Source organism: Streptomyces anulatus (genome assembly GCF_014650675.1).
GTDB classification, from domain to species: domain Bacteria; phylum Actinomycetota; class Actinomycetes; order Streptomycetales; family Streptomycetaceae; genus Streptomyces; species Streptomyces anulatus.
Genome location: NZ_BMVK01000003.1, coordinates 686,005 through 729,288 on the forward strand (window position 1 = coordinate 686,005; position 43,284 = coordinate 729,288).

At 72.2% G+C, this 43,284-nt stretch carries 32 protein-coding genes, 6 tRNA genes and 1 riboswitch (1 of these 39 only partly in view); of the genes, 21 read left to right on the forward strand and 17 right to left on the reverse strand.

Going from position 1 to position 43,284, the window contains the following annotated elements:
• Window positions 1–828: the 3' portion of a phosphoribosylformylglycinamidine cyclo-ligase gene (gene purM, locus IE272_RS11500; RefSeq protein WP_056702406.1), read on the forward strand. It extends 246 nt beyond the left edge of the window; only the last 828 of its 1,074 coding nucleotides appear in the window; its start codon lies beyond the left edge, outside the window; the stop codon is at window positions 826–828.
• Between the two features lie 145 nt (window positions 829–973).
• Here the strand turns inward: purM and IE272_RS11505 are convergent, their stop codons facing one another.
• Both IE272_RS11505 and IE272_RS11510 read right to left on the reverse strand, forming a co-directional pair.
• On the reverse strand, window positions 974–1,231 hold the full coding sequence (locus IE272_RS11505; RefSeq protein WP_007447468.1) for a DUF3073 domain-containing protein: 258 nt from the start codon (window positions 1,229–1,231) through the stop codon (window positions 974–976).
• A gap of 280 nt (window positions 1,232–1,511) precedes the next feature.
• The gene (locus tag IE272_RS11510; RefSeq protein WP_050358697.1) at window positions 1,512–2,594 is read right to left on the reverse strand and encodes a Leu/Phe/Val dehydrogenase; all 1,083 of its coding nucleotides are present in this window, start codon (window positions 2,592–2,594) and stop codon (window positions 1,512–1,514) included.
• 174 nt (window positions 2,595–2,768) lie between these two features.
• On the opposite strand from IE272_RS11510, the gene IE272_RS11515 reads away from it, so the two are divergent.
• Both IE272_RS11515 and bldC read left to right on the forward strand, forming a co-directional pair.
• Entirely contained in the window at window positions 2,769–3,614 is an 846-nt protein-coding gene (locus IE272_RS11515; protein ID WP_050358713.1) for a DUF8083 family protein, read from the forward strand.
• Between the two features lie 678 nt (window positions 3,615–4,292).
• Window positions 4,293–4,499, forward strand: a complete 207-nt coding sequence (bldC, locus tag IE272_RS11520) for a developmental transcriptional regulator BldC (RefSeq protein ID WP_003949541.1) — start codon at window positions 4,293–4,295, stop codon at window positions 4,497–4,499.
• A gap of 537 nt (window positions 4,500–5,036) precedes the next feature.
• On the opposite strand, the gene IE272_RS11525 is transcribed toward bldC, so the two are convergent.
• The 3 genes from IE272_RS11525 to hrpA all read right to left on the reverse strand — a co-directional run bounded on the left by IE272_RS11525 (window position 5,037) and on the right by hrpA (window position 9,625).
• Window positions 5,037–5,327, reverse strand: a complete 291-nt coding sequence (locus IE272_RS11525) for a DUF6274 family protein (protein ID WP_190006772.1) — start codon at window positions 5,325–5,327, stop codon at window positions 5,037–5,039.
• 162 nt (window positions 5,328–5,489) lie between these two features.
• Window positions 5,490–5,564, reverse strand: a tRNA-Asp gene (locus tag IE272_RS11530).
• A 128-nt stretch (window positions 5,565–5,692) separates the two neighbouring features.
• Window positions 5,693–9,625 carry an ATP-dependent RNA helicase HrpA gene (gene hrpA, locus IE272_RS11535; protein ID WP_190006773.1) on the reverse strand — a complete coding sequence of 1,311 codons (3,933 nt, stop codon included), beginning with the start codon at window positions 9,623–9,625 and terminating at the stop codon, window positions 5,693–5,695.
• Window positions 9,626–9,757: 132 nt separating this feature from the next.
• On the opposite strand from hrpA, the gene IE272_RS11540 reads away from it, so the two are divergent.
• From IE272_RS11540 to IE272_RS11550, 3 genes are all read left to right on the forward strand, one after another.
• Window positions 9,758–10,255, forward strand: a complete 498-nt coding sequence (locus IE272_RS11540; protein ID WP_190006774.1) for a hypothetical protein — start codon at window positions 9,758–9,760, stop codon at window positions 10,253–10,255.
• 65 nt (window positions 10,256–10,320) lie between these two features.
• On the forward strand, window positions 10,321–11,130 hold the full coding sequence (locus tag IE272_RS11545; RefSeq protein ID WP_190006775.1) for a DsbA family protein: 810 nt from the start codon (window positions 10,321–10,323) through the stop codon (window positions 11,128–11,130).
• On the forward strand, window positions 11,127–12,008 hold the full coding sequence (locus tag IE272_RS11550; RefSeq protein WP_190006776.1) for a cytochrome c biogenesis CcdA family protein: 882 nt from the start codon (window positions 11,127–11,129) through the stop codon (window positions 12,006–12,008). Before IE272_RS11545 ends, IE272_RS11550 begins: the two co-directional genes overlap by 4 nt.
• Before the next feature lie 41 nt (window positions 12,009–12,049).
• On the opposite strand, the gene IE272_RS11555 is transcribed toward IE272_RS11550, so the two are convergent.
• From IE272_RS11555 to IE272_RS11570, 4 genes are all read right to left on the reverse strand, one after another.
• Window positions 12,050–12,123: transfer RNA gene (locus IE272_RS11555), tRNA-Phe, on the reverse strand.
• Window positions 12,124–12,144: 21 nt separating this feature from the next.
• A tRNA-Asp gene (locus IE272_RS11560) sits at window positions 12,145–12,219 on the reverse strand.
• A gap of 38 nt (window positions 12,220–12,257) precedes the next feature.
• A tRNA-Glu gene (locus IE272_RS11565) sits at window positions 12,258–12,330 on the reverse strand.
• Between the two features lie 80 nt (window positions 12,331–12,410).
• On the reverse strand, window positions 12,411–14,054 hold the full coding sequence (locus tag IE272_RS11570; protein WP_073958360.1) for a metallophosphoesterase family protein: 1,644 nt from the start codon (window positions 14,052–14,054) through the stop codon (window positions 12,411–12,413).
• A 112-nt stretch (window positions 14,055–14,166) separates the two neighbouring features.
• Between IE272_RS11570 and IE272_RS11575 the strand changes: the two genes are divergently transcribed.
• From IE272_RS11575 to IE272_RS11600, 6 genes are all read left to right on the forward strand, one after another.
• Window positions 14,167–14,517 carry a metallopeptidase family protein gene (locus IE272_RS11575; RefSeq protein WP_032790371.1) on the forward strand — a complete coding sequence of 117 codons (351 nt, stop codon included), beginning with the start codon at window positions 14,167–14,169 and terminating at the stop codon, window positions 14,515–14,517.
• Window positions 14,514–14,996 carry a fluoride efflux transporter FluC gene (locus IE272_RS11580; protein WP_190006777.1) on the forward strand — a complete coding sequence of 161 codons (483 nt, stop codon included), beginning with the start codon at window positions 14,514–14,516 and terminating at the stop codon, window positions 14,994–14,996. Before IE272_RS11575 ends, IE272_RS11580 begins: the two co-directional genes overlap by 4 nt.
• A complete protein-coding gene (gene crcB, locus IE272_RS11585; protein WP_050358690.1) occupies window positions 14,993–15,367 on the forward strand; it encodes a fluoride efflux transporter CrcB in 375 nt (124 codons plus the stop codon). Before IE272_RS11580 ends, crcB begins: the two co-directional genes overlap by 4 nt.
• 301 nt (window positions 15,368–15,668) lie before the next feature.
• Window positions 15,669–16,241, forward strand: coding sequence for a hypothetical protein (locus IE272_RS11590; protein WP_050358689.1), 573 nt, complete (start codon window positions 15,669–15,671; stop codon window positions 16,239–16,241).
• A gap of 209 nt (window positions 16,242–16,450) precedes the next feature.
• Entirely contained in the window at window positions 16,451–18,787 is a 2,337-nt protein-coding gene (locus IE272_RS11595; RefSeq protein WP_373304167.1) for a DEAD/DEAH box helicase, read from the forward strand.
• A 206-nt stretch (window positions 18,788–18,993) separates the two neighbouring features.
• A tRNA-Lys gene (locus IE272_RS11600) sits at window positions 18,994–19,067 on the forward strand.
• A 104-nt stretch (window positions 19,068–19,171) separates the two neighbouring features.
• On the opposite strand, the gene IE272_RS11605 is transcribed toward IE272_RS11600, so the two are convergent.
• A complete protein-coding gene (locus tag IE272_RS11605) occupies window positions 19,172–19,990 on the reverse strand; it encodes a CPBP family intramembrane glutamic endopeptidase (RefSeq protein WP_229897272.1) in 819 nt (272 codons plus the stop codon).
• 202 nt (window positions 19,991–20,192) lie between these two features.
• Here IE272_RS11605 and IE272_RS11610 point away from each other — a divergent pair.
• The 5 genes from IE272_RS11610 to IE272_RS11630 all read left to right on the forward strand — a co-directional run bounded on the left by IE272_RS11610 (window position 20,193) and on the right by IE272_RS11630 (window position 25,059).
• A tRNA-Met gene (locus IE272_RS11610) sits at window positions 20,193–20,266 on the forward strand.
• 108 nt (window positions 20,267–20,374) lie between these two features.
• A complete protein-coding gene (locus IE272_RS11615; RefSeq protein ID WP_190006778.1) occupies window positions 20,375–21,121 on the forward strand; it encodes a MerR family transcriptional regulator in 747 nt (248 codons plus the stop codon).
• 140 nt (window positions 21,122–21,261) lie between these two features.
• Window positions 21,262–22,482 (forward strand): PP2C family protein-serine/threonine phosphatase, encoded by a 1,221-nt coding sequence (locus IE272_RS11620; protein WP_190006805.1) that lies wholly within the window; start codon window positions 21,262–21,264, stop codon window positions 22,480–22,482.
• Between the two features lie 279 nt (window positions 22,483–22,761).
• Window positions 22,762–22,914, forward strand: a riboswitch (cyclic di-AMP (ydaO/yuaA leader).
• A gap of 11 nt (window positions 22,915–22,925) precedes the next feature.
• On the forward strand, window positions 22,926–23,957 hold the full coding sequence (locus IE272_RS11625) for a M23 family metallopeptidase (RefSeq protein ID WP_056702433.1): 1,032 nt from the start codon (window positions 22,926–22,928) through the stop codon (window positions 23,955–23,957).
• 157 nt (window positions 23,958–24,114) lie between these two features.
• The gene (locus IE272_RS11630; RefSeq protein ID WP_190006779.1) at window positions 24,115–25,059 is read left to right on the forward strand and encodes an aldo/keto reductase; all 945 of its coding nucleotides are present in this window, start codon (window positions 24,115–24,117) and stop codon (window positions 25,057–25,059) included.
• Between the two features lie 46 nt (window positions 25,060–25,105).
• Here IE272_RS11630 and IE272_RS11635 read toward each other — a convergent pair whose 3' ends face one another.
• From IE272_RS11635 to IE272_RS11650, 4 genes are all read right to left on the reverse strand, one after another.
• On the reverse strand, window positions 25,106–26,617 hold the full coding sequence (locus IE272_RS11635; protein ID WP_190006780.1) for a PrsW family intramembrane metalloprotease: 1,512 nt from the start codon (window positions 26,615–26,617) through the stop codon (window positions 25,106–25,108).
• Window positions 26,618–26,702: 85 nt separating this feature from the next.
• Window positions 26,703–27,593 carry a tRNA (guanosine(46)-N7)-methyltransferase TrmB gene (trmB, locus tag IE272_RS11640; RefSeq protein WP_190006781.1) on the reverse strand — a complete coding sequence of 297 codons (891 nt, stop codon included), beginning with the start codon at window positions 27,591–27,593 and terminating at the stop codon, window positions 26,703–26,705.
• On the reverse strand, window positions 27,586–28,842 hold the full coding sequence (gene lhgD / locus IE272_RS11645) for an L-2-hydroxyglutarate dehydrogenase (protein ID WP_047177454.1): 1,257 nt from the start codon (window positions 28,840–28,842) through the stop codon (window positions 27,586–27,588). The genes trmB and lhgD overlap by 8 nt, the downstream gene beginning before the upstream one ends.
• Window positions 28,843–28,987: 145 nt before the next feature.
• Window positions 28,988–30,577 carry an NsdA family TPR-like regulatory protein gene (locus IE272_RS11650; protein ID WP_056702452.1) on the reverse strand — a complete coding sequence of 530 codons (1,590 nt, stop codon included), beginning with the start codon at window positions 30,575–30,577 and terminating at the stop codon, window positions 28,988–28,990.
• A gap of 855 nt (window positions 30,578–31,432) precedes the next feature.
• Here IE272_RS11650 and IE272_RS11655 point away from each other — a divergent pair.
• Window positions 31,433–33,544, forward strand: coding sequence for an asparagine synthase-related protein (locus IE272_RS11655; protein ID WP_190006782.1), 2,112 nt, complete (start codon window positions 31,433–31,435; stop codon window positions 33,542–33,544).
• Window positions 33,545–33,610: 66 nt separating this feature from the next.
• Here the strand turns inward: IE272_RS11655 and IE272_RS11660 are convergent, their stop codons facing one another.
• Together IE272_RS11660 and IE272_RS11665 are read right to left on the reverse strand one after the other, a co-directional pair.
• Window positions 33,611–35,590: a sigma-70 family RNA polymerase sigma factor gene (locus IE272_RS11660; RefSeq protein ID WP_190006783.1), complete on the reverse strand. Its 1,980-nt coding sequence runs from the start codon at window positions 35,588–35,590 to the stop codon at window positions 33,611–33,613.
• 360 nt (window positions 35,591–35,950) lie between these two features.
• On the reverse strand, window positions 35,951–36,805 hold the full coding sequence (locus tag IE272_RS11665) for a TetR/AcrR family transcriptional regulator (RefSeq protein ID WP_373304168.1): 855 nt from the start codon (window positions 36,803–36,805) through the stop codon (window positions 35,951–35,953).
• Between the two features lie 514 nt (window positions 36,806–37,319).
• Here IE272_RS11665 and IE272_RS11670 point away from each other — a divergent pair.
• Both IE272_RS11670 and IE272_RS11675 read left to right on the forward strand, forming a co-directional pair.
• Window positions 37,320–38,687: an NAD(P)/FAD-dependent oxidoreductase gene (locus IE272_RS11670; protein WP_050358711.1), complete on the forward strand. Its 1,368-nt coding sequence runs from the start codon at window positions 37,320–37,322 to the stop codon at window positions 38,685–38,687.
• Between the two features lie 243 nt (window positions 38,688–38,930).
• Window positions 38,931–40,685 carry an ATP-binding SpoIIE family protein phosphatase gene (locus tag IE272_RS11675; RefSeq protein ID WP_056702468.1) on the forward strand — a complete coding sequence of 585 codons (1,755 nt, stop codon included), beginning with the start codon at window positions 38,931–38,933 and terminating at the stop codon, window positions 40,683–40,685.
• Between the two features lie 25 nt (window positions 40,686–40,710).
• Here IE272_RS11675 and IE272_RS11680 read toward each other — a convergent pair whose 3' ends face one another.
• Entirely contained in the window at window positions 40,711–42,060 is a 1,350-nt protein-coding gene (locus IE272_RS11680) for an MFS transporter (RefSeq protein ID WP_050358675.1), read from the reverse strand.
• Between the two features lie 167 nt (window positions 42,061–42,227).
• On the opposite strand from IE272_RS11680, the gene IE272_RS11685 reads away from it, so the two are divergent.
• Window positions 42,228–42,785, forward strand: coding sequence for a MarR family winged helix-turn-helix transcriptional regulator (locus IE272_RS11685; RefSeq protein WP_050358674.1), 558 nt, complete (start codon window positions 42,228–42,230; stop codon window positions 42,783–42,785).
• The last annotated feature ends 499 nt before the right edge of the window (window positions 42,786–43,284 follow it).

Sequence of the window (43,284 nt, forward strand, 5' to 3'; positions counted from 1 at the left end):
GTGTACGACACCATCGGCCACGACCTCGTCGGCATGGTCGTGGACGACCTCGTCGTCTGCGGCGCCGAGCCGCTGTTCATGACCGACTACATCTGCGTCGGCAAGGTGCACCCCGAGCGTGTCGCGGCCATCGTGAAGGGCATCGCCGAAGGCTGTGTCCTGGCGGGCTGCTCCCTGGTCGGCGGCGAGACGGCCGAGCACCCGGGCCTCCTCGGCCCGGACGACTTCGACGTCGCCGGAGCCGGTACGGGCGTGGTCGAGGCCGACCGCCTGCTCGGCCCGGACCGTATCCGCAAGGGTGACGCCGTCATCGCCATGGCGTCTTCCGGTCTTCACTCCAACGGGTACTCGCTCGTCCGCCACGTGGTCTTCGACCGGGCCGGCTGGTCCCTGGACCGCGAGGTCGAGGAGTTCGGCCGCACGCTCGGCGAGGAGCTCCTGGAGCCCACCCGGATCTACTCCCTGGACTGCCTGGCCCTCACCCGGACGACCGAGGTGCACGGCTTCAGCCACGTCACCGGCGGCGGCCTGGCGAACAACCTGGCCCGGGTCGTCCCGGACAGCCTGCACGCCACCGTGGACCGCTCCACGTGGACGCCCGGCGCGGTCTTCGACCTGGTCGGCAGGGCCGGTCAGGTCGAGCGGCTGGAGCTGGAGAAGACGCTCAACATGGGTGTCGGCATGATCGCGATCGTCCCGGCCGACTCGGTGGACGCCGCGCTCACGACGCTGGCCGACCGCGGGGTCGACTCCTGGGTCGCCGGTGAAATCACCGACCGCGGTGAGCACACCACGGGCGCCGAGCTGACCGGCGACTACGCCCGATAGTCACCGTCGCGCCGTGGTGCGCCGGGCAGCCCGCCCGCCGCACCACGGCATCACGGGACCGCACGACACCACGGGAAGCCTGGACCGGGACACACAGAACCCGGCCCGGGGCTGGCCCGGACCGGGTTGATGTGTCAGCGCGAGGTCAAGCGCCGCGGCGCTGTGACGACGGACCGGACTGATCGTCCTGATCCTCGTCATCGTCCTGGTTGTAGCGATCCGCGTACTGTGCGTACGGGTCATCTTCCTCGTCGTCGTCCTCGAACGGCTCTGCGTTCGGTGGCTGACTCGAAGGCGATGCGCCCAGCTCATTGGCCAGACGCGACAGGTCAGTCCCGCCGCTGCTGTACTTCAGCTGGCGGGCGACCTTGGTCTGCTTGGCCTTTGCCCGGCCGCGCCCCATGGCTCGACCCCCTCGGTGACGGGGCTCGACGGCCCCAGAGTCTTGACACGCGTTCATGTTTCGGGACGGACTCTCGACAGAGAGACCGTGCCCGTAGAGCTTTAACGGTACCTGCTTCCGTGGCCATACGGTACGCCGCCCGCATTTCGGTCCCGGAACAGGGCCAGCGAGGAGCCCCGTCCTCCCTGGTCAACTGCGATTTTAACCTCTTGTGGAGGTACGACCCGCCGACCGGGGTGAGTCTTGTCTCGTCGGCCGGCGGGCCGCTGGGGCCGCCCGGTCAGTGGGCGCGCGCCTCCGCCATCCGCTGTTCGGCGAGCCGGTCGGCCGCCGCGGCCGGCGGAATCCCGTCCGCCTTCGCACGTGCGAATATTTCCAGCGTGGTGTCGAAGATCTTCGTCGCCTTCGCCTTGCACCGGTCGAAGTCGAACCCGTGCAGCTCGTCGGCCACCTGGATCACGCCACCGGCGTTGACCACGTAGTCGGGCGCATAGAGAACCGACCGGTCGGCCAGGTCCTTCTCCACGCCCGGGTGCGCCAGCTGGTTGTTGGCCGCGCCGCACACCACCTTCGCGGTGAGCACCGGCACGGTGTCGTCGTTCAGCGCGCCGCCGAGCGCGCACGGCGCGTAGACGTCCAGGCCCTCGGTGCGGATCAGCGCGTCGGTGTCCGCCGCCACGGTGACCTCGGGGTGCAGATCGGTGATCCGGCGCAGCGATTCCTCGCGGACGTCGGTGATCACGACCTCGGCCCCGTCGGAGATCAGGTGCTCGACGAGGTGGTGGCCCACCTTGCCGACCCCGGCGACGCCGACCTTGCGGCCGCGCAGCGTCGGGTCGCCCCACAGGTGCTGGGCCGAGGCCCGCATGCCCTGGAAGACGCCGAACGCGGTGAGCACCGAGGAGTCGCCCGCGCCGCCGTTCTCGGGGGAGCGGCCGGTGGTCCAGCGGCACTCCCGGGCGACGACGTCCATGTCGGCGACATAGGTGCCGACGTCGCAGGCCGTCACGTAGCGGCCGCCGAGCGAGGCGACGAACCGGCCGTAGGCGAGGAGGAGTTCCTCGCTCTTGATCTTCTCCGGGTCGCCGATGATGACGGCCTTGCCGCCACCGTGGTCGAGGCCGGCCAGGGCGTTCTTGTACGACATCCCGCGCGACAGGTTCAGCGCGTCGGCGACGGCGTCCGCCTCGGTGGCGTACGGGTAGAAGCGGGTGCCGCCGAGGGCCGGGCCCAGGGCGGTGGAGTGGAGGGCGATGACGGCCTTGAGGCCGGTGGCACGGTCCTGACAGATCACTACTTGCTCGTGACCTCCCTGATCCGAGTGGAACAGGGTGTGCAGGACGCCGTTAGTCACATCGGTCACTGTGGTGACTCCCAAGTACGAAGCGGCGGAGGCCCTCCTGGGGGTGGGGAGGGCCCCGGACCGACCGGCACGGTCGGTCCGATGGGCAAGAGCGTAAGTCCTCCGGCGGCGCGGATCCGCCCCCGTGCGGAGGATCACCCCCTGGGGGTGTACCGCCGTGACACGATGCGCTGCATGTCGGTGGTGTCTTCGGTGCTCGTCCCTTACACGTCCTACCTCCGGGTCTACGAGCCGCTCGCCGCATTCGCCGAGCCCGAGCGGAGCCACTGGGCGCGCTACGCGCAGCGCGAGGACCTTCCCACGGCCCAGGACGAACTGCGTCGCTCGCTGGCCGACTTGGCGTCGACGCCGCCGGTCGGGGTGCCCGTGCACGAGAGCGGCGACGCGTTCGTGGCGGAGCTGGACGAGGTGGTGTGCGTCTGCCCGTGGCGGACCAGGCTGAGGGGCTGGCTGGCCCTGGAGGAACTGGAGGGCATGTTTCCGGCCAACGTGCTCGACGTCGTGCTGCCCGCGGTGGTGCGCGGCCAGGCAGCGGCGGACCACGAGCGCTGGCAGCGGCTCCACCCGGACGCGAGGCCCTGGATCCGCACGACGGTGTGGCAGGTTCCGGTGCGCTGGTTCGTCCTCTTCCGTGACGAGGAGCGGGAGTACACGGCGGCGGACGGCGAGGGGGCGGGGCCCGTTCTGCGCTACCGCACCCCGATGGTCGAGGCTCGCCGCCGGCTGGCGCGGGCGCTGCGGACGCTGCGCGAGAACGTTCCCGAGGGCCCGCTGACCGAGGGCCTGGTGGACGTGGGGCGCTGGTTGGAGGAGTTCCATCCGCGCTCCCTGGTCGAGCTGGACTACGGGGGCCTCGTGCACGCGTTGCCGGCGGAGCGGCTCGCCGGGGACCGGTCGGCGGCGGATGTGGCGGAGGGGCTCGCCGCGCTGCGGGACGGCGACAGCGAGGGCGCGGGGGAGGCGTACGCGCGGCTCGCGGAGCGCTGGCGGGCGGTCCGGGACCTCCAGTTCACCAATTGACGTGAAAAGGCCCACAGTGGCATCAAGGTGACGGAACCGGGGCATCCTTCATCCAGGACGGCCGAGGGGCCGGCGGACGGGCCGCGAGGCCGGACCGTACGGAAGGAGGAGGAAGCCGGGTCGCTTCGACGGAGGGCGACGAAGAGGGGCTCGACAAACAGTTGACGGGCCGTGAACCTGCGTCCTGTGTGGCGCGTGTGATGTGCGAGGCGGAAGCGTACTCCGCTGGGCCTAGGACCTACGTCCTGAACCGGGCCTTTGCCTCAAGCGTGATGGACAGCACTAACGGGGCCCTTGCGCCTATCCCTACCCCTCATGCCAAAATAGGACAAGGAGTCCGGGGAGGGCTCCTTCTGTCCAAGTAAGGGCAGGATGCTCGACATTGCACTCTATGGGGGGTCTGAACGACTCCTGTTCGCTCTGTGACTGATCGTTACTGGGGTGTGACTGTCCGCTATGGCATGGTCCATCGGCTTCCGTCGCTGATGAACACCTGGGAGGGCAATTCCATCGGTTTGGCCGACGTGGCTGGACGGATGGTGTAGTTGTAGTGCCGAGGACAAGCCGTTCGTCCTATAACCGACTCGGCCCGCGTCCGCCATTTCGGGCAACGCGGGTCAAGGTGCAGAATTTAGAGGAAAGAACCGAGAAGGTTCGGTTCTCCCGAGGAGGCCGCTCATGACCGCTCGCACCCCTGATGCCGAGCCGCTGCTGACCCCGGCTGAGGTTGCCACGATGTTCCGCGTGGACCCGAAGACGGTCACCCGTTGGGCCAAGGCTGGCAAGCTCACGTCCATCCGCACGCTCGGTGGACATCGCCGGTACCGCGAGGCTGAGGTCCGCGCACTGCTTGCGGGTATTCCGCAGCAGCGCAGCGAGGCCTGACACACCCCTGCCTCGCAGCAATACAGCAGCACAGCATCACAATCCGGGCAGCTGCAAGGTCCCCCAACCCCAGCCGCCCACCCATAGCTCCACTCGACGGACGCCTGCCCCAACGGGCGTCATACCTGTGTTCCACGGGTGTCGTCGTATCGATCGCGCTGGACTCCGCCGGGTCCAGCGCGATCTTTTTTGTGCCCTGCGCGGCCTCCCGGGCCCGCTCCCGGCCCTCGGGGACGGGTCGACCCAGAACCGGGCGGTCGGTTGGCTTCAGGTGGCCGACAGCGGCGTTCGTGGGTCTGTGAGCGGGTCTGTGCGGGAGTGTGGGTGAGCGTCCCGGACGCGGTGGGACAGCCCCGGACGGAACGGTCCTCGCGAGCCCGCCGCCCTCGTGCAATTGCACATATTAAATTCACCAGTTGTAGGGGAGGCGTAAAATCCCCCGGTCTGAAAACTCGTTCGGTGACTACCGTCACACCACTTGATGCTTGCCAACTTCGAGCCTGCCACTGCCCGGACGCGGAAGCATCCGGCCGATGGTCATGTCGTGGAGGGTCTTTCGGTCCCGGTCCCGGTCCCGGTCCCGGTCCCGGTCCCGGCCTCTTCCTCGTCCGGCCGTCCGGTGGAGCCCTGACGCGGGGCGGCGCCCTGCGGGGCCTCGGAGGGGCCCCCGGGCGCTCCCTGCTCCCCGTCGCCCCCGGGCTCCATGGCGAGGCGCAGGAGGCGATGGCAGACCGCGCAGTGCCGGGTGAGGTGGCGATAGGCCGAAGCGGCCGCCAGATGGGCGCGCAGCAGCGCGCGGGTCTCATGTCGTGCTGTGGGCGCGGACATACGAGCCACCTCCCGGTGGGCCCGGCCGTCCCCCGCCGTGTGAAGCGCCGAGGAACGCCGAGAAGCAGGGCCAGCCTCTGCTTCTACGAGGTACCCGTGGCGCCCGTCGGCGTCAAGACGCGAGAAAGCCCGGATCGAAACGATCCGGGCTTTCTTCTACTGCGGTCCTGACGGGATTTGAACCCGCGGCCTCCACCTTGACAGGGTGGCGAGCACTCCAAACTGCTCCACAGGACCAGGTTTTCGCCGCTTGCCTTGCGGCTTGCTGCGAAACCAGACTGTACAGGAGGTGGGAGGCCCAGGTCGACTTCACTCCTGGTGGTGACTCCGTCACCGCCCCGCCGCCCCCTCGCGGGCCCCCGGTGTCAGGGCGCGAGGGCGTCGATCGCCTTCACGATCCGCTTGTCCGAGACGGGGAACGCGGTGCCCAGCGCGTGGGCGAAATAGCTGACCCGCAGCTCCTCGATCATCCAGCGGACGTCCAACACCTCCTGCGGCACCGGCCGGCCCTGCGGAAGCTGTTCGAGCAGCCAGGCGTACTCGTCCTGCATCTCGTGGACCTTCGCCATCCGCGTGGTGTCCCGCTGCACGGCCGTGGGCATCTGCTGGAGCCGCCGGTCGGCCGCCACGAGGTAGCGCATCAGGTCCGGCAGCCGGCGCAGTCCGGTGGCCGTAACGAAACCGGGCGGTACGAGACGGGCCAGCTGATCCCGTACGTCCGTGACGTTGGCCACCAGCGTCAGGCTGTTCGTCGACTTCAGCCGGCGCTCGCAGGCCTGCCACGCGGCCAGGATCTGCTGCACCTGGTCGATCGTGCGGACGGTCAGGTCCACCAGATCGGCGCGCACCTTGTCGTACAGCGTCCGGAACGCCTTCTCGTCCCACGCCGGTCCGCCGTGCGCGGCGATCAGCCGGTCGGCGGCGGCGGTGGCGCAGTCCTCGAAGAGCGCCTGGACCGAACCGTGCGGATTGCGGGACAGGGCCAGCTTCTGCTGGTTGGAGAGCCGGTCCGAGGCGAACTTCGCCGGGTGCACCGGGATGTTCAGCATGATCAGCCGCCGGGTGCCGCGCCACATCGCCTGCTGCTGCTCGGCCTCGGTGTCGAAGAGGCGTACGGCCACGGTGTCGCCCTGGTCGACGAGGGCCGGATACGCCTTGACCGGCTGCCCGGCACGACGCGTCTCGAAGACCTTGTTCAGCGTGCCGATCGTCCAGTCGGTGAGCCCGGACCGCTCGATGGACTCGCCGGACGGCCCCGCGGTCGCCGCGGCCGCCTTGGAGAGCGCCTGCCGGGCCTTCGGCCGCAGCTGGAGCTTCAGCGCCTCCAGATCCTTGTCCTCGGCGACCTTCCGCCGCCGCTCGTCGACGATCCGGAACGTGATCTTCAGATGGTCCGGGACCCGGGAGAGGTCGAAGTCGTCGGCCGTGACCGGCACGCCGACCATCCGCTGGAGCTCCCGCGCCAGGGTGAGCGGCAGCGGCTCCTGGAGCGGGACCGCACGGTCGAGGAACTTGTCGGCGTAGTTCGGCGCGGGGACGTAGTGCCGGCGGATCGGCTTCGGCAGCGAGCGGATCAGCTCGGTGACGACCTCCTCGCGCAGCCCCGGGATCTGCCAGTCGAAGCCCTCGGACGTGACCTGGTTCAGCACCTGGAGCGGTACGTGGACGGTCACACCGTCCGCGTCCGCGCCGGGCTCGAACTGGTACGTCACCTTGAACTTGAGCTTCCCCTGCCGCCAGGAGTCCGGGTAGTCGTCCTTGGTGACGGCCCCGGCCTTCTCGTTGATGAGCATGGAGCGCTCGAAGTCGAGGGCGTCCGGCTCCTCGCGCTTCTTGTTCTTCCACCAGGAGTCGAAGTGCGCCCCGGACACGATGTGCTCGGGAATCCGCTGGTCGTAGAAGTCGAACAGCGTCTCGTCGTCCACGAGGATGTCGCGGCGGCGGGCACGGTGCTCCAACTCCTCGACCTCGCCGAGGAGTTTGCGATTGTCATGGAAGAACTGGTGGTGGGTGCGCCAGTCGCCCTCGACCAGGGCGTTGCGGATGAACAGATCCCGCGAGGCCTCCTGGTCGATACGACCGAAATTGACCTTGCGCTGAGCGATGATCGGCACCCCGTAGAGGGTGACCCGTTCGAACGCCATCACCGCGGCCTGGTCCTTCTCCCAGTGCGGTTCGCTGTAGGTGCGCTTCAGCAGATGCCCGGCGAGGGGCTCGATCCATTCGGGCTCGACCTTGGCGTTGACCCGTGCCCACAGCCGGGAGGTCTCCACCAGCTCCGCCGACATCACGAACCGGGGCTGCTTCTTGAACAGCGCCGACCCGGGGAAGATCGCGAACTTGGCGCTGCGCGCGCCCATGTACTCGTTCTTCTCGGTGTCCTTCAGCCCGATGTGCGACAGCAGCCCGGCCAGCAGCGAGGTGTGCACCGCCTGCTCGGGGATGGACGCCTCCGCCTTGGGCTCCTCGACGGTGATGCCCATCTGCTTGGCGACCGTACGCAGCTGCGCGTAGATGTCCTGCCATTCGCGGATGCGCAGGAAGTTCAGATACTCCTGCTTGCACATCCGGCGGAACGAGGACGAGCCGCGCTCCTTCTGCTGCTCCCGGACGTAGGCCCAGAGGTTCAGATACGCCAGGAAGTCGGACGTCTCGTCCTTGAACCGGGCGTGGTTCTGGTCGGCCTGGGTCTGCTTCTCCGCGGGCCGCTCGCGCGGGTCCTGGATGGAGAGCGCGGCGGCGATGACCATGACCTCGCGGGCGCAGCCGTTCTTGTCGGCCTCGATGACCATGCGGGCCAGCCGCGGGTCGACGGGCAGCTGGGAGAGCTTGCGGCCGAGCGGGGTGAGCCGCTTCTTCGGATCCTTCTCGGCGGGGTCGAGGGCGCCCAGCTCCTGGAGGAGCTGCACGCCGTCGCGGATGTTGCGGTGGTCCGGCGGGTCGATGAAGGGGAACTTCTCGATGTCGCCGAGCCCGGCGGCGGTCATCTGGAGGATGACGGAGGCCAGGTTGGTGCGCAGGATCTCCGGGTCGGTGAACTCCGGCCGGGTGACGAAGTCGTCCTCGGAGTACAGCCGGATGCAGATGCCGTCCGACGTACGGCCGCAGCGGCCCTTGCGCTGGTTGGCGCTGGCCTGGGAGATCCGCTCGATCGGCAGCCGCTGGACCTTGGTGCGGTGGCTGTAGCGGGAGATGCGGGCGTTGCCCGGGTCGATCACGTACTTGATGCCGGGGACCGTCAGCGAGGTCTCGGCGACGTTGGTCGCCAGCACGATGCGGCGTCCGGTGTGGCGCTGGAACACGCGGTGCTGCTCGGCGTGGGAGAGGCGCGCGTAGAGGGGGAGCACCTCGGTGTGCCGGAGGTTGCGTTTGTTCAGCGCGTCCGCCGTGTCCCGGATCTCGCGCTCGCCGGAGAGGAACACCAGGACATCGCCCGGGGCCTCGTGACCCAGCTCGTCCACGGCGTCGCAGATCGCGGTGATCTGGTCGCGGTCGGAATCCTCGCTGTCCTCTTCGAGGAGCGGGCGATACCGGACCTCCACCGGATACGTCCGCCCGCTGACCTCCACGATCGGGGCCTCGCCGAAGTGGCGTGCGAACCGCTCGGGGTCGATGGTCGCCGAGGTGATGACGACCTTCAGGTCCGGGCGCTTGGGCAGCAGCCGGGCCAGATAGCCGAGCAGGAAGTCGATGTTCAGGGACCGCTCGTGGGCCTCGTCGATGATGATCGTGTCGTACGCCAGCAGCTCGCGGTCCGTCTGGATCTCGGCGAGCAGGATGCCGTCCGTCATCAGCTTCAGATACGTCGACTCCGGATTCACCTGGTCGGTGAAGCGGACCTTCCAGCCGACCGTCTCGCCCAGCGGCGTCTTCAGCTCGTCCGCGACCCGCTCCGCGACCGTACGGGCGGCGATCCGCCGGGGCTGGGTGTGCCCGATCATGCCCCGGACGCCGCGCCCCAGCTCCATACAGATCTTGGGGATCTGCGTGGTCTTGCCGGACCCGGTCTCCCCGGCGACGATCACGACCTGGTGGTCGCGTATCGCCTCCAGGATCTCGTCCTTCTTCTGGCTGACCGGCAGCTCTTCCGGGTACGACAGGGCCGGCAGCCGGGCCGCGCGCACCGCGAGCCGTTCGGCCGCCTTGCCCGCCTCGGCCGCGATCTCGTCCAGCACGGACTGGCGGGCCTCGGGCTTGCGGATGCGGCGCGCTCCTTCGAGGCGCCGGCCGAGCCGGTTCGCGTCGCGGAGCAAGAGCTGTCCGAGCTGGGACTGGAGATCGGCGAAGGAAGTAGACATACGGCCCCCAGGATCTCACCCGGGCCCACGGAGTGGCGACCTCATTTCGCGCGGGCTGCGTCACGCGGCACGTACCATTTCGGGCAGTCGAACGCTCCGTCACCGTCGCTCGCGCGAGAAAGGCCCGGTCCCGTGTCCCGTACGCAGTGGTGGAGCCTGACGGCGCTGCTCGCGGTCGTCGTGGGACTGCTGTGCGGACCGGTGGCGACGGCCGGGGCGGCGGAAGCCGCGATCGGGGCATCCGCGCCGGCGGTTTCCGTCGCGCAGACGCAGACGCAGACGCAGACGCAGCCCCAGACCCAGACCCAGGCCCACATCCAGGCTCAGGCGCAGGCCCAAGCCCACGTCCAGGCCCACGCCCAGACCCGGGCCAAGCCCTGGGCCTCGATGGCCGAAGCCGCCGACGCCGACACCCCGGTCCCCGGCTGCGGGAAGCTCCGCGACCACGACGGCGAGCCCGCCGTCCCCTCCCGCGCCCGTTCCGCGTACGACCAGGCGCCCGGCCTGGCCCCGTGGGGGCTGCCCGTCGCGACGGGCGCGCTGTCGGCCGAGCCGCCGCCGGGGATGCGGGCCCGCGCCCCGGCCCCGTACACCCCGACCCCCGTAGAACTCTCCGTGCTGCGGGTGTAGGCCGGGCACCCGCCCGACCCGCGCCCTTCTCCCTCTCCTTCCGGATCATCAGCACGGAGTGCCGCATGCCCACGCCCAAGAAGCCCGTCTCCACGGGCCAGAAGTCCTCCTCCCGCAAGCCTTTGGTCTACGGCGCCGTGATCGTCGTGGCCGCCGGTCTCCTCGGCTTCGCCTCCTACCGGGCCACCGCCCCCGACGACACCGCCCCGGACACCTCCTCCGCCCCGGCCGCCGAGGTCTCCGCCGACCCGAACGAGGGCGTCTACCCGGAGCTGGCGAAGCTGGCCCGCCGGGACGCGGACGACAAGCTGGCCACCGGCCGCGCCGACGCCCCGGTCGTGCTGATCGAGTACGCCGACTTCAAGTGCGGCTACTGCGGCAAGTTCGCCCGGGACACCGAACCGAAGCTGATCGAGAAGTACGTGAAGGACGGCACGCTGCGCATCGAGTGGCGCAACTTCCCGATCTTCGGCGAGGAGTCCGACAACGCCGCGCGCGGCGCCTGGGCCGCCGGGCAGCAGGACCGCTTCTGGGAGTTCCACAGCGCCGCCTACGCCGAAGGGGCGAAGGAGAAGGGATTCAGCAAGGACCGGGTCAAGGCGCTCGCCGAAGAGGCCGGGGTGAAGGACCTGAACCGGTTCATGAAGGACCTCGACGGCAAGCCCGCCCGGGACGCCGTCGCGAAGGACCAGGAGCAGGCGTACGGGATCGGCGCGACGTCCACCCCGTCGTTCCTGATCAACGGCCGCCCGATCGCGGGAGCGCAGCCCGAGGAGACGTTCACGCAGGCCATCGAGGCCGCCGCCGAGCAGGCGAAGACCACCGGCAAGGACACCGGCAACGCGGGCAACGACGCAGCGGACCCCGCCAAGTGACGGCGGACATCGGCTACTTCGCGGCCTTCCTCGGCGGGCTGCTCGCCCTGGTCAGCCCGTGCAGCGCGCTGCTGCTGCCGGCCTTCTTCGCGTACTCCATCGACTCCACCTCCCGGCTGCTGGCCCGCACCGGCATCTTCTACGCCGGGCTCGCCACGACCCTCGTCCCGCTCGGCGCGGCCGGCAGCTACGCGGGACGGCTGTTCTACGGCCACCGCGACGCCCTCGTCACGGGCGCGGGCTGGCTGATCATCGTGCTCGGCGTCGCGCAGATCGTCGGCCTCGGCTTCGCGTCCCGGCGGATCGCGGCCCTCAGCGGCCGGATCCGCCCCACCACGGCGTTCTCCGTCTACGCCCTGGGCGCGGTCTACGGCCTGGCCGGATTCTGCGCGGGCCCGATCCTCGGCAGCGTCCTGACCGTCGCGGCGGTCAGCGGCAGCCCGGTCTACGGCGGGCTGCTGCTGGCGGTCTACGCGCTCGGGATGGCCGTACCGCTCTTCGTGCTCGCCCTGCTCTGGGAACGCTTCGACCTCGGACGCCGGGCCTGGCTGCGCGGCCGTTCCGTCCGGCTCGGCCGGTTCGAGCTGCACACCACGTCGCTGCTGTCGGGGCTGTTCTTCATCGGGCTCGGCGCGCTGTTCCTCGTGTACGACGGGACGACCGCGCTGCCCGGTCTGCTGGGGGTCGACGACTCCTTCGCGGTCGAGCAGTGGGCGCAGAACCTGGGTGAACAGGTGCCGGACGGGGTGCTGCTCGGAGCGGTGGTGCTCGTGGCGCTGCTCGTCCTGGGCGCCCGGGCCTGGCGGCGGCGCGACACGGACGCACCCGCGGAGAAGACCGAGAAGACCGAGGAGGCCGGGGAGACCGAGAAGGTGTGACACGGCGAAGGCCCCGTCCATCGGACGGGGCCTTCGAGAAGTGGCTGGGGCCGGGATCGAACCGGCGACCTATCGCTTTTCAGGCGATCGCTCGTACCAACTGAGCTACCCAGCCACGCAGCCGCTGGGGCTGCAGCGGTCCTGACGGGATTTGAACCCGCGGCCTCCACCTTGACAGGGTGGCGAGCACTCCAAACTGCTCCACAGGACCAAGCAATGTGCGAAACAAGTCTCGCACACGGTAAAACGTGCCCCCAACGGGATTCGAACCCGTGCTACCGCCTTGAAAGGGCGGCGTCCTGGGCCACTAGACGATGAGGGCTATTGGCCCGCCTGTTCGCTTTGCAGCGCGTCGGGGACGTGAGAAGCATATGGGATGGGTGGAGCTATCGCCAAAACGGTTTACGGCGAGGGGGTGGGGCGCGCCGCGGAGCGGGTGGCGGAGGGCGAGGGGGACGGCGACGGGGTGGGGGAGACGGGGGCGTCCTTCTTCAGGTTCTCCTCCGGAAGGTGGCGGCTGACCTCGGCGGTCGTCAGTCCGAGACCGCCCAGCGTGATCTCGTCCCAGGCCTGGAGCCGACGGGTGGAGCGGTCCATGTAGAGCACCGAGGCGTGCACCTTCTCCGGCTTCTCGTTCTGCACGGCGCGCAGCCCGCCGCCGCCCGTGGAGCCCTCGACCTTCAGCCGCGTGCCGAGCTTCAGCTGCTCGTTGATCCGGCGGTGCAGGTGGCCCGACAGCACCAGCGGGACCGTGCCGTCGGTCTCCCGGGCGGTGTTCGGGTCGTGGGCGACGGCGATGTCGACCGGGGTGCCCGCGCGTTCCTGGTCGCGCAGCGCGGAGGCCAGACGCGCGCCCTCCAGCTGGGCAGCCGCCTTGTTGCCGCCGGGGCCGGTCCTGTCCGGGGTGAAGGAGGCGTCGCCGGTGCCCGCGATCCGCAGCCCGCCGACGTTCACGGCCTTGCCGTCGTCGAGGACCCGGACGTTCCTGAACTTCTCCAGGTACGCCTGGGTGATGGGGGAGTCGTGGTTGCCGCGCACCCAGACGTAGGGCGCGCCGAGGTCGCGGACCGGGTCGAGGAAGCCGTTCTCGGCGGCGGAGCCGTGGTCCATCGTGTCGCCGGAGTCGACGATGACGTCGATCTCGTACTGCTCCACGAGCGAGGCGATGATGTGCCAGGCCGCCGGATTGAGGTGGATGTCGGAGACGTGCAGGACCCGGATGGTGCCGGGGTCGGGCTGGTAGACGGGGAGCGTGGAGGTCGCGTCGTACAGCTTGGTGACGTTGGTGACCAGGCGGGCCAGCTCCTGCTGGTAGATGTCGAACTCGGTGACGATGGAGCGGGCGTCGCCGACCAGGGACGGGGCGCTGGAGAGCAGCCCGGAGAACTTCGGCTCCAGGACGGACTTCGGGTTCCAGGTGGCGTACGCGCTGACGCCGGACGCGGCCAGCAGGGTGAGGGCGAGCCCGCCGGCGGCCAGGGCGCGGCGGGGGCGGCGGTAGACGACGAGGCCGAGCGCGGTCGCGCCGGAGACGACGGCGACACAGGAGCGCACGGCCAGCTCCCGGGTGCCGGCGGCGACGTCCCGGGTGACCTCGTCCTGGAGCCTGGAGAACCGTTCCGGCTGGTCGACCAGGGCCTGGGAGCGTTCGGGGTCGAGGCGGTCCACGTCCACGTCGAGCCGGAGCGGCGCGCTGTGCGAGTCCAGCTCCAGGGCGCCGAGCGGGGACACGTTGATCTTGCTGCCGCCGGTCAGGGAGGGGCGTAGCGTCATGTTGGTGTCCATGGGGCCGACCGGCGTACGGATGCTGCCCACGGCGAGCAGCCCCAGCCAGGCGCCCAGCACGACGACGGCGAGCATGCCGAGGGCGCGGAGGTACGGGCGGCGGGCGGTGCCCGTCAGGTCGCCGGAGGTCGCCGCGCCGGTGCCGGCGGGGGTACGGGAGCGGGTGCGGGCTGAGGCGTGGCCCCGGGACTTCGGGCCGACGAGCTGGGTGAGGCGGTGCCGGACGCGGTCGGCTGCGGCACGGAACGGGACGCGGACCATTGGGCCCGTATGCCCCGGTACGGCCCTCGCCATGCCGGGCGGCCCGCCCGGTCATGAGTCCGGGACGGTCGCCATCTGCCCGCGCCCCGCCCCCGTACGGGACAATGGCCGGGTGCTGGAGATGACGCGCGAACAGTTCGAGGAGCTGGTGAGCCAGGCTCTGGACCGGATTCCGCCGGAGCTGACACGGCTGATGGACAACGTGGCGGTGTTCGTCGAGGACGAACCGGAGCCCGGCGACCCCGACCTGCTCGGGCTCTACGAGGGCACCCCGCTCACCGACCGGGGTGAGTGGTACGCCGGGGTGCTGCCGGACCGGATCACCATCTACCGGGGGCCGACGCTGCGGATGTGCGAGTCGCAGGAGGACGTCGTCGCGGAGACCGAGATCACCGTGGTCCACGAGATCGCCCACCACTTCGGCATCGACGACGAGCGGCTGCACGCCCTGGGCTACGGGTGAGCGAGCAGGCCCCGCGGGAACTGCCGGAGCCCGGCCCGCCCGCCGCCCCGCAGGGCCGGGTGCTGGCGGCGGTCGCGGCCGGCGGCGCGCTCGGCGCGCTCGCCCGCTACGGGGCCCTGGTGCTGTGGCCCGGCGGGGGCGGCTTCCCGTGGACGGTGTTCTTCGTCAACGTGAGCGGCTGCGCCCTCATCGGCGTCCTGATGGTGCTGACCGTCGAACGGGGCCGGGTGACCCACCCACTGGTGCGGCCCTTCCTCGGCGTCGGCGTGCTCGGCGGCTTCACGACCTTCTCGACGTACGCGTCCGGCGTCTCGGACCTGCTCGTGCGTCAGGAGGCCTTGACCGGACTGGCGTACGCGGCGGCGACGGTGGTGGCGGCGCTCGGGGCGGTGTGGGCGGCGGCAGCGGGCACGAGGACCTGGCTGGACCGGAGCGACCGGGGCTCCCGGGGCTCCCGGGGCGAGGGGCGGGCCGCGTGAACTGGCTGCTGGTGGCGATCGGCGGGGCGGTGGGCGCGCCCCTGCGCTACCTGACGGACCGTGCGGTGCAGGCGCACCAGGGCCCGGGCGTCCCGTACGTCTTCCCGTGGGGCACCTTCACGGCGAACACGGCGGGCAGCCTGCTGCTCGGGCTGCTGACCGGCGCCGCGGTGTCCTCCCCGGCGCACGCCCTGCTGGCTACGGGCCTGTGCGGGGCGCTGACGACGTACTCGACGTTCTCGTACGAGACCCTCCGCCTGGCCGAGACGGGCCGGGCCTTCCTGGCGGCGGCCAATGTCCTGGCGTCGCTGCTGGCGGGCCTGGGCGCGGTGTTCCTGGGGGCGGAGCTGGCGGGCGGGTTCGGGGGGTAGCGGGGGCACGGCGGGCGGGCGGTCGCGCGGGTGGGTTCGGCGTGTTTCCTGCGCTGCCCGGGGCTGTTTCGCCGGTCATCGCGAGGGCGGGCTGCGTGATCCGTGCGGTGCCCGGGGGCCGTTTCGCGGGCCGTCGCGCGGGCGGGTGGCGTTTCGGGCGTGTCTCCGGCGGGGTCGGGGGAGTTGGGCACGGTGCGACGCCGTACCGCTCGCTCCTGACTCCCGCTTCGCCCCGGCGCCGCGCTCTCCGCTCCCGCCCGTCGCCCCCGCTCTCCGCCCCCTCGCCCCGGAGGTGCCACTCGTGCGCCAGTTGTCCGCCCCTGTCCGCTGGGCAGCCGTCACCGCGCTGACGATCGCCGCGTCCACCGGCTGTATGAGCGTCGGCGAGGACGACGCCGGGGGGCCGGGGCCCTCGCGGTCCGCCGGCCCGAAGGGCTCCGTCGCCGATCCGGCCGGGGACACGGTTCCCGGCTCCGGGCGGACCGGGGGGCGCGTCGGGGGCGCCCACCCCCACTCGGACCGGGCCGTGCCCGGGAGCAGCCCGAGCCCGGACGCCTCCGGTGCTGTGCCGTCGGTCACCCCCGATGACCCGCGCCCCGATCCGGCCGCGCCCGGTCCCACCCGGGGCGGACCCCCGCCCTCGCCGACGCCCTCGACGCCGGGGCCGGGGGAGCCGCCGCCGACCACCCCGGAGCCGCCGGCCCCGCCGACGCCCGACCCGGACCCGGAGCCCGAGCCGGAGCCCACCGATCCGCCGGAGCCGCTTCCCTCGGCCTCGCCCGCCGCGCAGCTGCGGGCCCATGCGATGAGCGGACCGGAGGCCTCCGGTCCGCTGCGGACTCCGGAGGCATCGCCGCAGGTGGGGCCGGTCTAGCCGGAGGTCTTCGGGGGCTGGTTTGCGCAATGTGGGTGAGAGTGCGTATGGTGGTAGATCGTTTGATCCCATTGCCCGGCGCCGACACAGAAGAGCGCCGTGTGGCGCGTACTCTCCCTTGCCGTGGCTGGACCGCATTGAGGCGGTCGAAATTGCGAATCACGGAGTTATGGGCGCGTGCCGAGACTCCGGAAGGTTTCGCATTTCGCATGTCAATTTCCAGTTCTGACCACACCGTCATGCCCGAGAACGTCGACAACGCCGAGCTCGTCGAGCTCGTCGAGGCCGCTGTGACCGAGGCCCCCGCCGGCGCCACCGCCCCGGCCGCCGAGAAGACCGTCGTCGCCGAGAAGTCCGTCGCGGACTTCATCACCGACGTTCAGGCCGACACGCAGGCCGACGCTCCCGCCGAGGAGATCGCGGACTCCGCCGAGGAGATCGCCGACGAGGCCGACGCCGAGCCGACCATCACCTTCGGCGACCTGGGCCTGCCCGAGGGCATCGTCCGCAAGCTCGCGCAGAACGGTGTGACCGCCCCCTTCCCGATCCAGGCGGCGACCATCCCGGACGCCCTGGCCGGCAAGGACATCCTCGGCCGAGGCCGTACGGGCTCCGGCAAGACGCTCTCCTTCGGTCTGCCGCTGCTGGCCTCGCTCTCCGGCGGCACCACCGAGAAGAAGAAGCCGCGCGGCATCATCCTCACCCCGACCCGTGAGCTCGCCATGCAGGTCGCGGACGCGCTGCAGCCCTACGGCGACGTGCTCGGCCTCAAGATGAAGGTCGTCTGCGGCGGTACGTCGATGGGCAACCAGATCTACGCGCTGGAGCGCGGTGTCGACGTCCTCGTCGCCACCCCGGGCCGGCTGCGCGACATCATCAACCGCGGCGCCTGCTCCCTGGCGAGCGTCCAGGTCGCCGTCCTCGACGAGGCCGACCAGATGTCCGACCTGGGCTTCCTGCCCGAGGTCACCGAGCTGCTCGACCAGATCCCCGGTGGGGGTCAGCGGATGCTCTTCTCCGCCACCATGGAGAACGAGATCGGCACGCTGGTCAAGCGCTACCTCTCCAACCCGGTCACGCACGAGGTCGACAGCGCCCAGGGCAACGTCACGACCATGTCGCACCACGTCCTCGTCGTGAAGCCGAAGGACAAGGCGCCGGTCACGGCCGCCATCGCCGCCCGCAAGGGCCGCACGATCATCTTCGTCCGCACCCAGCTGGGCGCGGACCGCATCGCCGAGCAGCTCATCGAGTCCGGCGTGAAGGCCGACGCGCTGCACGGCGGCATGACCCAGGGCGCCCGTACGCGGGTCCTGGAGGACTTCAAGAAGGGTTACGTCAACGCGCTCGTCGCGACCGACGTCGCCGCCCGCGGTATCCACGTCGACGGCATCGACCTGGTCCTGAACGTGGACCCGGCCGGCGACCACAAGGACTACCTGCACCGCTCGGGCCGTACCGCCCGCGCCGGCAAGTCCGGTGTCGTCGTCTCGCTGGCGCTTCCGCACCAGCGCCGCCAGATCTTCCGCCTGATGGAGGACGCGGGCGTCGACGCCTCGCGCCACATCGTCCAGGGCGCGGGCGTCTTCGAGCCGGAGGTCGCCGAGATCACCGGCGCCCGTTCGCTCACCGAGGTCCAGGCCGACTCCGCGAACAACGCCGCCAAGCAGGCCGAGCGCGAGGCCGCCGACCTGACGAAGCAGCTGGAGCGCATCCAGCGCCGCGCCGTCGAGCTCCGCGAGGAGGCCGACCGCCTGGTCGCCCGCGCCGCGCGCGAGCGGGGCGACGACCCCGAGGCTGCGGTGGCCGAGGTCGCCGCCGAGGCCGAGGCCGCCCTCGTGGCAGCCGTCTCCGTGCCGGAGCAGCCGGCCGCCCGTGACGAGCAGCGCCGCGACGAGCGGGGCAACTACGAGCGCCGCGACAACCGCGGTGGCGACCGCGGTGGCTACCGCGGCGGCAACGACCGTCGTGACGAGCGCCCCTCCGGTGGCTTCCGCTCCGGTGGCAGCAGCGACCGTCGCGATGACCGTGGTGGCCGTTCGTTCGAGCGTCGGGACAACGACCGTCCGGCGTTCAACCGCGACCGTCGTGACGACCGTCCGTCGGGTGGCTTCCGCTCCGGTGGCAGCAGCGACCGTCGGGACGACCGTGGTGGCCGTTCGTTCGAGCGTCGGGACAACGACCGTCCGGCGTTCAACCGCGACCGTCGTGACGAGCGCCCCTCCGGTGGCTTCCGCTCCGGTGGCAGCAGCGACCGTCGGGACGACCGTGGTGGCCGTTCGTTCGAGCGTCGGGACAACGACCGTCCCGCGTTCAACCGCGACCGTCGTGACGAGCGCCCCTCCGGTGGCTTCCGCTCCGGCGGCAGCGACCGCCCGTTCAACCGTGACCGTCGCGACGACCGCCCCTCCGGCGGTTTCCGCTCCGGCGGCGGCAGCGACCGCCCCACCGGCCGTCGTGACGACCACCGCGGCGCCAACACCGGCACCAACACCGGTTCCTTCGGCCGCCGCGACGACAAGCCGCGCTGGAAGCGCAACGGCTGACCCCCGCCCGGCCGGCATCCGGCCGAGCAGGTCCGCCTGACAGACCGGCAGGGCCCGTACGCCACCGAACCGACTCGGTGACGTACGGGCCCTGTTGCTGTTCCCGGTCCCGTGAGCCCGCCTCCCGGAGCCCGCGACGGGCCCGACACCGATACCGGATCGGCTGCCGGGACCGGGCGGGCTATGCTCGGGGGGTGATCCGTCGAGGGCCGTTAGCTCAATTGGTCAGAGCAGCGGACTTTTAATCCGTTGGTTGTGGGTTCGAGTCCCACACGGCCTACCGGTCACCGGGCGAGGGACTCCCTCCGGCCCGACACGAAACGCCTCGGTCCGCTCCTGCGGGCCGAGGCGTTTCGCTGTGCACGGGGTCTCGCGTACGCACGGTCAGGCGGGGATCTCCGCCGCCTCGGGTTCGATGGAGCGGCGCCTGACGAGCAGCAGGACGATCAGGACGGCCTGGAGCACGATGATGAGGACCATGCCCAGGGACGCCTGCGGCTCGTCGCCGACGAGGTTGGAGAACAGGCTGGTGTCCCACAGCCCGTGGACGAGCATCGGCAGCAGGATGACGCCGCCGACGCGGAGGCACAGGTAGAAGAAGTAGCCCGAGGTGGAGACGATGAGGGCCTGGAGGATGGCCTGCGCTCCCGCCCCGAAGGCGTTGCTGAGGTGTACGAGGCCGAAGACGAGCGAGGAGTAGAGGGCGACCCTGCCCTCGGTGAGCCCGGCCCGGCGGAAGACCTGTACGCCGATGCCCCGGAACATGAGCTCCTCGCCCACGCCGACGAACAGGCCCAGCAGGAGCAGGGAGGCCACCAGGGAGGCGCTCTGGTCGCCGAGGTGACCGTAGTTCAGGCCGAGCAGGGCGACGGCCAGCATGGAGGCCGGCACCCAGCGCACCCAGCGGCGAACGGGCACACGGCAGTGCAGGACCTCGCCCCACCATCCGAGCCAGGTCACGACGGCGGCGGCGAACACGATCGACGCCCCGATCGGGATCAGCGCGTTGCGCACGAGGGATTCCGTGGTGGGGAACGCGCTGTCGGAGTTGCCGGTGTCCACGCCGGTCAGGAAGCCGAGGCCCTGGATGATGCCCGCGTACACGGCGACGATCACCAGGAACCACGGCCACGCCAGCCTTCGCCCGGGCCGGCCCACCCGTATCGCGCCCGCCCCGTCCGTCACGCCCGTTCCGTCCTGCACCACATCACCCTTTTCTCCGTGGCGGGAGCACTGCCGCCGCTCCACCTGCCCCAGCCACCCGGTCGGATGCGGACTTTCGCAAAGATCTCATGCGGAACAGGGCAAAAGCCATGGAGGAGTCCCCGAGGGCGGGCGGTGCCCCGGGCCCCCGCCGTAATTGGTCGGAGGCGCGCCGGTCATGCCGTAGAGTGGTGTTTACCGACGCGGGGTGGAGCAGCTCGGTAGCTCGCTGGGCTCATAACCCAGAGGTCGCAGGTTCAAATCCTGTCCCCGCTACTGAAGGCCCGGGCCCGGCACGCACAGCGTGCCGGGCCCGAGTCGTTTTCCGGCGCCGTGATGGTTCGGCTTGACCTTGACGCAGCGTAAAGATCTAGCGTTTCCGGCATGGAGTGGTCCATTCAGGAAATCGCCAGACAGGCCGGCACCACGAGCCGCACGCTCCGGCACTACGGGGACCTCGGTCTTCTCACGCCGAGCCGGATCGGGAACAACGGCTACCGCTACTACGACCAGGACGCCCTCGTCCGGCTGCAGCGCATCCTGCTGCTGCGGGAACTCGGTCTTTCGCTGCCCGCCATCAAGGACGTGCTCGCGGGGCAGCGGGACACGGCGGTGGCGCTGCGGGCGCATCTGCGGCTGCTCGAACAGGAGCAGGCGCGCATCGGGCGGCAGATCGCCTCGGTGCGGACCACTCTCCACAAGACGCAGGAGGGGACGGAACTCATGGCCGATGAAGTGTTCGACGGCTTCGACCACACTGCCCACGAGCAGGAGGTCACCGAGCGCTGGGGCCGGGACGCGTACGAGGAGGGCGACCGCTGGTGGCGTTCGCTCGGGCCGGGACAGAAGAAGGCCTTCCAGGACGAGCACGAGGCCATCGCGCGCGCCTGGGGCCGGGCCGCGGAGGCCGGGCTCGCGGCCGACGGGGCCGAGGCGCAGGACCTCGCGCGGCGGCACTGCGCGTGGCTGTCCTCGGCCGAGGAGCCCAGCCGTTCGTACGTGATCGGGCTCGGCGAGATGTATGTCGCCGATCCTCGCTTCGGAAAGAACTACGATCGCTACGGGGACGGCACCGCCGCCTTCGTACGGGACGCACTGACGGTATACGCGGAACACCGGCTCTCCGACTGACCACGGAAGCGGGACCGCCGTCCGCCTTCCCCCTATTCGGCCGATGCGGAGTAGCCGCTCGGCGCGGCTCCGGGAAGCCTGGGCGGGGCGCGGTACCGTCCGCAGCCGTGGGTGGACCGGGCAGGAGTGCACAGGTGGGGATGGCCGACGAGCGGCGCAGGGGCACGGCGGGGAGCATCGACGCCGTGGGCCGTGCCGTGTTCGGGTCCCGGGAGGGCCAGCTGACGTCCGACGGGCGGCGTACCGGGCGGTTCGTCCGGATGCTGCCCGCCCTGCTGATCCTCGGCGGGCTGATGTTCGACTCGCTGGCTCCGCCCAACTTCACCGCGGTCCCCCTGTTCGTCGCGGCCCCGCTGATCGCCGCGCCGTTCTTCTCGCGGTCCCGGACCGTCCGTACGGGGATCGCCGCGGTCCTTTCCGTCCTCGCGATGCGGCTCTCCGACGGGACGTCCACCCAGGTGGTCCCGGTCATCGAGATGCTCACCGTGCTCACGGCGTCGGTGCTGGCCCTCGTCATCAACGGCGTCGTGCGGCGCGGCAACGAGCAGCTGGCCTCGGCCCGGGTCATCGCGGAGACCGCCATGCGGGCCGTGCTGCCGACCCCGGCCGAGCGGATCGGCGGGCTCCAGGTGGCCGCGCGGTACGAGGCGGCGCAGGCGGACGAGTTCGTGGGCGGCGACCTGTACGCCGTCGCGGACACCCCGTACGGCGTGCGTGTGGTGGTCGGCGACGTACGCGGCAAGGGGCTGGGCGCCGTCGAGGCGGTGGCGGTGATCATCGGGGCGTTCCGGGAGGCGGCCGAGCAGGAGCGTTCCCTGGAGGGCGTCGCGCAGCGGCTGGAGCGGGCGCTGGCCCGGGAGGGGACGCGGCGGTACGGGCTGGACGCCATGGAGGGGTTCATCACCGCCGTGCTGGCCGAGATCCCGCCCGGTTCGGCCTCGTTGCGCCTCGTCAACCGGGGCCACCCCGAGCCGATCCTGCTGCACGCCGACGGAGCCCTGGAGGTGCTGGCGCCCTCGGTGCCCGCGCTGCCCCTGGGGATGGACCTGGGGGTGTGGCCGGACCGGGCGGACGAGTGGGCGATGCCCGCCGGGGCGACGCTCCTCGCCTTCACGGACGGACTGTCCGAGGCCCGGGACCCGAACGGGGTCTTCTACGACCCGGCGGCCCGGCTGCGCGGCCGGATCTTCCCGGGCCCGGAGGAACTGCTGTCGGCGCTGACGGACGACGTACGGCTGCACACCGGCGGGCGGACCACGGACGACATGGCGCTCATCGCGGTCGGCCGGCCGGCGGAGGGGCAGCCCGTGCCCCGGACGACGGTGAAGATCGTGGGCCGGGGCGACGACGCCGGGCGATGACGGGGCGGCGGCGGACCGGCGAGCGGGCGGCGGCAGGCCTCGGCAGGGCGATGACACGGTGCGTAATCGAAGGGCACCACTCCGCATAACATTTGACACACCGTCAGAAAAAGTGGTGTGGCTGAGTCGCGGTCAAGTCGCCCGATTCCACCCGCTTGTGACCCGTACATCCCCGCCGTCTTCGTTAATGATCAACAGGAACAGCTTGGAATCGGGCCCGTCTGTCTATTAACGTTCGATAACGCAGCGCGGTCGCACAGCCGTCGTCGGAGACGGCACCGCGCGCGAGCGCCGAATTCCGCAAGGGAACCGGGGAACCACCTACATGGGGTGAATCGGACGCCTGCGTCTCGTGAGAGACGGAGGGGCCCGTAGGAGACCTTCCTGCTCCGAACCCGTCAGCTAACCCGGTAGGCGAGAAGGAAGGAAAGGAGTGCGCCCACGTGGCGTCCAACAAGCCTGCCCCTGAGGCCGTGTCACCCTTCAGTGCCGACACCTACGGTGGCGCGGAGCGGTCCACGGGGGAGTGGAACCCCACCGCGGAGTCCATCCGCCCCGTGCGCGGCAAGCACCGTGTGGCCAAGCAGCGTGGTCTGGCCCGGAGCTCCACCGTCCTCGGCGTCGGTGTCATAGCGGCCGTCGGTGCGGGCGGTATGGCCACCGCGCAGGACAAGGCGCCGGTCTCCATCTCTCTTCCCGATTCGATCGCGGACAACCTCCCCGACGCCAAGTCCCTTCCCGGCGTCGGGTCCTTGCTGTCGGACGAGGCCGAGCCCGCCCCGGTCGCCGCAGCCGCGCCCCTCACCACGGCCGGCCTCACCAGCGCCGAGGCCGAGCAGGGCACCGACGCCGGCGAGGCGCTGCGCGCCCGGATCCTCCAGCAGGCCGAGCAGCAGCAGGCCAGCGCCGACGCCGAGGCCAAGGCCGCCGCCGAGAAGGCAGCGGCCGAGACCGCAGCCGCCGAGGCAAAGAAGCAGCAGGACGCGGCCGAGGCCGAGGCCGCCGCGAAGAAGAAGGCGGCGGAGGAAGCGGAGAAGAAGAAGAAGGAGGCCGAGCGGCTCGCCAAGCTCGCCGCCAGCTTCTCCCTCCCCACCTTCTCGTACACGATCACCTCGACCTACGGTCAGTCCGGCGCGCTCTGGTCCTCGGGCCAGCACACCGGCCTCGACTTCGCCGGTTCCGCCGGTGCGCCGCTCAAGGCCGTGCACAGCGGCACGATCACGTCGGCCGGCTACTCCGGCTCGTACGGCTACCGCACGGTGCTCGAACTCGAGGACGGCACGGAGATCTGGTACGCCCACCAGTCCTCGATCGAGGTCTCCGTCGGCCAGAAGGTCACCACCGGCCAGACCATCGGCCGCATGGGCGACAGCGGCAACGTGACCGGTGTCCACCTCCACCTGGAGGTCCGCACCGCGGGCGGTTCCGCGATGGACCCGATGGCCTGGCTGAACAGCAAGGGCCTGAACGTCTGACCTCCCGCCCCTCCGGCCGACGTCCTCCGTCGCCGGCCCGCAACCCCGGCAGCCCTGACGCACACCCCCCGACGTCAGGGCTGCCGGTCTGTCCGGGGACGGTACGGCCCGCCGGGCGACGGAATATCACCCCCGCCCCGGCCCGTTGAACCTCCACATGACTTCTCCGCGCACTCTCGGCACATCCGACCTCCAGGTCTTCCCCCTCGCCCTCGGCGGCAACGTCTTCGGCTGGACGGCGGACGAGGACCGGTCCTTCGCCGTCCTGGACGCGTACGCCGCGGCCGGCGGCAACTTCATCGACACCGCCGACTCGTACTCCGCCTGGGTCGAGGGCAACGAGGGCGGCGAGTCGGAGACCGTCATCGGCAAGTGGCTCGCCTCCCGCTCCAACCGGTCCGACATCGTCGTCGCCACCAAGGTCGGCGCCCACCCCGAGCACCGGGGCCTGAGCGCCGGCACCATCAAGGGCGCGGCCGAGGCATCGCTGCGCCGCCTCGGCACCGACCACATCGACCTCTACTACACGCACTTCGACGACGAGACCGTCCCGGTCGAGGAGATCATCACCGCCCTCGACCAGCTGGTGAAGGACGGCAAGGTGCGGCACATCGCCGCCTCCAACATCAGCCCCGAGCGCCTGCGGGCCTCCCTCGACTTCTCCGAGCGCGAGGGCCTCGCCCGGTACGTCGCACTCCAGCCGCACTACAACCTGGTCTCCCGCGACACCTACGAGGGCGGCCTCCAGGACACCGCGGCCGCCGCAGGCCTCGCCGCCGTCCCGTACTACGCGCTCGCCTCGGGCTTCCTCACCGGCAAGTACCGCCCCGGTACGACCGTGGAGAGCGCCCGCTCCGCGAAGGCGGGCGGCCACCTGGAGTCGGAGCAGGGCCGCAAGGTGCTGGCCGCCCTCGACCGGGTCGCCGGGGAACGGGGCGCCGAGATCGCCACGGTCGCCCTCGCCTGGCTCGCCGCCCAGCCGACCGTCGCCGCCCCGATCGCCTCCGCCCGTACGGTCGAACAGCTCCCGGCCCTCGTCGCGGTCGCGGACCTGCGGCTGACCGACGGCGAACTCGCCCTGCTCACCGAGGCGTCGGCCTGACGGAGCCGGACGCCGCCACCGCTCACGCCCCCGCCGTCCGCCGGCGCTACGACGGCGGGCGTCGGTGGCTGTGCGGAGCGCCGCCGTACGGCTGGGGCGGCGGGTAGGCGCCCGGGGCGTATCCGGGCGTGGGCCCGTGCGTCTGTCCGTATCCGGGCGTGTGCCCGGGGCCGTATCCGGTTCCGTACCCGTACCCGTTGGCGTATCCGTTTCCGGTTCCGTACGGGGGCGGCAGGGGGCGGCCGTGGTGGGCGCCCGGGCGGGCCGTCAGGAGGGCCGCGTGGGCGAGGGCAGGGGCGGCGACCTCCCGGCGCTGCCAGAGGTGGTGCAGCAACTCCCGTTCCCGCGCGCCGAAGTCCGGGCCCACCGCGCCGTGGCGGGCCCGGCGGCGCAGACCCGCCAGGGAGGTCGCGAACGACTCGTACTCCGCTACCGCGCGGGCCGCGGCCCTGCCCCGCGTCCGGTCCGGCTGCCAGTGGCGGGCCAGGTCGCGGGCCATGCCCCGGGCCCGCATGGAGGAGAGCGCCGACGGCTCGGCCGGGGTGAGCCAGCCGGCCGCCGCATAGGCGGGCAGCTCGGCCGCCAGGGTGCGCAGCTCCCGCTGACGCGACCAGATCGCCAGCCAGGTCACCAGGCCGAACGCCGGGACCATGACGATCCCGTACACCGTGTAGAAGCCGTACGGGCCGAAGGACGACGAGCCGTTCCACAGGGCGTGCAGACCCATCGCCAGCAGCAGCCCCAGCAGCGGCAGGGCGATCCGGCGGGCCCGGTGGCGGCGGGCGCTGACGGCGGCGAAGCCGAAGCCGAGGCCGGTGAGGACCGTGAACAGGGGATGCGCGAACGGCGACATCACGATCCGCACGAAGAACGTCCCGGCCGTCACCGAGGCGAACCCGGAGCTGCCCGACAGCTGGTCCTCGCCGAAGGCGTTGCCCAGATAGAGGATGTTCTCGGTGAACGCGAAGCCCGTCGCGGTGAAGCCGGCGACGACGACGCCGTCCACCACCCCGCTGAACTCCCGTCTGCGGAACAGGAAGATCAGCAGCACGGCCGCCGCCTTCGCGCTCTCCTCGACCACGGGGGCGATCACCGTCGCCCCCAGGGTGTCGGCGCTCGCCGGGTCGGCCGTCGCGGTGGCTATCCAGCGCGTCGCGAACGAGTTGGCGATGATCGCGACGAGCGCGGCGGCGCACGCGCCCCAGGCGAAGGAGAACAGCAGATTCCGCCAGGGCCCCGGCTCGACCCGGTCCAGCCAGCGGAAGGCGGCCATCAGGAGCGGCACCGGAAGCACCGCCAGGCCGAGACCGACGAGGAACCCCTCCGGGCCGGTCTGCTCCCGGACGAGGGCCAGGATCACCAGCCCGCACAGCACGAGCGCCACGATCACGGCCCCGGCGCGGAACACCTTGCTGCGCCACACCATGCCGACGCGGTGCGGCCGGTAGCGCCCTCGGCCGCGCTCCGGCGCGGCGCCCAGGACCTCGTCGAGCCGCTCCTCATGGAGGACCGGGACGGCGGGTCGCGCCTGCTGCTGCTGCACGGAGGGGTCGGACACCTCTCGACCCTAACGAGGAGCACCGACACCCGGCGACGGCGCATCCGGCCAGGACATGGCGGGGGGCCGTCGCGGGCGGTGGGCGTCAGACGCGGGCGAACAGAAGGTCGTGCACGACGTGCCCCTTGTCCAGGCCCTGTCCCTCGAAGCGGGTGAGCGGCCGGAACGCGGGACGCGGGGCGTACCCGCCGTCGGCCGCGGTGTTCTCGAAGCGGGGGTGCGCGGTGAGCACTTCCAGCATCTGCTCGGCGTACGGCTCCCAGTCGGTCGCGCAGTGGACGACGGCTCCGGGCCTCAGCACCGGGGCCACCAGGTCCAGGAACTCCGGCTGGATCAGGCGCCGTTTGTGGTGCCGGGCCTTGGGCCAGGGGTCGGGGAAGTAGACCCGCAGGCCGTCGAGCGACTCGGGGGCCAGCATCTCGCGCAGCAGGATGACCGCGTCGCCGTTGGCCACCCGTACGTTGGTCGAGCCGGCCTTGTCCGCGAGGCCCAGCAGATTGCCCTGGCCGGGGGTGTGGACGTCGACCGCGAGGATGCCGGTGCCCGGGTCGTCGGCCGCCATCTGCGCGGTGGCCTCGCCCATGCCGAAGCCGATCTCCAGGACGACGGGCAGGCCGTCGAACAGATCGGCCAGGTCCAGGACGCGCTGTCCGTCGATGTCCAGGCCCCACTTCGGCCACAGCCGCTCCAGGGCGTCCTGCTGGCCGGTCGTGACCCGGCTGCGGCGCGGCTGGAAGCTGCGGATCCGGCGCTCGTGGTGCGAGCCGGCGGGGTCGGCGGCGGGGCCGCCGGGGAAGCGGGGCTCCATGCGCAGCCGGCGCGCGCGCTCGAAGGACGCGGCGCGCAGCGCGGCGGCTTCGTCGGCCGCGGCATCGGCCGCCGTGGAGCCGGTCGGCGTGGGGCCGGCGGGCGCCGTGTCGGCCGCGTCGTCGTCGGGGACTGCGGCGGTGCTGGGGTTCAGGGGCTGCTCAGACACAATGACCGGATTCTACGGCGGGCGGCTTCCATCCCGTCTCCCGAGCCCGGCGCAGCGCACGCCGCGCCACCTCCCGTCCGATGGGCAGGCACGCCGTCGCGGCGGGCGACGGGGCGTTGAGCACATGCACGGTGTGCGGGGCCTCGCGGATCAGGAAGTCGTCGACCAGCGTGCCGTCCTTCAGCACGGCCTGGGCCCGGACCCCGGCGGGCGACGGGCGCAGGTCGTCCTCGGTGACGGCGGGCAGCAGCCGCTGGACGGCCCGGGTGAAGGCGGACCGGGACAGCGAGCGGTGCACCTCGCCCGCCCCGTACCGCCAGTGTCTGCGGGCGATGTGCCAGGTGCCCGGCCAGCTCAGCGTGGACAGCAGTTCGGCGGGGCGGACCTGCGGCCAGGTGTATCCCTCGCGGGCCAGGGCGGGGACCGCGTTCGGCCCGACGTGGACGGAGCCGTCGAAGCCCCGGGTGAGGTGGACGCCGAGGAAGGGGAACGCCGGGTCCGGCACCGGGTAGACCAGGCCGCGCACCAGCTCGGGGCGGGCCAGCGCGTAGTACTCGCCCCGGAACGGCACGATCCGCATCCCCGGGTCGTCCCCGGCGAGGCGGGCCACCCGGTCGCTGTGGAGGCCCGCGCAGTTGACCAGCACCCTGGCCCGGACGACCGGGCCGTCCGCCGTGCGCACCGCGACACCCCAGGGGCGCCGGTCCACCGCGGTGACCTCCGCGCCGTACCGCACGATGCCGCCCATGGCGGTGACCTCGGCGGCGAGGCGGCCGGCGACGGCGGTGAAGTCGCAGACGCCCGTCGTGCCGACCCGGATCGCCGCGAGGCCCCGGACCTCCGGCTCGTACTCCGCGATCTGGGCGGGGCCCAGCTCCCGCACGGGCAGTCCGTGCTCGCGGCCGCGCTGCACCAGGCCGTGCAGCCGGGGCAGCTCGGAGCGTTCGGTGGCGACGATCAGCTTGCCGGTGGTGGCGTGGGCGATGGAGTGCTCGGCGCAGAAGTCCGCCAGCTCGGCGGAGCCGCGCACCGCGTACCGGGCCTTGAGGGAACCGGGGCGGTAGTAGATGCCGCTGTGGATCACGCCGCTGTTGCGGCCGGTCTGGTGGCGGGCGGGGCCGCGCTCCTTCTCCAGGACCGTCACCCGGGTGCCCGGCGCGGACCGCAGAAGCGCGTACGCGGTCGACAGACCGACGATCCCGCCGCCGATCACCAGCACATCGCAGTCGTACGCCGCGTGCGTCATCATCACGCCACCTCCCACCCCGATAGTGCACTGACCCACTGACAACCGGCTCAAACCCGAGCCGGGCAGGGCGTGGCGCACACTTCGCCCGGCGGCTCCCCGGACCGGGTCCCGCCGGGCGCCTTCCGCCGCCCGGCCGCCGCCCGGCTCAGACCGGGGTGACCAGCAGCGGGCGCGCCCGTTCCCGCAGCTCGGCGACGCGGGGCTCGTCCCCGTACGGCTCCAGGCGGTGGAGCAGATCGCGTACGTACTCCGTGGTGCGGGCCGAGGAGATCCGCCCGGCGACCTCCACCGCCCGGGTGCCCGCCGCGCAGGCCGCGTCCAGATTGCCCGACTCCAGCTCGGCGACGGCGGACACGACGAGCCGCAGTCCGTGGCTGCGGACGAACTCCTCGGTCGGCCGGGACAGCGCCTGCTCCGTGAAGCGCCGCACCTGGCGGGGGGCCTTCAGGTCCCGGTAGCACTCGGCGGCGTCGGCGGCGAACCGGTCGTAGCCGTAGAAGCCGAGCCACGGCGGGTCGGAGTCGCCGGCCCGGGACCGCTCCAGCCAGCTCTCGGCGCCCTTGAGCGCGGCCCCCGCGGCCGGTGCGTCGCCCGCCTTCGCATGGGCACGGGCCTCCACCAGCCGGAAGAAGCTCATGGTGCGGGCGGTGGCGAGACCGCGGTTGCGCTCGACGGCCGCCTGGGCGAGGTCGACCCCTTCGTCGGCGAAGCCCCGGTAGGTCGCCTGGAGGGACATCGAGGCGAGGACATAGCCGCCGAGCGGGACGTCGGCGGCGGCCCGGGCCAGGCGCAGGGCCTGGATGTAGTAGCGCTGGGCGGCCTCCTGCTGCCCGGTGTCGAAGGCCATCCAGCCGGCCAGCCGGGTCAGCTCGGCCGACGCGCCGAACAGGGCCCGCCCGACCTCGTCGGTGTACGAGCCGAGGAGCAGCGGTGCGGCGTCGACGCGTAAACACTCGGGAACCATGGAGGAGCGCCAGTCGCCGCCCCCGTACTTGGAGTCCCAGCGCCGGGCGTCCTGGGCCGCCTCGCGCAGCTTCGACACATCGCTGTGTCCGACCCGCAGCGGTGAGGCGTCCGCCACGGCGTCCGGGCCGGGCTGGAGCGGGACGGAGCCCGCCGCGCCGGGTGTGGCGCCGCCGGTGTGGAGAATGTGTGCGCCCCGGGCGTCCGGTGCGGCCCCCGATCCGCGGGGACCGGCCCCGCCGGGGCTCTCGGACCCGCCGCCGCGCGCCCCGAGGATCGCGGCCTGTGCGGCCGTGGGGTCCCGGGCCACCGACGGATCGGCGGGGGTTATCAGCCAGCGCGACGCGGGGGTCGCATAGGCGCTCACCGAGAACGATCCCGCCAGGGACTGCCAGATCCCGCCGCCGCCCCGCCGCCCGGCCAGATCCAGCCGGTACAGCTCGGTCGCCGACCGGACCGCCTCGCCCACGTCCCGGGGGAAGGCGAGGCCGACCTCCGGGGCCGGGTCCGCGTCGGCGAGGCCGATCTCGTGCAGCGGGACCGGCCGGCCGAGCTTGGCCCCGATCGCCGCCGCGATGAGATGCGGCGCCGCGCCCTGCGGCACCATTCCCTTGGCGACCCACCGGGCCACCGAGGTCTTGTCGTAGCGAAGTGTCAGACCGCGCTGTGCTCCGAGGTCGTTGACCCGCCGGGCGAGCCCGGCGTTACTGATTCCCGCGAGGGCGAGAACCGTGCCGAGCTTCTCGTTCGGCCCGCGTTGCTCCCTGGACATGCGCCACCCCTCGACACACAGACGGCCGCCGCGTCACCGAGGACGGCGCGCGGCATTCGTACCGATGCCTCCCCAGGTTCGAACCTCCGTACTCCGCCTGCACACGCATGTGGCCGAGCCCCGAGGAATATGCCCCCCTGTTGAGAACACCAGTAAACACAGCGTAGTTCTCCCTATCCCTACCGTTAAGGGGCAGACGTCCGGATGGCGGGATTGTTGTCCGTGCGGGCGGTCCGGGCCGCCCGGGCGGCGACGCGCGGGCCGGGGTGCGGCGTGCTCCCGGTGTGTGGCCGTGCGCCCGGCCGTGCGCTCTGGCCCGGCGATCGGCGGAACGCTTGTCTGGGTACCGCGTGGGTCGGCCCGCTGCACTGGACTCAGTGGGCTGGGGGAAACCGCCGCTCCATTCCCCGCGGGCGGTGGACCGGTCCGGGAGGTGAGGCCCACCTCCCGGACTGTGCGTGGAAGGGTCCGCCAGGGGGGCGCGGCACGACATGCGCGCAGGGTGGCGCTTCGAGAGAATGGCCGAATAGCGACGGTCCGGTGAGGGTCAGGCCAACGGTCCGACTATGGCCGGATATCGGCGCTGTTTCCGGGCGGCGCCGGCCCCTCCCCTTCCACGGGGGCGGGCCGGGGCGGCGCGGAGACCGGAAGGCCCCGCCTCCGTAACTCCCGGAACCGGCAGTTCCGTTGTTGTCGTCGCGGTGAAGACCGCGTCCGGCCTTTGCCAGGGGCGCATGCTCTTCCGGCGTGCGCTGCCCGTACACCCTCTCGTGCGGCATTGTCGTGGCAGCATGTCCCGCAGCGGCGTTTCGCTCGTCAAGTGCGCCGTTTTGTCCACAGCCTGTGGAGGCGGCGATGCGTTGGTTGGTGGGATGGAGCAGTATCGCCGCGAGCTTCGGCACTGTCGGCGCCGTCGGAAACGGCGGAGAGGGGCGCACGGTTCACCCCGTGGGCTCCCAACTCCTGTGGGGAGACCCGGATCCGCTGTGGGCGGTCGGTGACTGGCGGCCCGACGAGATCCGCGTCATCGTCGTCGCGACCCCCGAAGGGGCGCCCACCGCCCGTCTCGCGGTCCTCGGCTGCTGCGGCGCCACCGACGAGCAGCTGCGCGTCGGGCTGCTCGCCGCGCGCGGCGGCGCGATGCGCCATCTCACCGCCTGGCCCGGCAGTTACACCGCCGTCGTGCAGATCGGCCGCCGCATCACCGTCGCGGGCGATCTGGCCGGCGCCCGGCCCGTCTTCCACACCCCCTGGGCCAACGGCACCGCCTTCGCCACCGCCGCCCTGCCGCTCGCCGACCTCATCGAGGCCCAGCTCGACATCGGGCACCTCGCCGCCCTGCTCGCCTGCCCGGAGACCCCCGAGGCCCTCGGCGACGGCACGCCCTACGTGGGCGTGAAGCGGGTGCCGCCGGGCCACGCGCTCATCCTGCGGGAGGGCTCGCGGGAGATCACCGGATACGAGGCCGTCGCCTCGCTCGCCGTCGCCGCACCCCAGGCCGACCCGGTGCACGCCGTGGAGGGCGTACGGGACGCGCTCGTCGAAGCCGTACGCGCCCGGCTCACGGCCCCGCGCCATGCGCCGGAAGCCCAGGCGCCGGACCCGGGGCCCGTCCCCGGCATGGGCCCCGCCGACCGGCGCGCGGCCCGGGGAGGTCCCGTGGCGGGCATCGGCGCCGACCTCTCCGGCGGCAGCGCCTCCGCCACCCTCGCCCTGCTCGCCTCCGGACTGCCCGGACTCCCCGGCACCCTCCTCGGCCACGGCACCGGCGCGGGGGAGCGGCTGCTCGCCGTCACCTTCAACGACCTCACCACCCGCGGCAACGAGGACGAGCTGGAGCGGGCCCGCGTCATCGCCGCCAACCCGCGCCTGCACCACGTGGTCGTCGCGGCGGGCGAAGAGGCCCTGCCGTACGCCTCGTTGGAGGCGGGCGCGCTCACCGACGAACCGGCCCCCTCCCTCGTCCTCGCCGAACGCCACCGCCGCCGGCTGTCCGCGGGCAGCGCCGACCACCTCGTCGGGAACGGGGCCCGGCAGGTCCTGGACGCCCACCCGGCCCGCCTCGCCGACCTCCTGATGGACCGGCGCAGACGCCACCTCCTGCGCCCCGTCGCCGCCCTGACCAAGGCCGAAGGCCCCACGGCCCACTCCCTGTTCGTCCCGCTGACGGTCTACCGCGCCGCCCGCCGCCTGGCCCGCACGTCGTACCGCACCGGCCTGGAGTCCGCCGCCGGGCTCCTCCCCGACGCCAACCGCTACGCCCCCGACCTCGCCACCCCCGCCGACGCCTCGCTCGCCGCCCTCGCCTGGTCGCGCCCGGGACCGGCGGCGCGCTGGCTGACGGGGGAGGCGCTGGCCGAAGTATCGGTTCGTCTCCAGGAGGCGGCGATCAGGCCCGCCTCCGTGCAGCGCCCGGGGGAGGCCCGCGCCCGCGCCGCCCTCGCCCGGGGAGCCGCCGACCACCGGATCCTGGAGCAGGCCGCGGAGATCCGCAGCCAGCGCCTGCACGCCCCGTTCCTCGACAACCAGGTCGTCCGGGCGGCCCGCGCCCTGCCCGAGTCGCTGCGCGTCCAGCCCGGCGCACGGGCCGCGATCCTGCGCCGGGTGCTCAGCGGGGCGGGCATCCACGATCTGCCGCCCGGCTGGGGAACGCCCTCCCAGGCCACCTCCACCGCCGTCACCCGCACCGGCCTGCGCATCGCGCTGCCCGACCTGATGGCCCTCTTCGACGCCCCGCTGCTGGCCGACGCGGGCCTGGTCGAGGCCCGCGTGGTCCGCAAGGCCCTGCGCGCCGCCTCCGAGGGCGAGCCGCTGCCCCTGGACGGCCTGGCGGACCTGGCCTCCACCGAACTGTGGCTGCGCCGTCTGCTGGCCCGACGCGGCACCTGCTGGACGGGTACGGCCGCTCCGCGCCAGCGCGCGGTCGCGGGCGGTGTGATCCCCGCCCGGCGCACGCTCCAGCCCTGACCGGAATCACGCCCCGGTCCTGACCGGAAGACGATGCCGGGAAGCCCGGCCCGGGGCGCGTACGGCTCAGGAGCAGCTGATCCGGGACTCCGCCCAGTCGGCCAGGGCCACCTCGCCGAAGGGCGTCTCCGGCTCCACCACGAGGCGGATCGAGGACTGGCCGGCGATGCTCACGCTCACCGGGACGGCGGGGGCGCCGCCCTCCATCACCGGGGAGCGCCACAGCCGGGCCCCGTCCCCGTTGAACACGGAGAAGCGCACCGCGCCGAGCCCCATAGTCAGGTCGTCCACGCCGACCATGGCCTGATAGCTCGTGCACGGCCGGTTCAGCTGGATGGTCACCGAGGAGCGGGCGTGCACGGTCACCCCGTGCGCGTAACGGGTGGAGGCGATGGACACGTTCGAACGCTGCCAGATCCAACTGCTCTGCCCCATCACGACCTCCGGCTCGCTCCTGTCGCCGAACACGGAGTACGCCAGCTCGCTGACCTGGTAAACCTCCGGGGCGGGCGGGGGCGGCGTGGGCTTCGGAGGCGGTGTCGGCTTCGGGGACGGCGGCGGGCTCGGCGCCGGGGGCGCGGGCTTCGGCGGCGGCGCGGGGGAGGGCGTGGGGCTCGGCGTCGGCGTCGGCTTCGGGGCCGGCTCGGACGGTGCCGGGGGCGCGGGCGGCGCGGGGGCGGCCGGAGGCTTCGGGGCCGGCTTCGGGGACGGCGGGGGCGGCGGCGTGGGCACGGCGGGCGCCACGACCGGCGGTTTCGCGACCGGCCTGGGCTCCGGCTTCGGCTGGTCGTCGCCGACGAGCGCCCACACCAGACCGGCCGCGGCGGCCACCACCACGGCGGCGGCGATCCCGGCCTTGGCGGGCGCGCCGAGCCCCTCGGAGGCCACCGCGCCCCCGGCGGCCCCACCGGCGGAACCGGACCCGGTGGCCGCCGCGGCGGCTCCCGCTCCGGCGGCCCCGGCCGCGCCGCCGGCCACGATGCCCGCGGCCTTGAGCGAATACCCGGCGGCGAACCATCCGATGACCGCGACGGGCAGCAGCGCCGGAATCCCGGCGTTCACGTGGTCCAGCTCGCCCGCGGCCACCCGGCACTTGGCGCATGCGTCGAGGTGCTTGCGCAGCCCGCGCTCCGCCCGGGTCCGCAGACCGCCGCGGGCATGGGCGCCGAGCCGGTCGGCGTACTGCGCGCAGTCCCCGCCGGTGGTGAGCGCCTGGCTGACGTGGGCCTGGAGGTAGGCCTGCTTGAGCCCTTCGCGGGCGCGGCTGGCCAGGACGGCGGTGGCGTTGGCGGTGAGGCCGAACAGCGGGGCGATCTCGCTCGGCGACTCCTCCTCCACCGTGGTGTGCCACAGGACCGCCTGCCAGCGTTCGGGGAGGCTCCGGAACGCCTGCATCGCCATCGTCTGCTCGGCCTCGTGCATCGCGAGGACGTCGGCGCCGAGGTCGAGGGTGTCGTCGTCGGAGAGCTCGGAGGAACGGGCGGCCTGGGCGGCGAACACCGCGAAGTCGTCGACCAGATGCTCACGCTTCGCGCTCTTCGTCCAGGCGGCGGCGACGTGGCGGACGGCGGTCATCAGATAGGCCCGGACCGCTTCCGTCGGCCCTTTTCCGCCCCGTACGGCCTGGAGCGTGCGCGCGAACACCTCGGCCGCCAGGTCGTCGGCGGTGTGCGCGTCCCGGCAGCAGCTGCGGGCGTAGCGCAGGACGGCGCCCGAATGCCGCCGGAACAGCTCCTCGTAGGCCTGGTCGTCGCCGGCGCGCATGTCCTCGATCAACCGGGCGTCGGACAGCCCGAGTTCGGGGGCCCCGCTGCGGCCCGCGCGCTGCTGCGGAACCGCGTGGGCGCCGGCCGCGCCGGAGGCGTCCTCCTCGGCGACGGCGGGCCACGGGCCGGGCAGGACGGTGCCGCCCTCGGACGCACCGTCCGACGCGCCGCGCACGGCCTGGGTCGGCACCTGCCCGGCGGACGGCCCGTCCGCCTTCGTGTCCCTGTCGGCCGCTGCGATCTCGCCGAGCGGCTCTTCCTGCTGCTCGTTACCGCTCATCGCGGAAGCCCCCGTATACACCCTCAGACCCGAATACCGGCCAAGACTGCCACATGGCTCAATCGCGCTGGCCCCTCAGCCCCGCCAACCACTCATCCGGGGCGTTTTCTCGAATGCGAGTACTAGAGGCCCTACTTTCGGGGAATGAATCTCCGCTGATTCGCCGCCGTTTCGCCCCCGGGCCCGCTCACCGCTTCGCCCCGACCGTCGGCGGGCGTCGCCCTCCGTCCGCCCCGCACTGCGGGCGGGCGGAGCGGACGGACGAGGATGGACGAGGACCGATGAACAACCGGACTCGCGGCGCGGGACGACCGAAGCGGGACGAGCGAAGCGGGACGGGTGGGGCCGAGGCCCCGGACGTCACGCCGGGCGCGACCTCAGACCCTCCAGCAGGATGTCCAGCAACCGGGCCGAAGCCGCGGCCTGCTGAGCGGCGTCCGGCAGCGAAGGAGCCGCTGTGGCGATGACCAGCAGCACATCGGCCACCGTCACGTCCCGGCGCAGCTCACCGGACTCCCGCGCCCGGTCCACCAGCCGCCCCACGACCTCCAGCAGTTCGACCGCGCCGGTGTCCTCACCGAGGCCGTCGAGCCCGTCGGCGCCCCCGGAGCGCTGGCCGACGACGCGGAAGTCGTCCTGGCCCACTCCTTGCCGCTGCTGCGGAACGCGGGCCTCGTCCACCGCGCCCGGAGCCGACGTCGCCCCGGAAGCCGCCGGCGCACCCGGCTCCTCGCCGTCGACCCCGACCCGCAGCACCTGCGGCGGCAGCAGCCTGCCCGCACCCGACGCCACGGACGTACGCAGGAAGCGGGAGAGCGCCGACCAGGGCTTCTCCTCCTGTCCCAGCGCCGTACGCGCCTGCTCGGTCAGCCGGGAGGTCTCCTCCTCGGCTATCCGGCGCACCAGCACGTCCTTGCTCGGGAACCGCCGGTAGACGGTGCCCACGCCGACGCGCGCGCGACGTGCCACGTCCTCCATCGGAGCGCCGTAACCCAGCTCCCCGAACACCTCGCGGGCCGCCCGCAGCACATGCTCCAGATTGCGCTGCGCGTCGACGCGCAGCGGAGCCGAGCGCGGAGCGCTCGCGGCCCCCGCCGTTCCCATCGACGCCGTTCCCGACGTCGTCGCCCCGGTCGGGGCGGATCCGGCAGCGGCCGAACCCATCGCCGCGGCACTCACCGCCGCCGCGGAACGAACGGCGTCCGCCGAGCTCATGACGCCGAGCGCTCCCACGGAGCCGAGGCGTCCTTGGTCCTCGGACGCGCGCGAGAGCGCAGCCTGGCCATGCTTATCCTGAATATGCATAACTTCCCCCGGTTATGACGTCTCCCCCCGGAGACTTCCCGCCGTTTCAGCCGGGGAGCGGAGCACAACGAAATCCGCACCCGACACCCCGAAGGGTTACGAACATAGTTGAGCCCGCGTCAATTCAGAAGGGGGTAGTTCCGCATGGGACGCCCCCCGATCGGACCAAGATCCGATCGGCACCGGAACATCACCCCTCCACTTACCCCGCGCGTAGCGCCTGACCTGCGCGGCAGTAGCTCCTCACCTCCCACGAGCCCCGAGTGCCGCCGAGGAACCTCCAGTCACACAATTTGCCGGGCCTGTGGACAAACCACTGACTCCGTTGCGTCATGGGGTGGTGATGGCTCCAGATTCCCGGGGGACGACCCCCGGCACCCGGCCAGGTGTGCGCATTCTCGTCGTCGGCGGCGGCTACGTCGGGATGTACACAGCGCTGCGTCTCCAACGGAAGTTGAAGCAGAGACTGAAGAGCGGCGACGCCGAGATCGTGGTCGTCACGCCCGAGCCGTACATGACGTACCAGCCCTTCCTCCCCGAAGCGGCGGCCGGCTCGATCTCGCCGCGCCATGTGGTCGTGCCGCTGCGCCGCGTCCTGAACGACTGCACGATCGTCATCGGCGAGGCCCGGAGCATCGACCACGCCAAACGGACCGCGACCGTCACCACCCTCGCCACCGGCGAGGACGGCACCGGAGCCCTGGAGATCGCGTACGACGAGATCGTCATCGCCCCCGGGTCCGTCTCGCGCACCCTGCCCGTCCCCGGCCTCGCCGAATTCGGCATCGGTTTCAAGACCGTCGAGGAGGCCATCGGGCTGCGCAACCACGTCATCGAGCAGATGGACATCGCCTCCGCGACCCGCGACCCCGCGATCCGCGACGCCGCGCTGACCTTCGTCTTCGTCGGCGGCGGCTACGCGGGCGTGGAGGCGCTGGCCGAACTGGAGGACATGGCCCGCTACACGGCGCGGTACTACCACAACATCAAGCCGGCCGACCTGAAATGGATCCTGGTCGAGGCCTCCGGGCGCATCCTCCCCGAGGTCGGCGAGGCCATGGGCACGTACGCCATCGGCGAGCTGCGCGGCCGGAACATCGACGTACGCCTCGACACCCGCCTCGACACCTGCGAGGACCGCGTCGCCGTCCTCAGTGACGGCTCCCGCTTCCCCACCCGCACCCTCGTGTGGACCGCGGGCGTCAAACCGGCTCCGCTGCTCGCCGCCACCGACCTACCCCTCACCGAACGCGGCCGGCTCCGCTGTACCGCCACCCTCGGCGTCGAGGACATGCCGCACGCCTGGGCCGCCGGTGACGCCGCGGCCGTACCGGACCTGACCGCGTCCGAACCGGGCCGCGAGACTGCCCCGAACGCGCAGCACGCGGTGCGCCAGGCGAAGGTCCTCGCCGACAACGTCCTCGCCTCGGTCGACGGCCGGCCGCTCAAGGAGTACCGGCACGCGTACGTCGGATCGGTCGCCTCCCTCGGCCTGCACAAGGGCGTCGCCCATGTCTACGGCCGCAAGCTCAAGGGCTACCCCGCCTGGCTGATGCACCGTACGTACCACCTCAGCCGGGTCCCGACGTTCAACCGGAAGGCGCGCGTCCTTGCCGAATGGACCCTGTCCGGACTCTTCAAACGCGAGATCGTCTCCCTCGGTTCGCTGGAACACCCCCGCGCCGAGTTCGAACTCGCCGCGGGCGGCGGCTCCGGCACCCCCGGGCTCCCCGGCCCCGGCCGCCCGAAGGACACCGGAGAATCACCGGACGGCCCTCGGACGGACACCTGACGGGACGGCAGGGCGGCGACTGTCAGTACGGTCGGTCACACTGGACGTGTGACCATAGGTGGGCCCACACCTGCACAGAGTGACCCGGTCGGCAGTGACCAACAGTGACCAGCAGCGACGCACCAACAGCACGACGAGGCCCGGCTGCGCCTTCCCGGGGGTACGGCCCCCGGTGCCCCCGAACACGGCAGAAGAAGCAGCCCGCCCGAGCGGACCAGACCGACACACGAGGCCAGAAATACCGTGAACTTCACGCGTTGGAGCGCCCGCCTTCCCGGAACGCAGCGCCGAGCCGCCGCGCGGGACGACCGTAGTTCCGTGCCGGCGGCCCGAGCCGAGTCCGCCCGGGCGGACGGCTCGCCCGCCCTGCCGGACGACCCCTCCCCGGCGTCTTCCGGCCCCGCCTCGACGGAGGCCCTCCCCGGACCCGCCCTCGACGACCTCTCCGCCCGCGAGATCCTCGGCCGGCTCCCCGCCCCCGTCGCCCTGCTGCACGGCCCGGACCACCGCGTCGCGTACGTCAACGACGCGTACGAGGCCGCGTTCGGCCCCCGCCCGTCCGGCGTCCCCGCCGCCGAGGCCATGCCCGAGCTGACCCAGCTCAGCGTGGTCCCGCTGCTCGACCAGGTCCTGCGCAGCGGCACCGCCCGTACGGTCAAGTCCCGCAGGACCGCCGAGGGCGGCTCGTACACCGTGACCTGCACCCCGGTCACCGCCTGGAGCACCACGCAGGACGAGGACGACAAGGGGGCCGGGGGAGACGGCAAGGAAGGGGACAAGGGGGACGGCAGGACCGACGGCAGGAGAGAAGGCGGCGTCCTCGTCTACGCCGCCGACGTCACCGACCACGCGGAAGCCGCCGAACGCCTGCGCACCAGCGAGCGCCGCCACCGCGAAACGGCCGTCACCCTCCAGCGCTCCCTGCTCCCGCAGGAGCTGGAACAGCCCGACGACCTCCGCATCGCCGCCACCTACCAGCCCGGCGGAACCGACGCCGCGGTGGGCGGCGACTGGTACGACGTCATCACCCTCGGCGCGGGCCGCACCGCCCTGGTCATCGGCGATGTGATGGGCCGCGGGGTCCGGGCCGCCGCCGTGATGGGCCAGCTCCGCACCGCCGTCCGCGCCTACGCCCGGCTCGACCTCCCGCCGCACGAGGTGATCCAACTGCTGGACGTCCTCGCCGCCGAGATCGACGCCAGCCAGATCGCGACCTGCGTCTACGCCGTCCATGATCCGAACGAGGGGCACCTCGTCTACGCCTCCGCCGGACACCTCCCGATCCTCGTCTGCGACGAGGACGGCACCGTCCACCGCGCCGCCGACCCCACCGGCCCCCCGCTCGGCACCGGCGGCTGGGTCCACACGTCGGGCACCATCGCGCTGCCGCCCGGCTCCACCGCCGTCCTCTATACGGACGGCCTGGTCGAACGGCGCAGCGAGGACATCGACGAGGGCGTCGCCTCACTGGCCCGCGCCCTCTCGGGCGCCAAGGGATCACCGCAGGTGGTCTGCGACCGGCTGATCCGCTCCCTCGGCGTGACCGCCGAGCACGACGACGACGTGGCGGTCCTGGTGGTCCAGCACCCCGCCCGTACGGGAACGAACGCCGAGCTGTTCCACAACGCCGCGCTCGATCTCCTCGGCGGCATCGAGGCCGCCCCGCGCGCCCGCGCCTTCGCCACCGGGGTCCTGACCTCCTGGCGCTTCCCCGTCGAGCTCCGCGACCTGGGCGTCCTCGCCACCAGCGAACTGGTCGCGAACTCCCTCCAGCACGGCACCCCGCCGATGCGCCTGGGACTGCGTCGTACGGACCGCCGGCTGATCATCGAAGTCACCGACGGCGACGACCACCTGCCGCGCCGCCGCCAGGCCGAACCGGCGGACGAGGCGGGACGCGGCATCTCGATCATCGCCTCGATCGCCACCTCGTGGGGCAGCCGGCGCACGCCGGGCGGCGGCAAGGCGGTCTGGTGCGAGTTCGCCCTGCCACGATGAGCAGGGCAGTCCCGCAGCGACCGGCTCAGTGACCGCTGGAGGCGGAAGCCGCGGTGGAGGCCGGGGGAGACCCGGCCCCGGCGGCCGCGGAATCCGCACCGTCCCCGCCCTCGGGCAGTGACACCGCCACCACCCGCGACGGGACGCCTGCGAGCGACGGCTGGTCCTGTACGGGGGTGAGCCGACGGCCCAGCCGCAGGGCGAGCACCGTGATGCCCAGCGAGAACAGCACGAAGGTCACGATGTACGGGCCGTGCAGCGACGCCCCCATCGGACCGCCGACGGCCGGCCCGACCGCGAGCGCGAGCTGCTTGCACAGGGCGAACGCCGAGTTGTACTGCCCGACCATCGACTCCGGCGCCAGATCGGCGACCAGCGGGGCGACGGTCGGCGACAGCATCGCCTCACCCAGCCCGAACAGCGCGTACGTCGAGATGAACGCGGCCGTCGCCATGGTCTGGCTGCCGTGGCCCAGCCCCGCGTACCCCGCCACGATCCAGGCGAACGCCCAGATCAGGCCGACCGCCGCGATGACCCGGCTGCGCCGCCGCCGCTCCACGAGCCGCAGCACAACGAACTGCGCCACGACGATGACCGCGGTGTTGGCGGCCAGCGCGAAGCCGAGGGTGGAGGGCGCGATCCCGGCGGCCTCCGTGCCGTACGCGGCCAGGCCGGACTCGAACTGCCCGTAGCAGGCGAAGAACAGCACGAACCCCAGCACGCACAGCTGCACCATGGCCCGGTGCGAGAGCAGTGCCCGCATCCCGCCGCCCTTCGCGGCGGAACCGTCCGTGGGGCGCGCGCCGCCGAGCGAAGCCGGACGAGGCATCCGCACGGTCGTCACCACGACGCCGAGCACCACGAACATCACGGCCTCGATCAGGAAGAGCATCGTGAAGCTCGCCGGACGGCTCACGTCCACCAGCTGCCCGCCGACGAGCCCGCCGAGGCCGAGGCCCAGGTTCTGCAGGAAGAACTGGGTGGCGAAGGCCCGCGTACGGGTCGCGGTGCTGGAACACCAGACGAGCATCGTGGCGAGGGCCGGCTGCATGACGGCGGTACCCGCACCGAGCACCGCGGCGGACAGCACAGCAGCCGGAACGCTGCTCGCGAACCCCAGGGCCGCCGCGCCCACGGAGGCCAGAACGGAGGCCACCACCAGCACGGGCAACGGGCCCCGCCGGTCGATGGCCCGCCCGGTGAACGGCAGGACGGCCAGCGCTGCCATCGCGAAGGCGGCCAGGACGACTCCCGCCGTCCCGGCGCCCAGATCCCGTACCTGCGCCACATAGACGTACAGATACGGAACGGTGAACCCGAGCCCGAACGCGCTCAGCGCGCTGCCCAGCTGGATCCGCCGCAGCGCTGCGCCCATCTCCCTGGTCACACTCACCTACCTCAAGAACTCGAAGGCCTCGAGCGCGGAGCGTCGAGGCCTGACACGTAGAAATCAGACTCGAAGACTTTAGCACTAAACTTAGAAGGTGAAAACTACAGGCTGAAGGACTTCAAGGGGGGTGGGGGCGTGTCATACTGCCCGCCATGTCTGAGAGCACCGAGGAGCCCGGCCCCAGCGAGCCGAGCCTCGACGAACAGATCGCCGCCTACCAGCGCGAGTTCCGCGACCTCGACCCTCAGGTCGAACAGGTCGTCTCCGCGCTGGGCCGGCTGAACCGCCGGATGAACGTCGCGTACGGGAGACAGCTCGCCGCGCTCGGCATCAGCAACGCCGAGTGGGAGGTCCTCAAGACCTTGGTCCTGGCCGGCGCTCCCTACCGTCTGGGCCCCGGTGAACTGGCGAAGCGCCTCGGCCTCACCCCGGCCGCCATGACGCATCGCATCGACCGGATGGCCGGCGAAGGCCTGGTCACCCGCGACCGCGACGAGAACAACCGGGTCCGCGTCATCGTCGAGCTGACCGATGAAGGCCGTACGAAGTGGCTCGAGGCGATGCGCATGGCGAGCGACTTCGAGGAGGACCTCCTCCAGGACCTGTCCGGCGACGAACGCGGTGTCCTCGGCGAGCTGCTGGTCCGCCTCCTGCGCCGCGTGGAGCACGCCCAGCCGGACGCCGGCGGCCGGCTCACCGACCTGGACTGAGGGCCAGGACAGAGGCCCTGCGGAGGCCACCGGGGGAGGGTTGACACACCCCTGGTGGATCCGTAAAGTTCTCCGAGTTGTCACGGAGCCGGAACGGTTCCGCGGCAGCCGATCCCGCCGCGGACGCGGCAACCAAACTTCAGCACGATCTCCCACTCGGGATGATTTCGGCATGCCGGAATTCATTACGAAGGCCCGATTATGAGCCGCCGGGAGAATCCGCTAGAGTTTGAGCGTCGGAACGGCCCAACAGCCGGGAAGACAAGCCCCACTGACTGGGAATCAGGCCCGAAAGGATCTGATAGAGTCGGACTCGCCGGAAAGGGAAAACGCGAAAGCGAAGGACCTGGAAGGCGGGATGCGAGACCCGCTTCGACCGGGAATCGGACACGAAAGAGTCTGATAGAGTCGGAAACGCAAGACAGCAAGACAAAGAAGAAGACGAAGGGAAGCGCCCGGAGGGCCCCGGTGAAACGGGACCGAAGGAAGCGTCCGTTCC

What these genes read in the sequence shown, in the direction of transcription:
- IE272_RS11505 (WP_007447468.1), bottom strand. Translation starts at nt 1,231, where the DNA reads ATGGGGCGCGGCCGGGCAAAGGCCAAGCAGACCAAGGTCGCCCGCCAG.
- IE272_RS11515 (WP_050358713.1), top strand. Translation starts at nt 2,769, where the DNA reads ATGTCGGTGGTGTCTTCGGTGCTCGTCCCTTACACGTCCTACCTCCGG.
- bldC (WP_003949541.1), top strand. Translation starts at nt 4,293, where the DNA reads ATGACCGCTCGCACCCCTGATGCCGAGCCGCTGCTGACCCCGGCTGAG.
- IE272_RS11525 (WP_190006772.1), bottom strand. Translation starts at nt 5,327, where the DNA reads ATGTCCGCGCCCACAGCACGACATGAGACCCGCGCGCTGCTGCGCGCC.
- hrpA (WP_190006773.1), bottom strand. Translation starts at nt 9,625, where the DNA reads ATGTCTACTTCCTTCGCCGATCTCCAGTCCCAGCTCGGACAGCTCTTG.
- IE272_RS11545 (WP_190006775.1), top strand. Translation starts at nt 10,321, where the DNA reads ATGCCCACGCCCAAGAAGCCCGTCTCCACGGGCCAGAAGTCCTCCTCC.
- IE272_RS11570 (WP_073958360.1), bottom strand. Translation starts at nt 14,054, where the DNA reads ATGGTCCGCGTCCCGTTCCGTGCCGCAGCCGACCGCGTCCGGCACCGC.
- IE272_RS11595 (WP_373304167.1), top strand. Translation starts at nt 16,451, where the DNA reads ATGTCAATTTCCAGTTCTGACCACACCGTCATGCCCGAGAACGTCGAC.
- IE272_RS11615 (WP_190006778.1), top strand. Translation starts at nt 20,375, where the DNA reads ATGGAGTGGTCCATTCAGGAAATCGCCAGACAGGCCGGCACCACGAGC.
- IE272_RS11620 (WP_190006805.1), top strand. Translation starts at nt 21,262, where the DNA reads ATGGCCGACGAGCGGCGCAGGGGCACGGCGGGGAGCATCGACGCCGTG.
- IE272_RS11630 (WP_190006779.1), top strand. Translation starts at nt 24,115, where the DNA reads ATGACTTCTCCGCGCACTCTCGGCACATCCGACCTCCAGGTCTTCCCC.
- lhgD (WP_047177454.1), bottom strand. Translation starts at nt 28,842, where the DNA reads ATGATGACGCACGCGGCGTACGACTGCGATGTGCTGGTGATCGGCGGC.
- IE272_RS11650 (WP_056702452.1), bottom strand. Translation starts at nt 30,577, where the DNA reads ATGTCCAGGGAGCAACGCGGGCCGAACGAGAAGCTCGGCACGGTTCTC.
- IE272_RS11655 (WP_190006782.1), top strand. Translation starts at nt 31,433, where the DNA reads ATGCGTTGGTTGGTGGGATGGAGCAGTATCGCCGCGAGCTTCGGCACT.
- IE272_RS11660 (WP_190006783.1), bottom strand. Translation starts at nt 35,590, where the DNA reads ATGAGCGGTAACGAGCAGCAGGAAGAGCCGCTCGGCGAGATCGCAGCG.
- IE272_RS11665 (WP_373304168.1), bottom strand. Translation starts at nt 36,805, where the DNA reads ATGAGCTCGGCGGACGCCGTTCGTTCCGCGGCGGCGGTGAGTGCCGCG.
- IE272_RS11670 (WP_050358711.1), top strand. Translation starts at nt 37,320, where the DNA reads ATGTACACAGCGCTGCGTCTCCAACGGAAGTTGAAGCAGAGACTGAAG.
- IE272_RS11680 (WP_050358675.1), bottom strand. Translation starts at nt 42,060, where the DNA reads ATGGGCGCAGCGCTGCGGCGGATCCAGCTGGGCAGCGCGCTGAGCGCG.
- IE272_RS11685 (WP_050358674.1), top strand. Translation starts at nt 42,228, where the DNA reads ATGTCTGAGAGCACCGAGGAGCCCGGCCCCAGCGAGCCGAGCCTCGAC.